The organism is Roseisalinus antarcticus (genome assembly GCF_900172355.1).
Taxonomy (GTDB): Bacteria; Pseudomonadota; Alphaproteobacteria; order Rhodobacterales; family Rhodobacteraceae; genus Oceanicola; species Oceanicola antarcticus_A.
On sequence record NZ_FWFZ01000006.1, the window covers coordinates 112,512 to 170,182 of the forward strand.

The window sequence follows — 57,671 nt, forward strand, 5'->3', positions numbered from 1 at the left end:
CGCGGACCATCTTGCGGATCCAATCGAGGCGCTGCGCCGTCTGGGGGGCCGCGAACTGGCGGCGATGACCGGGGCGATCCTGGCCGCGCGGATGGCGCGGGTGCCGGTGATCCTCGACGGGTTCATCGCCTGTTCGGCGGCGGCGGTGCTGGCGAGGGCCGCGCCGGGGGCCCTTGATCACGCCATCGCCGGCCATCTGTCGGCAGAGGGCGCCCATGCCCGCCTGCTGGCGGCGCTGGACAAGGTGCCGCTGCTGGACCTGGGCCTGCGGCTGGGCGAGGGCTCGGGCGCGGCCACCGCCCTGGCGGTGCTGAAGGCGGCGGTGGCCTGTCACTCGGGCATGGCGACCTTTGCCGAGGCCGGCGTCAGCGACGGCTGACGCTTCCGCCGCGGGGGCAGGGCGATCAGGTCTTGGACCGCCCGCCCGCCGCGCCCAGCCGCTCCTTGGCCACGGTGTTCACGTCGAAATTCCCGGCCAGGGCGGTTTCGAGCTCGTTCGCGAGCTCTTTCGATTTCGCCACGTATTCGGGGTTTTCCGTGATCGGCACGCCGGGTTTCCACAGCTCGGCCAGGGTCCGCAGGGCAGCCCGGTCGTGGTGATAGAAATACATCTCGGCCTCGTTGGCCTCGAATTCCGACAGGCCCAGGTTTTCGAGCACGTAGCGCCCCGCCCGCAGGCTGCTGTCGAAAAGCTCGCGCACGATGTCGTCGGCCCCGGCCTGATACAGCTCGTAGACATGGATGCGGTCGCGGGCCCGGGCGACGATGTGCAGGTCGGGCCGCGCCGAGCGGGCATACCGCACCAGGCGGGTCGCCGCCGCCCGGTCATCGAGCCCCACGACCAGCACCTTGGCCTCGTCGAGCCCTGCGCTGTGCAGAAGGTCCGGCCGGGTCGGGTCGCCGAAAAAGCCCTTGAAGCCGAATTTGCGCATGGTCTGGACCGTGCCCAGGTTGGTGTCGAGCACCACGGTCGAGAACCCCGCCGATTGCACCAGCCGGTTGACGACCTGACCGAAGCGTCCGATCCCGGCGATGATGACGGTGCCGCGCTCGTCGATCTCGTCGGCGGGATGATCAGCCGCGTGGGTGTCCTCCAGCCGGCGGGACAGGTATTCGTAGAGGATGAACAGCAGCGGGGTCATCAGCATCGTCAGCGCCACGACAAGCAACAGCGTCGCGGTGAGCGACGGGCCGAGCACTGCCTGCTGCGACGAGAACGACAGCAGCACGAAGCCGAACTCCCCCGCCTGGGCCAGCCCGAGCGTGAACAGCCAGCGGTCGCGGGGCTTCAGCCGGAACATCCGCGCCAGAAGGTAGAGCACCGCGCCCTTGATCGCGATCACCCCCATGGCCAGGCCGATGATCGTCACCGGTTTCGACAGCAGCAGGTCGAAGTCGATGCCCGCCCCGACGGTGATGAAGAACAGCCCCAGAAGCAGGCCCTTGAACGGCTCCAGGTCGCTTTCCAGCTGGTGGCGGAACTCCGAACTGGCCAGCACCACCCCGGCGAGGAAGGTGCCCAACGCGGGCGAGAGGCCGACCAGCTGCATCAGCACCGCGATGGAGACGACCATCAGCAGCGCCAGTGCCGTATACATCTCGCGCAGGCGGGCCTGGTGGATGTAGCGAAAGACCGGCCGGGTCATGAAGGTGCCGGTCAGGATCACCGCGGCCACGGCGCCAAGGGTCACCAGGGTCACGCCCCAGCCGGGCAGCCCCTCGACCAGGCTCATGGCGTGGTGGGCCGCGTCCTCGGCATGGTCGGTGTTGGCGGGCTGAAGCGAGCCGTCGGCGCCGATCTGCACCGGCGTCGGGATCGCCAGCAGCGGCAACAGCGCCAGCATCGGGATCACAGCGATGTCCTGCGTCAGCAACACCGAGAAGGTCGACCGCCCGCCCTGGGTCTGGATCAGCCCCTTTTCCGTCAGGGTCTGCAACACGATGGCGGTGGAGGACAGGGCGAACACCAGCCCGATCGCAAGCCCGGTGGGCCAGGGCTGCCCCAGCGCCATCGCGGCGCCCATGATCAGCACCGTGGTCAGGCCGATCTGCATGCCGCCCAGCCCGATCAGCCGGTCGCGCATGTCCCACAGGGCGCGGGGCTCCAGCTCCAGCCCGATCAGGAACAGCATCACGACGACGCCGAATTCGGCCACGTGCTGAAGCTCTTGCGTGTCCGACCCGATGCCGGGGACGAAGCCGATGAAGATGCCGGCCATCAGGTAGCCCAGCACCGAGCCCAGCCCGAACCGTGCCGCCAGCGGCACGGTCAGAACGGCTGCGCCGAGGTAGATCGTGCTGAGAACAAGGACTTCCTGCATGGGATCGGTATCGCAGGGGCCAATGACCTTGGCAATCTCTGGGGCGCAGGCGCCGGCGGTCTGGGGCGAAACACCCCGCCGCTGCATCGCAATGAGGCAGCGTTCAGACGGCGTCCCCGGCGTAGAGGCGCAGCGCCGCGCGGATCGCCCCGAGCAGGTGCTGCCGGTCCCGGTCGTGCTCGAACAGATATGAGCGTTCGGCCGCGGCGACACAATCCCACGCCGGATCCAGCGCGAAGGCCCGGTCGAGGTGGCGGCGCACCCCCTCGCTGTCCCCCGCGCAGGCATGAATCGCCGCAAGGCGGACCAGCTGGCGGATGCCAAGCTGCGGCAGGCTTGCGAGGGCGCGGGCCGCGGCGTCGAAATGCCCCTGCGCGAACAGCGCCTCGGAGCGCAGCACGTCATGGGCCGGCGGTTTCAGCGGGTTGATCTCTTCCGCCCGGTCGAGCCAGGTCAGCGATTCGGCGGGGCGCCCGCGGCACAGGCAGACAAAGGCCATGTCCGCGAGGCAATCCGACAGGCAGGGGTTGGCCGCTATGGCCCGGCGGATCAGCGTCTCTGCGGCCTGCCAATCCTCCAGGTAGCAATGGACGAAGCCCAGCATCGACAGGCACTGCGCCTCATCGGGGGCCAGTTCGACCGCGCGGGCGGCATGTTCTCGGGCGCGCAGGCGGGCCGCGCGGGAGGACAGGCCGAACCCCTCCAGCGCGATCTCGGCCCGGGCCAAGAGGCAATGGGCCAACGCGAAATCCGGGTCGAGGCGCAGGGCCGCCAACAAGTAGTCGTGGGCGCGACGTTCCTGCTCCGTCGTCAGTTGCCGCTGCAGCGAGACGGCCCGCGCGTAATGCGCGAACGCGGTCGGATTGCTGGTCTGCTGTCGCCGCGCCCCTTCGGCGGCCGACAGGGCCAGCGACTGGACGATCCGGCGCGGCACCAGATCCTGGAGCGTCAGCAAGCGGTGCCCCACGCAGGTCAGGCTCTCGGCCCAGATCACCTCGCCGGTGGCCACGTCGTTGAGGCTGATCGACAGCCGGAGCTGATCGCCTGCGAGGTGCGCGGTGCCGTCCATGACGTAATCCGCGCCCAGTCGGGCGCCGATGCCGGGCAGGTCCAGCCCCGGCTCATCGGCGGCGGCAAAGGCCGAGTGCCGCGCGATCACCGCGAGACTGCGGAACCGGCTGAGACCGATGGTGATCTCTTCGATCAGCCCGTCGATCAGGTCCGACGCCTCGGTCCCGCCCGAGCGCCGCTGCAATGGCAAAAGCGCGATCCGTGGGCGTTTCGGGGGGGCGGGCGCCGCCGCGTCGGGGTGCAGGGCATAGCCCCGCCGCGCCACGGTGCGCAGCCGATCCCGCGCCTCGGGCCCAAGGACGCGGCGTATGTCCCGAATGGCCTGGGTGAGCGAATCCTCGGTCACTGTCACATCCGGCCAGACCGCGGCCATCAGCGCATCTTTCGAAACCACCTCGCCCGGTCGACGGGCAAGCTGGTCGAGCACCGCAAAGGCCTTCGACCGCAGCGAGACCGCCTGTCCGTCCCGCGTCAGATGTCCTGCCCGGAGGTCGAGGGTCAGCGGCCCGAATGACAAGAGCCCCGTTTCCATCGGTCAATAGGAAGCGGCAGCAAGCCCCATGTCAATCGGCCGACACGCCGTCGCCGCGGGAACAGGGCCGGCAGCCATGCGTGACGGGCCCGCCGCGGGCTTCGAGCTCGCGCGGGGTGCTGTCGCGCGCGGCGCCGATGTCGGCCAGCAGATGCGGCGCGGTCCCGGCAAGCCGGTCGAGCGCCGCCCGCTCGCGTGTCGCCAAGCTGTGCCCGGCAAACTTGTCGCGCAGCCACCGCCAGCAGTGTCGCGGCGCAAGGCTGGCGCGGCGGGGCGGGGTGTCGATCAGCAAGGTCATCTCGGGTCTCCGGCATAGGTCAACGCCCTGTCAGAGTGCCGGACATACCCGCGCCGCGTCCTGAACGCGGTCTGAAACTTTCCTGAAAATGAGGGGGGCGAAGGGCGCGTCACGTCAGCCGATCAGCACGGCCGATCAGCCCGGCCAATCAGGCCACCAACAAGCACGGCCAATCAGGCCGGCCAATCAGCCCGGAATGTCCAGCCGCACGTTCCGCCCGCCTCGTGTGTAGGTGATGTAGCCGTCGCCGATGCCGCGTACCTGGCCGCCATCATCCAGGCGGTCTCCGACCGCGACACGCATGTAGCGGCCATTGGCCAGCCGCACGAGGGCGCGGCGGTCATCCTCGCGGCCGTAGATGCCGATCAGGTTGATCCGGCTGAGGTTGATCGCGTTGTCGGTGGTCGCCGCGGTCGCCACGCCGCCGCTGGTGCGCCCCGAGGGCTGAACCGCGGTGCCCCTGCTCGCGGCGGGCGCCGCCGCGGCGGTGCGCACCGAGGGCTGTCGCGCGGCCTGGGTGCGGGCGCGGCTGACGATCCTGTCCATGTTGCGCGGGCGGGCGTCCGGGCGCGGCGACCGTGCGATGGCCAGGTTCGAGGCGTTGACCGTGGCCGGCACGCTGTTGCCCAGGGCGGCCGCGGCCGCGGCCGCCGCGGCCTGGAACTCTCCGCTGCGATCGGGGGCGGCCTCGGCAACCTCCGGCTCGGCCTCCGCCTCCGCCTCCGCCTCGGGGGCGAGCCCGGCGGGCCGCACCCGCGGGCGGAACCCCGCGAGCGTCGGATCCGGCGGCGGGGGGGCGGCGGCCACGATCTCGTCGGGCCGGACCCGCGGCCGGAGCGTGGTGAGAGAGACACCGCCCGCGCTGGCGAGGGTCACGGTCTGGCCCGCCTCGAGCGCGGGCTCGGGCTCGGGCGCCGCGTCGTCGCGCGGCTCGGGCGTGGCCTCGGCTTCGGCTTCGGGTGCGGCAACTTCGGCGCCCATGGTCTCTATCGCCGCCTCGGTGACCGAGGCGGGCCGGGCCGGCGGGCGCACGCCCGGTGCGTCGAGAAAGGCGAGCACATCGGTGTCGACCCAGGCTTCCGGCGGGGCTTCGGTCGCGGCCTCGTTCGCCAGGGACGCCTCGGTTTCTTCGGGCTGGGCGGGCTCAGGGGCGGCTGTCGGCTGTTCGGGCGCGTCGGGGCCCGCGGGTGATGTGCCCGGCCGGACCGGAGGCCGCACGGTGATGGTGTCGATGAAGCGCACATCGTCGGGCGCCGCAGGTTCTGATTCAGGGGCCGATGCAGGCTCTGTCTCCGGACTCGGGTCGGCCTCGGCCTCGGGGGTCGTGTCGGCCTCGGCCTCCGGGGTCGCGGCTTCTGCGGGCGGCGGCGTTCCGGGCCGCGCGGGGGGGCGGATCCCGGAAGTGGCGAGATAGACCACCGTGTCGCCCTCGGCTTCGTCGCTTGCGGATGTCTCGCCCTCGGCGGCATCGCCTGCGTCAACAGGGTCGGCTGGCGCACCAGGCGCGGCGAGCGCCGGGGCAGGGTCGACGGCAAACGGCCCGGTGTCGGGGCGCCCCGGCGGGCGGACATCGGCCCGCGCGAGATAGACGACCCCGGGCGGGGCGGTCTCCGGGGCTTCGGCGGTCCCGGTTTCAGCCACTCCGGATCCAGCCACCTCGGATCCAGCCACCTCGGGGTCCAGTGCATCGGGGTCCGCCACCCCTGCGTCGGGCGCATCGGCCACCGGCACTTCCGCCGCGGCGACATCGGCGTCCGGAAGCCCTGTTTGCGGCGTCTCGGGCGCGATCTCAGCGGCGTCGATCTGGTCATCGGCGGCGGGCGGCGGCTCCGGTCCGAAGGCGGTCAGGGCCGCTTCGGGCACCAGGTCTTCGGGGCGCAGAGGCGGCTGCAATTCCGGTGCGCCGGCTATCACGAGGGTGCCGTTCGCAACCTCGGTCTCGGCATCCTCGGGGGCCAGGTCCGTCGCCGGGTCGAGCGGCGGCGGCTGCGTTCCGGGACGTGTCGGCGGCAGCAGCGCCGGCCGCCCGGCGAACACCAGGATGCCGTCGGGCGTCAGCGTCCCCTCGGGCGTGGCCAGGATGAAGCCGCGCTCGTCGCGCTCGAAGGTCTCGCCCGGGGGCGGCGGGTCGGCAGGCGTGGGAATGCGCGCATCGCTCAGCGCCCCGTCAAGGTCCAGCGGCAGGTCAGGCGGCGGGGTCACGTCGTAGCCTTGCGTCGCGATCGGAAGCACCCCGCTCTGGGCCTCGATCCGCGGGGTGAGCGGGATCCGCGGGGCGCGCTGCCAGACGCCGGTGGCGGCATAGATCCGCTGGGCCTCGGCAGGGCTGAGGACACGGCCGATGGGGGTGGCGGGCGTCGAGGCGATGACCGGGGCAAAGGGGCTCGCCACGGCACCGCTGTCCCCGCTATCAGCTTCGATATCAGGGGCTTGCGGGGCGGTCGCCGCGATCTGCGGCGCCTCGGGCAGGGTTGCCTCCGCGCCTGCGGGCTCTGCCGCGCGGGTGCCGCTTTCGGGGGTCGCGACCGGGGCGCCGGGGGCGGCGGGGGCCGCGACCAGCGGGGCCGAGGCCGAGACCTCGGGGGCGGCGGGCGGCTGTGCAGAGGCGACGGCCGTGCCGGGGTCATTGCCGCCCAGCCCGAGCCATCGCGCCACGCCCTCGGGCCCGACGGCCGCCATGGCGCCGACCACGGCCATGACGATCAGCAGGATCACGGTCAGGATCAGCCCCAGGAACCGCGGCTTGCCGCCTACGCGGCGCTCCTGCTCGGCGCGGCGGGCGCCGAAGACGGTCATCTGCGCACGCTCGGCGTCCGGCTTTTCGCTGGCAGGCGCCGGCGTCGGCGTGGGCTGCTTGCGGCCCTTGAACAGACCGCGGCGTCCAGGGCTCTCGGCCTCGGCCTCCGGCGCGGCCGGCGTCTCGCGCAGGGGGCCGAGGTCACCCTTGGCGGCCGGGCCGGTCGGTGGGGCGTGGATTTCGCGCGGGCCGTCGTCGGGGTCACGGGTCTTGCCGCTGGGCCGCGCCGGGGGCGAACCCGGGGTCTGCGGGATCGGAGCGGCGCGGTCCGGATCCACGGTCAGGGACGGCGCCTCGCCGGCGTCGAGCGTGCTGGCCGCGCGGCCGGTGACGGCCGGCGCGGCGCCTGCGTTGGGGCCAGCCGCGGCGCCGAGGGCGGTCGCGGGGGCGGCGGGCACGTCCTCTTCCGGCCGCGACACGGTGAGCGGGGCGGTCTCACCCGCGGGGGCGCGGGACGGCGTCGGTTTCGCCTTGCGGAACGCGCTGCCAATGGTGTCGCGCCAGGATCCCTGTTTCGGGCGGTTCTCGGCGGCGATTTCGCCGGTGGCCTCCGACGTCGCGGTCCGGGGCGCGTCGAGGAAAGCCGGCCTCTTCATCGCGGGAGCCGCGTCCACTGCAGGAGCCGAGGTTTCCGGCAGCGGGGATGGCGGCTCGGTCGGGTCGGACGCCCCTTTGCCGGGCATCTTGCCGGACATGCTGCCGGACGCCGGCGGTGGCGGTGGATCGCGTCGGGCGCGGAACGACAGCGGCGCCTGTCCCGCGCTGCCGCTCGGAGAGGGGGCCGGCGGCCGTGTCACCGGGGGATGGGACGGCGCGGCGGGGCCGGCCGGGGCGCGGCGGCGGAAGCTGAGCGCCGGCTCTTCGGACGGGGCCTTGTCGGTGGCGGGCCTGCCGGGCACGGGGCGGCCCGGGGCCCGGGGCGGCGGGCCGGCTCCGGCCTTGGCGCCCGGAGCGGGGTTTGCGTGCCTGGGGCCAGGGGGCCTGGGGCCAGGGGGCGCGAGTCCGCCGCCGTTCGTCCGCCCGTTGCCGCGATGCCGCGAGGCGAAAAGCGGGGCCGGTTCGGGCTCTTGCGCGCGGGGGGACTCCGCCGAATCTTCCGTCTCGGACGCAGGCGCGGCCCGCGGTTCCGGGTCGACCGCGGGCGGCGCTTCGGCGGGCTCTTGCGCCGGGGGCGTGGTCGCGACCCCAGCGGGCGGATTGGCAGGGGCGTCGGTGCCCTTGCGAGGGGCCGCGTCCGTGTCCGCAGGCTCACCTGCCATGGGCTCACCGGCCCCGGCGTCGCTGTCGGCAGGATCTTCTGCGGCAGATTTGGTGACCTGGGGCTTGGGGGCCGCAGGTTCTGTGACGTTATCGCTGGTGTTCGGGGTCTCGGCTGCCGGCTGCGCCGCCCCGGGCGCCGGATCCGCCGGCGGCTCCGGGAGGTCCGGCACGGGGTCCGGGTCCGTGGCGGCGCCGGGGGCGCTTGCAGCGGCGGCGATCTCGACCTCGGACGCTTCGGCGTCCTCCGGCGACTCGGCGACCGATTCCGCCCGCTCATCCTCTCGTGCGGCGGCGCGGGCGGACCCGGGCAGGTGCGCCGTGCCGACGACCTGGACCGGATCGTCGTCGCGCGGCACGTCCCGGCCCGGCGCGTCGGAGGTCGGGCCGAAGACCGCCTCGCCGACGAAGGTGAAGGGATCAGGGATCGCCGCGAAGGAGATCGGTGTGAAGCCGTGGGTGCGGGCGAATTCCTCGGCCTCGGCCAGGGTCTCGCGGGCCACGGCGGCCACATAGGTGCGCCCGCCGCCCTTGGTGTAATCGATCACCAGGTCATCGACCTGGTAGGGCGTCACGCCGACGAGCGCGAGCCGAACGTCCGCATCCGTCGTCATCGTCCCGTCGATCGCGAGATACTTGATCTGTTCGTTCGGTATCAGCAGCTTGACCTTGAACGGACCGTCGGCCAGCGCCTCTCCGCGACCGCGGAGCGCGGCGAGCGCGGGGCCTACATCCTCGGTCTCGAGGCCGACCTCGCCCACCAGAAGCCAGCCGTCCTCTGCCCGCTGCAGCAGGCGAAGACCATCGAAAGCAAGGGACAAGGCGTAGTTGGGTGTCATCCGTCAACGGCTCTAGCAGGTGTCCGGAAGGGTGCAAGCTCTGCCTTCCAACAGGTCGCAACTACAGCAGAAATCCGCCAAGTCCAAGCGGGTGCGAATTTCTTCCAAGGATCGTGATACGACATCCGTCACATAGGTCGTAAACGTGAAAATAACCATAGCATTGAGGGGATCCACGATGACAAGAATTGGTTTCCAGATCATTAATCTGGTGCTCGCGGCGGTCGCGGCCGCGGCGTTCCTGGCGCTGTTCGGGCTGGCGGCGCGGCCCGCGGCGGCACAGGGCTTTGAGGCGCCGGTGATCCGGGTGTCGGGCGAGGGGGCGGTGACAGTGGCCCCGGACATGGCGGTGCTGAGCCTGGGCATCCGCGAAGAGGCGCGGACGGCGGAGGTGGCTGTCGCGGCCATGGGGCGGCGGACGCAGAGCGTGCTGGACGCGCTGGCGGAGGTTGGCATCGTCAAGACCGACATCGCCACGGGCAGCCTGAGGCTTGACCCGACCTTTTCGTCTTCGTCGATCAACTCCGGCCCGCAAGTCACGGGATTCGTGTCGGAAATCACGTTGGAGGTGCGGATCCGGGACCTCGATGAGCTCGGTGGGATCCTGAGCTCCGTCGTGGCCGAAGGCTCCAACCTTTTCCAGGGGGTGCAGTTCGACGTGGCCGACCGGGACGAGGCTCTGGACGAGGCCCGGGCGCTGGCGGTGGCGGACGCGCGGGCGCGGGCGGAGGTCTTTGCGGCGGCGGCCGGGGTCGCCCTTGGCCCGCTGCTGAGCCTGTCGGAGGCCAGTGCGGGCGGCGGCCCCGCGCCGATGATGGAGTCGCGGGCCATGGACTTCGTGCCGGTGCCGCAGGGGGAATTGACGATTCGCGCCAATGTCACGATGGTCTACGGGATTTCCGAATAAATTCCTTTGCCTGCGCGGCGGTCCTCATGGGGACCGCGCCCCGGCGCGAAAGGCCGGGGCGCGGTTCTGCCGGTCAGGCGTTGGCCTTGGCCAGCGCCTGATCGAGATCGGCGATCAGGTCGTCGGCATCCTCGATCCCGATCGACAGGCGCACCACGTTCGGTGCGGCGCCGGCGGCGATCTGCTGCTCTTCGGAGAGCTGCCGGTGGGTGGTTGAGGCGGAGTGGATCACCAGGCTTCGGGTGTCGCCGAGGTTGGCGACATGGGAGAAGAGCCCAAGCGCATCGACGAACTTCTTGCAGGTCTCGTAGCCGCCCTTGAGCGCGAAGGTGAAGAGCCCCCCCGCGCCTTTGGGGCAGACCTTCGCCATCCGCGCCTTGTAGGGCGAGCTGTCCAGACCGGCATAGGTGACCGTCTCGACCGCGTCGTGTGCTTCGAGCCATTTGGCGACCTTCTCGGCGTTTTCCACGTGGCGGGCCATGCGCAGGGAGAGGGTTTCGATCCCCATCAGGGTGTAGTGGGCGCCCTGCGGATTCATGGTCATGCCGAGGTCGCGCAGGCCGACGGCGATGGAGTGGAAGGTGAACGCCATGGGGCCCAGGGCTTCGCCGAAGGTGAGGCCGTGGTATGCCGGTTCGGGCTGTGACAGGGACGGGAACTTGTCCGAGGCCATCCAGTCGAACTTGCCCGAGTCGACCAAGCAGCCGCCGGTCACCGTGCCGTTGCCGGTGAGATACTTGGTGGTGGAGTGGACGACCAGCGTGGCACCAAGCTCGATCGGGCGGCAGAGGTAGGGGGTGGCCGAGGTGTTGTCGACGATCAGCGGCAGGCCGGCCTTGTCGGCGATCGCGGCGATGGCGGGGATGTCGGTGATGTAGCCGCCCGGGTTGGCGATGGCTTCGCAGAAGATCGCGCGGGTGTCGTCGTCGACCGCGGCGGCGACGGCGGCCTCATCGTCGAAATCGACGAATTTCGCCGACCAGCCGAAGCGCTTGATGGTCTGGCTGAACTGGGTGATCGTGCCGCCGTAGAGCCGGGTCGAGGCGACGATGTTGCGGCCGGGGCCCATCAGCGGAAACAGGGCCATGATCTGGGCGGCGTGGCCCGAGGAGCAGCAGATGCCGCCGGCGCCGCCCTCGAGCGCGACGATCCGGTCGGCCAGCGCCGCGACGGTCGGGTTGGTCAGGCGGGAGTAGATGTAGCCCACTTCCTGCAGGTTGAAGAGCGCAGCGGCGTGATCCGCGTCGCGGAAGACATAGGCCGTGGTCTGGTAGATCGGGACCTGGCGGGCGCCGGTGGCGGGATCGGGGTTGGCGCCTGCGTGGATCTGCAGGGTGTCGAAGCCGAGCTGGCGGTCTGTGGACATGGGGTACTCCCTCGTTTTCTGTCGAAGCGGACGCTACGCGGTGCGGCCGGGCCGCACAATACTTGCCGGCGGTGGCTGCGGGGGCGGTGTTTCTGGGCGTGGCGGGCAGTGTCGGCGGAACGGTGGGACGACGCTCGGCTGCGCCATCGCCCCGCCCACCGTCCCTTGGGCGCGGCGCGGGCGGGCCGGTTCAGCGCATCCAGAAGCCGTGCTTCTTGATCTGGTTGCGCAGCTTGCGCTCGGGGCGGGGGAGGTTGTCGCGATCGAACAGGGCGCGGACCTTTTGACCCCGGCCCTGGAACAGGAAGCGCTTGAAGGGTTCATGGCCCTTCAGCACCTTCTTGATCCGGTTGGGCGTGGCCGCCGCCTCGGCCACCTGCACCGCCCGGTCGCTTTCGCGGGCGTAGAGCAGGGGCATCACCCGCCAGTGGCAGGTCATCTCTCCGTCGAGCCCGTCGAGCTCCGGCCCCGGCCGCCCGCCGCCGAAGGAATGGATGACGAGCGGCAGGGCGACCTGGTCCAGCCAGGGGTCCAGGCTCTGGATCACCAGCTCTTCGGGCGGGTCGTCGCGGATCGCGGTGGCGTAGTCGAGGAACCGCCGCCCGAAGGCCACCGGGTCGGCCCCGAAGAACCAGCCCGCGTTGAAATAGAGATACCGCTGCCAGTATTCGGCGGGCTGGCCGAGGTCGAGCGAGCTTTCGAACTCCAGCCCGAACTTGTCGTAGAGCGACCGCCAGATCGCGGTGTAGCCGGGCCAGTAGAGCTCTTCCTCGGGCCAGGAGCCCTCGCGGCGCATGGAGGCGGCGGGGCGGCTGAAATCGAAGGGCACGGTCTGCAGGTCGCCCAGCACCAGCGTGTCGCTGTCGAAGAACACGAAGGGCGCATCTTCGGGCATGGCAAGCAGGCCCTCGATCTTGTTGCCGTAGGGATAGGCCGCGCCGAAGGTCCGGCTCTCGAAGGGGCGGATCTCGGCGCCGAGCTCCAGCAGGGCCGCGCGGACGTCGCTGGCCATCCGCGGCTCCCCGGGCCAGAGCGGGCCGGGCTGCGGCTCCACCACCACCAGGCGGCCGGCGAAATCGGGGGTGTTGGCCCGCAGCGAGGCGGCGAACAGCAGCGCCTCACAGCCCAGACGGCCGGCCTGGCCGACCACCATGATATTGAACGCTTGGTCGTGGACTGGCTTTCGCGCCATTATGGACCCATCCGGCTGCTCTCGTCCGCGCAGTATAGGCTGTGCCCGGGGGCGGGGAAACCGGTGCCATTGTCCGGAGGAACAATATGCTCGAATTCTACCTGCCGTTTATCATCGGTGTCGCATTGGGTATCGATCCGACCGCCTCGGGCGGGGGCGCGACCGCCGCCCCCGACGAGATCGCGGCCCCGCTGGAGGACAATATCGGACAGGGCTCGGGCGATGACGGCACCGGCCGCGCACCCGAGCCGCAGGTCGCGACGGGCAAGTTCACCACCGCGCTGGAGGTGCGGCCGATCCTCGGCATGACCCAGGCCAACTGGGTCGCCGTGCGCGATTACAACGGGCAGGACCTGTTGTATTTCACTCATCTTCTCAGCTGGCGCTGCGGGCTCTGGGACATCAGCTATGGGCTGAACGGGGCCCCGCCCGAGGAGGTGTTCCCGATGGAGCCGTGCTATCCGGACACCGCGTCGCCGAACGCGCTGGTGGCCTCCGAAAGCTATCTGCCCTACATCAGCCTGCCGGCGGGCAGCGTCGACAGCGTGACCGTCGCGATCACCTATGACGACGGCGGCACCGAAGAGGTGACATTCGAGCGGGCGCAGGTGCTGATGCCCTGAGCCTAGCGCCGGGTCAGATCGACGACCGAGGTCTCTTCGGTCCCCGCACGGGTCTGGCGGGTCGTCGCGATGCGCAGGCCGTCGCCGTCCAGCGGCACGAACTGGACCGCGGCGGTCTCGCCGTCTGCCGTGCCGCGCAGGGTCAGCGCGTTGTCGTCCGGCGTGCCGGTCAGCTCTTCGATCCTTGTGGTGGTGTTGGGCTCCACCCCTTGGCCGCGGGCGATCACGCTGCCATCGGGCTGAGGGGTCAGCAGCAGGCCGATCTCGATCCCGCCTTCGGGGATCGCGCAGCGGCCGGTGACGAAGGTGGCCGCGCCCTGCGGCTCCAGCGAGATGCGGCAGCGGATCGCGCCAGTGGTGCCGCCGCGCAGCATCTGGCCCGCCCCCTGCCAGTCGCCGTGCTTGGTGGTCACATCGAAGGCGGCCGCGGCGGGGGTGGCCAGACACAGGACGGCGAGGGCTGCACGGATCATCGGGAGGACTCCTTGGGGCTGGCCCAGACCAGAAGGCTGGGAAACAGGAAGAGGTCGGCGACCAGCGCGAGCGCGACCGCCGAGGCCGTCAGTCTCGCGAAGATGCCGATCGAGGGCAACAGCGACAGCGCCGAGACCGAGAAGCCGAGGATCAGGATCAGCGAGGTGATGACCACCGGCGGCGTCACCGCATTGACGGCCGCGGCGATGGCCGCCGGCCCTTCGCTGCTCCGCCGCTCGATCCGCAGGCGGTTGAGCAGGTGGATCGTGTCGTCGACCGCGATGCCGAAGGCGATGGTCAGCGCGATGGCGCCGGTCAGCGTCAGCTGGGTGCCGGTCACGACCAGCCAGGCCTCGACCCCGAGGATCGGCAGCAGGTTCGGCACCAGCGATGCGAGCGCAAGCCGGACCGAACGCATCAGCACCGCCGAGAGCACCACCACCAGCGCCACCGCGAGGTAGAAGGCCACGCGCAACTCGATCACCAGCCGGCTGACCTCGGTGAAGGACATCAGCGGATAGCCGGTAACCTCGGCCACGTCGGAGAGGCCGGCATTGGCCAGCTCGGTCTCCAGCCGTTGGGCGAAGGCGCGGGTGCCGTCCTCCTTGGTGCCCAGCGGCGCCGCCACCGGCAGCGCGAAGGCAGAGCCGTCCTCGGCCAGAAAGCGGCGGGTGATCGGGTTGGCGGCGTCGATCCGGTCGGGCAGGCTGATCGGCTGCCCGTAGATCGCCCGGGCGACCGCGTCGATGCGCGTCCGGTCGGCGGGCTGCAGACCCGGCGCCGGGTCGGCAGCGGCCACCACGACATGGAGCCTGTCAGAGCCGGGCAGCTTGGCCTCGACCTCGGCCAGGTCGCGGGCGAAATCGGTGCCGCGCGGGATGTGGTGGGACATGTCGTAGCCTGGCCGGGTCAGCGTCGTCATCCCCAGCAGGATGACCAGCAGCGCCACCCCCGCGGCCCCGACAGGCCCGGGCCGCCGGAGCAGGCCCAGGGCCAGGCGGCGCACCGGGGCAAAGCTGTAGCCGGGCAGGCGCACGGGCCCCCGCGTCATCAGCCGTGCCATGGGCGGCACCATCAGCATCACCACCACGAAAACCAGCGCCAGCCCCACCGCGCCGACCCAGGCCAGGGTATTGAGCGTGGGCGATCCCACGAAGAGCAGCGACAGGAACGCCATCCCCGTGGTGATCGAGGTCAGGAACAGCGCGGGCCATGTCTCGCGCACCGCCCGGGACATCGCGGCCGATTGCGCGGGACCGGGCGGCAGATCCCGGGCCGCCTTGCCGATGGCGTGGTAGAGATGCACCGTGTCCGCGAAGGTCATCACCACCAGCAGCGTGGGCACCATGGCCACGAGCGGATCTACCGGAATGCCCGCCGCGGTCTGCAGCCCCAGCGCCCAGGCGAGGCTGACGATCGAGGGCACCGAACAGATCACCGCCGCGACCCAGGACCGGAACAGGATCAACGACAAGACCGCGCTCAGCGCCATCGACAGCGGCATCAGCCGTATCTGGTCGCGTGCCAGCGCCTGTGACACGCCCAGGTGCAGCTGCGACAGGCCCACGCGGTGGACCGTCAGCGCGGGCGCGGCGGTCTGCAGCGCCCGCTCGAGCGCCGCGGTCCGGTCGTCGAGCGCCATGTCGTGGTCGGGCAGCACGGTGACCAGCGTCAGGCTGCGGTCCTCGGCCAGCATCTCTGGGGCCAGCGGCACGGCGTCGTGCAACGCCGCCAGCCGGTCGGCGGGGGCCAGATCGTCAAGCGCGGGGCGGCGCAGGAAGGGCCTTTCGGGGTCCTCGGGATCGGGCAGCGAGAAGATCGAGATCACGCCGGTCACGCCCTCGGTCAGCTGCAGCTCGATCAGCAGGTCCTCGAGCGCGGAGAAGCTGCCGGGCGCCCCGAGGTCGTCGGCCACGACCGAGAGCACCGCGTCCCCGCCGACGGTGCCGAAGGTCTCCTGGAAACTGGCGAAGCGCTGGTAGGTTTCGGAGGTGCCCTGCAGGGTCCGCGACAGGTCGCCCTGCATGCGGATCCCCGTCGCCGTCCAGCCGGCCAGAAGGGTCACGGCCAGGATCGCGAGCAGCTGCAGGATGTCTCTGGTCCGCGGGGTCATTCGCGGCAGATAGGGCGTTCGCCGCGATCCGTCCATCGACTTGTCCGTTTCCCTGTCCCGCGCACCGGCGCTCCCGCGGGCGCCCCGGGCCCGCGCAGCGGCGCCCGCACGGGCGCCCTGGGGTCAGCTTGGCGGCGCAAAGATGAGATCGCAACGCAGCCCGGCCGGCAGCACGAGGTCGGAATTGTCGAGCTCCAGCCGCAGCCCGAAAGTGCCGGTGGCCGCATCGAAGACCTGGTCGACCACCGTGACCACGGCCGCGTAATTGCCGCCGATCGGGTCTTCCGGCCGAACGGTCAGGGTGTCGCCCACGGCGACCGCCCCGTAATAGGAGATCGGCGGGAAAGCCTCGACGCGCAGCCGATCGACCCGCGCCAGGGTCAGGACATGGGTCTGTGCCTCGTGCATCTCGCCCACGGTCAGGCTGCGCTCGGTCACCACGCCGGACATGGGCGCGATCATCCGCTTCTGCTCCAGCCGCAGATCGGCCTCGCGCGCCTCGATTTCGGCCAGCTCACGGTCCATCCGGGCGGAGGCGAGCTCCTCTCGGGCGACATCCGCCTCCAGCCGCGCCTCGAGCGCCTGCGCGGCCGGGATCGCGCGATTCTCCGCCAGACGCTCGGCCCGCTCCGCCTGGCCTTCAAGGTAGTCCAGGCGGGCCTGGCGGGCGGCGACCTGGTGCGGATTGGCCGCGCGCGCACGTGCGCGCTCAACTTTGATCGCCTCGATGGTTGTGTCCAGTTCCGCCAGCAGATCGCCCTTGGTCACCACGTCCCCGCGCGACACGTGCACCGCGCTGACCAGCCCCTCCACCGGGAACGAAAGCTCTGCCGTTTCAGACGGTTCCACCAGGCAGAGCACGGGGTCGAGCACCTGTTGCGCGGCAAGGTGCACAGGCATGCCCAAGGCCGCGAAAGCCCATGTTGATATGGCTTAAAAGAGGGATCTAGACCGTTTCATGTGACACTCAAGAGCATTGACGGGACAGAAGGATTAACGAATAGGTTTCCCATTACGTTCTGAACGCCAGCATTTTTTAGCATGTTGAAGGTCCGGGGGTTAAGATGGGTCGCGTCAAGCGGATAAGGTCGGGACTGCCCCTGACACCTTTTCGGGGCACGTCTCGGAGCCCCTTCGGTCCCATGTTTGCCGGACCGCGGCCCAGCACCACGATCACGCCGAAAACCCTCGCCGGCACCACCGCGCTGTCGCGCGGCCTGCATGCCGACACGTTCGAGCCGCGGATCCTGCTGTCGGCGGATGTGCTGCCGGTGGCCGGCACGCTGGAGGTTCCGGGCGAGACCGACCTCTTCACCTTCGAGATCGCCGAGGAACGGCTGGTCGTCTTCGACTCGCTCACCTCCCGGTCCGACATCCTTTGGTCGCTCGAAGGCGCGGGCGGCGAGATCGTCGCGCCCACCCGCTTCGACCGGGCCGACGCGGCGGATGGCGGCGAGATCCTCGCCCTCGAGGCCGGCACCTATACCCTGACCGTCGACGGGGTGGCGGATGCCACCGGGAATTATGCGTTCCGGATGCTGAACCTCGACACGGCCGTCGACATCGGCACCGGCGTGCAGGTGGCCGGCACGCTGGAGCAATCGGGGCTGGAGACCGACCTCTTCCGGTTCGACGCGGTGGCGGGGCAGGAGCTCTATTTCGACGCCCAGGCCGGCTCGGGCAACGTCGACTGGCAGTTGGTGGATGAAACCGGCGCAACCGCCTTCAGCTCGCGCGATTTCAACACCTCTACGGACGTGCCGCGCTGGCTGGTTCCCAGAACCGGAAGCTATACCCTGCTGATCGAGGGCAATTACGGAAATACCGCGGTCCGGGATTACGCCTTCACCATCGAGGTGCTGCAGGACAAGTCCGAAAGCTACACCGTCGGCGAAACGGTCCTCGACACATTCACCCAGCCCGGGCAACGCCACGAGCGGACCTTCACGCTCGCGGCCGACAAGACCCTGGTCTTCGACAACCTCTGGGGGGCGTCGATCGACCCGCGGGTGACCCTGACCGGACCGCGCGGCGAGGAGTTCCGCAACGTCAGATTTGCCAGCATGGACTGGATCTACGGCGACCCCACGTTCGAGCTGATCGCGGGGGACTATACGCTGACCTTCGAGACGCCGTCGGATTCGGTCGGCGAATACGGCTTCCGGTTGCTGGACATGGGCGCGGCCGAGGTCGTGTCCCTGGGCGAGACGGTCTCGGGGTATGTCGGCAACGGCGGCGTGGAGCAGATCCTGGCGCGACGGCCGTCCGAGGCACCGGGCGCCGCGGCGTCCGGCGACAGGATGCTGGTGACCGGGTCCGGCCTGTCGGTGGCGGAGGTGACGGACAGCGCCGCCCTGCAATCGCCCAGCTTCACGCTCGAGGCCTGGGTGCGCGACGACAGCGACGGCACCCAGGGCGTGGTGCTCGGCACGTCGAGCAACACTTCGCTCTTCGGCGGCTTCGGGCTTTATGCCAGAAACGGCGAGATGCATTTCTACGTGGACGACGACGTCGCCGCCTCCGATCTCTCGGCGACGCTGGCCGATGGCTGGAACCACGTCGCGGCGACCTACGACGGCGCGATCATGCGGCTTTACCTCGACGGCACATTGGCCGGCGAACTGGCCTGGGACGGCGGCTATGCCGCGACGTCGGCCCCGCTGGGGATCGGCCACGTGGGCGGCAATCTGAAATTCAGGGGCGCGATCGACGACGTCCGGATCTGGAGCACCGCGCGCACCGCGACGCAGATCGCCAACAATTACCAGACGCGGGCGACGGGACCGGCGACCGGGCTTGAGCTGGCGCTGGGCTTCGACGAGGCCGAAGGCGGGGTGCTGACCGATGTGTCCGGCAACGGCCGCGACGGGACCCTCGCCAAGGGGCGCTCCACCGAGACCCTGATCTATGCCGTCGACGTCACCGCCGGGGACAGGCTGATCCTCGACGCGACACATTCCGGCAACGTGCAATATCGCCTGATCGGCCCCGCGGGCGAGACGATCTACAGCGTCCGCAGCCTGACGGATACCGGACCGATCGAGATCACCGACAGCGGCCGCCATACCCTGGTGATCGAGGGCTATCCCTACGAGACCAGTGCCCGGACGTTCGGCTTTACCGTCGCGCCCGAAACCACCCGGGACCTGACGCTGACCCTGGGCGGGCGGGTGGACGGAACGCTCGACGCGATCGGGCAGATCGATGCCTACGACGTGACGCTTGCGTCCGCGACCAGGCTTTACCTGGACGTTCTGACCCCGGACGGCTCGGTCGAATGGATGGTCCTGGGGGGCAACGGCGTCAACACCGCCTGGACGGACTTCAGCCAGACCAACGGAACCTCGAACAACAGCGCACCATTCCTGGATCTGGCCGCGGGCAGCTACACGATCATGGTGCGGGGCGATATCGGCACCCTGCGCGATTACGCGTTCCGCCTGGTCGACGTCGCCGCCGAGGCGACCGCTTTCTCTTATGGCGAGGCGATCTCGGGCACGCTGACACCGGGCACCGCCACCGCCTTCTACCGGTTCGAGGGCGAGGCGGGCGACCTGGTCTCGTTCAGCAACATCCCCGGCGCCGCGAACCTGCGGGTCGTGGATCCGCTTGGCCGCACCGTCTACAATCCGCAGGGGGGCGTCGCCCCCGATCCGCTGCGTCTGTCCTCCACGGGCACCTTCGAGGTCATGGTCGAAGGGCTGAACTACGGCAGCACGACCGATCCTTTCAACTACGGCTTCCAGGCCGACAAGACGGGCACCGACCCCGGCCCGGCGCTGACCGGCGAGACGATCGAGATCGGCGAAACGGTGGTCGGCGCCGTGACCGTCGGTGGCGAGACGGACGATTACATCTTCACCCTCACCGAAGAGACGGAGATCTATTTCGATGCCCTGAGCTACAGCGAGTTCTACACCCGCTGGTCGCTCGAAGGGCCGGACGGGCAATTGGTCAACGAGCGCTACTTCGTGTATTCGGATTCCAGCAATTTCGCGCCGGGGGTCGGGCTCACGCTGCGGCCGGGCACCTACCGCCTGCAGTTCAAGGTCGACTTCAATCGCACCAGCAACTTCTCGTTCCGGCTGCTGGACCTCTCGGACGTCGAGACCATCGCCCTGGGCGACACCGTCACCGCGACCCTGACGCCGGCCAGCGCGACCAAGGTGTTCGAATTCGACGGCACCGCGGGGCAATCCTTCGTCTTCGTCACGACCGCGCGGTCCGCCGGCTCGCAGCCCAGCTATCGGCTGATCGACCCCTTCGGCAACCAGGTGACCTACGGCAGATCGACCGGCGGCAACTGGATTCAGAGCCTGAACGCGACCGGCACCTACAAGCTGATCCTCGAGGGCGAGATCAACAGCAGCGGCACCGCGACCCAGGAGATCTCGTTCATCCTGACCGAGACGCAGAACACCACGGCGCCGATGGCGCTGGGCGATCTCGTCACCGGCCAGGTCCTCAGCCCCGGCTCCGCCTCGCGGCACACGTTCACGGTGACCGAAGCGACGGCGGTGGTCTTCGACACGCTCGCGAGCTTGAACGGGACGGTGCGGCTGGAGGGGCAGAACCGGTTCGTCAAGACCTTCACGCTGGACCGCGGCGACGGCTATTCAGGGGACCCGTTCGTCATCCTCCAGCCCGGCGACTACACTGCGACCGTCACCGGCGACAACTTCGAGACATTCGACTACGCGTTCCGGCTGCTCGATGCGGCCGACGCCGAGACGATCACCTATGACACGCCGGTCAGCGCCGTGCTGGCGCCCAAGAACGCCACCCGGATGTTCCGGTTCGACGCCACCGCCGACCAGGTCCTGACAATCGCCAACACCTCGTCCGCGGGGCATTATTACACCCCGGTCATTCGCCTGATCGACCCGTTCGGCCGGCAGATCTTCCGCGACAGGATCAGCGATCAGGCGCCCCGGGTGCTGACGGCCCCGGGCAGCTACCTCTTGCTGATCGAAGGAGAGCCCAGCGAAGCGGCGACCGGCGAGACGACGGTGAATTTCACCCTGCAGGACCCGCAGAATCCGGCCCCGCGGGTGCTGGAGCTCGGGACACTGGTCGAGGGCACCGTCGCGCGCGCAGGGCAAAAGCATGTGTTCACGCTCGACATGGCCAGCGACGGGCAGCTCTACATCGACAGCTTCACCGACCAGCGCTATCTCGACTTCGAGTTGATCGGCGCCTCCGGGTCGATCCACAGCTACGAGTTGCGCTATGCCGACAGCGGCAACAGGGGGTCGAACCCGATCATCAAGGTGCCGGCCGGCAGCTATACCGTCGTCGTCAGCGGCCGGAACGGGACCGAGACCGGCGATTTCGGCTTTGCGCTGCGCGACATCTCCACCGGCACCGACATTGCCCTGGACGAAATCGTTTCCGGTGCGCTGAACCCGCGCAACAGCACGCAGTTCTATCATTTCGACGGGGTGGCGGGCGAAAATGTCCTGTTCGACCTGCTGAGCCTGTCGGGCAATTCCCAGACCGTCGAGTGGCGGCTCATTTCCCCGACGGGCAGCCAGGAGATCGGTGACACCAACCTCGGCGATGTCGGGGCCCACACGCTCCAGCGGACCGGGCGCTATACCCTGCTGATCGAGGGGCTTGTCACCGAGAACGCGGGCGGCCAGACCGATTTTTCCTTCGTCCTGCAACGGGCGCGCGAGGTCGTGTTCGAACAGGGCGGCCTCGACGACAGCGACAGCAATTTCGGCCTGACCCGGACGACCGGGCCGGACGGCGGCAACGCGCTGGCCTTCTCCGGCTTCGAGTCGGTCGCGATCGAGGCGCCCGATCTGCCGGTCTCGGGCTCGTTCACGGTGTCAGGCTGGGTCAGTCCGGATCAGATGCGCGAGACCTGGACACCTATCGTCTGGAAGCAACGCGACGGCGGCGTCTACAACCGGCAGTTCTCCCTTTGGGTGAACAACGCCGGATACATCCACATGACCCACGCCGTCGGGTCGGGCACGTCGCAGTCGTCGCTCAACGGCTACCGGGTGAATTTCGGCGCGTGGAACCATTTCGTCGCGGTCTACGACCGGGACAACGACGCGATGCAGCTCTATGTCAACGGCAGCCTCGCGGCCGAGACCGCCATTCCCGACACCCCCGACGACACCGATAGCACGCTCTACTTCGGCAGCACCGGCGACGATGCCAGCTTCGAGGGGGCGCTGGCCGACATCCGCATCCACGGCGCGGCGCTGGATGCGACCCAGGCCGAGGACCTCTTTGAGGGGACGCTGCCGGCGGTCGACCCGCTGATCGAGGTGCTGTTCGACGATGCGCCGGGACTGGCCGCCGTGGCCAACACCGGCACGGATACCACGCTCGCGCGGGTGCGGGACGTGACGGAAGGGCAGAGCGGGGTCTTTCACGGACGCCTCGACCGGCTGGGCGAATCCCATGTCTACCGGTTCTCGCTGACCGAGGGGACGCGGCTCTACTGGACGCCGCTGACCGACCGCGGAGATTCCGAGGCCTACGATCTGCGGGCCACCCTGCGCGGTCCGGGCGGGGTCAACATCACCCGCGATCTGAACGATACCGGGGAATCCTCGAACACGGGCGATTATGCCTTCGACGCCCCGGCCGGGGACTACACGCTGACATTCCGCGGCACCGGCACGCTGTCGGGCAGCTACGGGCTGCAATTGCTTGACCTGGACGCGGCCCGGCCGGTCACCCTCGGCCCGGACGAGATCACCGGCACGCTGGACGTGGGCACCAGCGCCACCGCCTTCCGCTTCGAGCTGGCGTCGGGCGACGAGATCTACCTCGACCTTCTGTCCTTGGGACTCGCTTCGGGGTCGGCCACCTGGCGGATCCAGGGGCCCGCGGGCAACCTGGTGGGCGGGCCCTATGCCGCGTCGGACGTGGGCCCGCTGACCTTCGACGTGGGCGGCACCTACACGCTGATCCTCGAGGCCGACCGCGGCGAGGGCCGCCTGTCCCCGCGGGATTACGCCTTCACGCTCTACAAGGTGAACGCCGATCCGGTCGCGATCACCTTCGGCGGCGACAATCCCGGCGGCGTGGCGCCGCAGGTGCCCGGCGCGGTGGCGGGCGAAGGGCTCCGCCTGCGGGGCGCGGAATGGCTGGAGGTGGATCACGGCCCCGCGGTGTCGGTGACCGGCGATCTGACGATGGAGGCATGGGTCTGGCTGGACCGGTTCGACGAGACCTGGACGCCGATCCTCTACAAGGGCGAGGGGCTGGGCGGGTTCACCCGCGACTACAGCCTGTGGGTACACTCCAACGGCTCCGTCTGGGCCGGGCGCACGCGTCCGGGCACCTCGGCCGACGACACGATCCAGACCGGGGCGGGGCTTGTCGCGACGGGCCGGTGGGTCCATCTGGCGGCGGTCTTCGACCTGGCGGTCGAAGGGTCCACCAGCGGCGAACAGCGGATCTACGTGGACGGAACGCTGGTCGATACCGAATCCATGACCAGCGGCCCCAGCCAGAGCACGGCGACCCCGCTGCTGATCGGGATGACCCACGATACCAGCGCAGACTACGGCATGTTCGAGGGCCGGATCGACGAGGTGCGGCTGTGGCGGACGGCCCGGACCGAGGCGCAGATCGCCGCGGCCTACAGCGCGCCGCTGGCCGAGGGCGACCGCGCGGCGCTGACGCTGTATCTCCCGTTCGACGCCGCCCAGGTCAGCGGCACCGAGGTGTCCGACGTCGGGCCGAACGCCGTCACGGCGCAGCGCGTCAACGGCATTCCCACCGGCATCACCGGCGAGATCGCGCTGCGCGGCCAGCGCCAGAGCTATCAATTCACCCTGGATACCGACACCCGCGTGCTTGTCGACGCGCTGAGCGACCGCAGCGATCTGAACGTCATGCTCACCGGGCCGGACGGCAGGGTCTTCGACATCGATCTGCGGGCCCCGGATTCAGATTACTTCAGCCACACGACCAGCCCGATCTGGGACCTGAAGGCCGGCGATTACACGCTGACCTTCTACGGTGAAAGCGGCGCCTCGGGGACCTACAACCTCGATCTGATCGATGTCGGCGGCGCCAGCGAACTGACCCTCGGGGCGCCGGTCAGCGGGGCGCTGCTGCCCGGCAACTCCAGCGATATCTACCGTTTCACTGCAAGCGCGGGCGACAGCCTGTTCCTCCAGAGGCTCGCGTCCTACGGGTCGATCACCCTGCGGCTTGTCGGCCCCGACGGGGCGCAGGTCCTCGACCGCGCAAATCTGACCGACCGGGGCGGGGTGACGCTGCCCGGTGACGGCGAATACATCCTTCTGATCGAAGGGTCCAACGGCAACGCCGGTCGGTCGACCTACGAGATCAACGTCGTCCAGGAGGTCGTCGCCGGCCCCGAGCCCTATGTGCTGGGCACGCGCCAGAGCTTCGATCTGCCGAGCCCCGGCGCGAAACAGGTCTATGCCTTCTCGCTGACCGAGCCGCGGCTGATCTCGATGGACAGCCTCGAGGACCGCTCCAACCTGACATGGAGCATCGTCGGGCCCGGCGGGGAGGTTCTGAGCGGGCGGCAATTCAACCAGACCGACGGCGGCCAGCAGCGCTCCGAGAATTCGCTGCGGCTGGGGCCGGGCGACTACCGGCTCGTGCTGGACGCGACCGACAGCATGACCGGCACCTTCCAGTTCCGCCTGAACGATCTGGAAAGCGCCGCCCAGGACATATTCCTCGATGACGAGGTCAACGACCCGCTGCCCGACGGCGGCGACGGCACGCTGATCTACCGGCTGAGCGGCAACGCGCTCGACCGGTTCGACATGGAGGTCGCGGTGGCCCCCGGGTCGAACACCTATTGGCGCCTGGTCAATGCGCAGGGTCAGCAGATCGTCACCCCGACCCGCGTCCAGACCGGCGGCAGCTACGTGCTGCCCGAGGCCGGGACCTATTACCTGCTGGTCGAGGGCGGCCTGCGCGACCCCGATCCCACGACCGCCCCGCGCTTTACCCTGGTCAGCCGGTCCGGCCCCGATGCCGCCGGCGACACGGTCCAGGATTACGACACCGCCGACGAGATCGGCCACGTGCTGCAATCCTCCGGCGTTGACGGGCCGGTGGAGGTTCTGAACGGCGCCGACCGGTCGCTGCAACTGATCGACCGGCTCAGCGCGTCGCAGACCCGGGGCATCGCCTTTTCGACCACTGCCGACGGCCCCTATGACGATTTCACCGCCCGCGCGGCGTTCCGTATCGGCGCGCCGCCCAGCGGGCTGGTCGGGCAGGGGGTCTCTGTGCTGGTGCTGCCGGCGGCCATCTACGGCCGCGGCGGCGACGTGCCGCTGGTCGGGGTGGAGCCCGCCCTGGACGGTGTCGTGGCCGTCGCGCTCGATTTTCAGCAGACCGGCGGCGACGGCGCGGTGCCGCATCTGTCGGTCCATCATGCCGGGACCACGTTCGAGGTGCCCCTGTCGGACGCAGGGTTGACCGAGGCCGACCTGCTCGACACCGACCTGATCCTGGAACTGCGCCTGACCCGCACCGATGGCGGCGCGAACCTGACCGTGGTGCTGAGCGTGGACGGCGCGGCGCAAACCCTTGTGGACGGCCGCTTCCTGGCCGGCCACGAGCTTGCGACCGCCCGCGCCGCGATGCAGGCGCAAAGCAGCGGGAGCCACACGCTCGAGGTGCTGCTGGACCGGTTCGAGGTCGCCACGATCCCGGAGGCGGCCCCGACGGTCGCCACGATCGGCGAGATCGTCAGCGGCTCCCTCGCCGCCGCGGGCGCGGTGGACCGCTACAGCCTGACCGTGACCGAGGCGACGGTCCTGCTGCCCGATGCGCTGACCGCGAATGCGAACCTCTACTGGCGGCTGACAGGGCCGGGCACCGGCATCGCGCGCGGCTTCGGCCAGACCGACAGCTACCACTACGGCTCCACCGCCTATCCGATCACACTGCCGCCCGGAACCTACGAGCTGGCGATCGGCGCCAACAGCGGGGCGACGGGCAGCTACCGCTTCGTCCTGCGCGACGCCGCGGCGGCCGAGGTCATCGCGCTGAACACCCCGGTCTCGGTGACCCTGCCGGGCGGGCCGGACAACGTGGCCTATGCCTTCGACTGGGCCGGCGACGGGCAGATCTACCTGCTCGCCGACCAGGCCACCGGCGATTGGGGCCGCTACCGGCTGATCGGCCCGAACGGGGCCCAGATCGGCGGGGTCTCGGACTTCGCCACCGACCGGGTGCTGACGCTCGAGGAGGCCGGTCGCTACGTCATCCAGCTCGAGGGGCGCTATGACGCGACCGTCCCCAGCCAGCTCACCTTCGCCGTCTTCGACCGGCGCGATACCGAACAGGCGCTGACCCTCGACGATATCGTCGAGGGCGAGATCACCCGGGTGTTCGAGCGGCAGGTCCATACGTTCGATCTGGCCGAGGACACGCTGCTGCATTTCGACTCGCTCACCAACCGCTCGGACCTGCGGTGGCAGCTGATCGGGCCGGAAGGCAGCGTGCGGACGGATACCTTCCACAGTTCGGATGCGGACGGGCAGATCGCCGGATCCGTGATGGCGCTCGAGGCGGGGTCCTACCGGCTCGTGGTCTGGGGCGCCGACGCCTCGACCGGGGCCTACAGCTTTGCCATGCGCGACCTTGCCGCGGCCACGGCGCTCGAATTCGGGGTGCAGGTCGATGTCGAGTTCCCCAACATCGCCGAGACCAGGATCTTCAGCTTCGAGGGCGCGGCGGGCGACCGGTTCTACGTCGACTACCTGTCGGGCGCCCTCAACGGGCGCTGGAAGATCGTGAACCGCTTCGGGACGCTCGAGGCCGATGCATACCCGCGCAACGACATGGCCTCCGTCACGCTCGCCGCCGACGGCACCCATTACCTGATGATCGAAGGCGCGGTGAACACCACCGGCAGCACGACCTTCAGCTTCCTCGCCGCCCCCCTGGCCGAGCGTCAGGGCACCCTGACCCTGGGCGAGACCTTCTCGGACAGCGTGTCGCTGCCGGGGCAGGTCACGCGCTACGCCCTGAACCTGACCGAGCCCACGCGGCTTTACGTCGACGTGCAATCGCCGGCCTCGAACAATTTCATCTGGGAATTGCGCGGACCGCAGGGCCGGGTGTCCGAGCGCATGTTCGCCGATTCCGATGCCAGCGACAGCTCCACCGCGCCGCTGTTCGATCTGCCGGCGGGCGAGTATGCGCTTCTGGTCCGGGGCTCCGGCGACACGACCGGCGACTACACCCTCTCGACCTTCGACCTGGCCGATGCCACGCCGCTGACCGTTGGCACCCAGGTGACCGGTCAGCTTGCGCCCGGCACCGAGACCCAGGCCTTCACCTTCGACGCGGTCGCGGGCGAGCGCTTCTTCTTTGACCAGTCGAGCAACGACCAGCAGTCCAACTGGCGCCTGATCGACCCCTACGGCACGGAAGTGTTCGACGTCCAGTTCAACCAGGACGTCGAGACGATCCAGCTGGAGGAGACGGGCACCTATACCGTGCTTCTGGCCGGGCGCATCTATTACAACGAGACGCGCAACTTCACCTTCAACATCTACGCCAACACCCCCGCCGAGCCGGTGCGCCTGGGGATCGAGGATCAGCCCTCGCCCGACCTTGTGGTCACCGATCTCGTCGTCTTGGGGGATGCGGCGATCTTCAGCGGCGGGACCGTTCCGCTGAGCTGGAGCATCGGCAACACCGGCGACCTGCCGGTGGACACTGCCTTCGACACCCGGGTCACGATTCGGCGACAGGACACCAACGCCATCGTCGCCGACGCGGTGCTGGCCTATGATCCGGCGGTCTCGGGCGCGATCGCGGTCGGGGGCACCCTGACGCAGGGGATCGACGCGCTGCAACTGCCGCCGGGCAACGCCTCGGTCGGGGCGCTGGTGGTGACCGTGCGCGCCGACATCACCAACGCCATCGAAGAGATCAGCCCCACCGGCGCGGCCGAAACCAACAACGCGACCACGCTCGAGATCACCTCGGACCTCGCCCCGGCGATCGACCTGGTGCCATCGGACATCGTGCTGTCCCCGGCAGACGGATGGTCGGCGGGCGAGACCGTCTCCGTCGCCTGGACCACGACGAACGCGGGCAACCTCGGCGTCTCGGGCCCCTGGGTCGAGCGGGTGCAGATCTTCAACCGGAACAGCAACCGCGTCGTGGTCAGCCAGGCCCTGACCGAGACCGACACCACCCCGCTGGGGGCTGGCGAAAGCCGCGACCGCACGCTGGAATTCGGCTGGCCCGCGGGCAACGACGGCCGCGGCGAGTTCGAGGTCCGCATCATCGTCGACGAGCGCGGCGAGATCTTCGAGAGCAATGACGCCGGCACCGGCGAGGACAACAACCGCGAGACGCTGACCCGCGCCTCGGGGCCCGACCTGGTGGTGTCCTCGCTCGAGGTGGTCGAGGCAGAGCCCCGCGCGGGCGGGCCGTTCACCATCCGCTGGACCACCGAGAACCTGGGCGTCACGGCCACGCCCGAGGCCTGGAACGAACGGATCTACATCCGCAACCAGAGCACCGGCCAGACCCTGCATTACCTGACCTACGCGGTGACGGACGGGCCGATCGCGGCCGGCGAAAGCGCCGTGCACGAGCTTGAGCTGTCCCTGCCGGACGGGACTGCCGGGGTGGGCCAGATCTATGTCGAGATCCGCACCGACCTCGACACGTCGTCACGCGGGACGGTCAACGAGGCCCGCGACGGGCTGACCGTCAGCCAGGCCGAGGGCAACAACCTCGCCAGCATCGTGGTCGAGTCGGTCAGCCGGCCCTACGCGGATCTTGTGGCCACCCTCACCGGCGTGCCGAACCTGCCGCGCGGCGGCGACACGGTGCAGGTCAGCTGGCGGGTCGAGAACACCGGCGATGCGCCGGCCACGGGCGGCGACGACGGCGGCTGGACCGACAAGATCTACCTGAGCACGGACGCGGTGTTCGACGCGGGCGACACCCTGCTGGGAGAGCTGCGCCGCACCGAGACCCTGGCCGAGGGCGCCGACTACAGCGTCAGCACCGACGTGGTGCTGCCGATCGGGATCGAGGGCGAGGTCTATCTGCTGGTGGTCGCCGACGCCGACGAGGACGTATCCGAGCCCGACACCCGCGCGGACAATTCCGACCGCGACCGCATCACCCTCAGCTCGCCCTATTCCGACCTTTCGGTGCAGACCGTGGTCGCACCGCCCAGCACCTATTTCGGCGGGGACAGCATCGACGTCTCCTGGCGCGTGGCCAACATCGGCCCCGACGCGCTGGCCGCCCCGCCGGGTGGCTGGATCGACCGGGTCTTCCTGACGCCGGACGGCACGCTGGGCGCAGATGCCATCGCGCTGGGCGACTTCCCCCGGACCACCGGCCTCGGGGTGGGCAAGAGCTACAGCCGCTCGGTCTCGGTCGATCTGCCGCCGGGCGCCTCGGGCCCCTACCAGATCCTTGTGCTGACCGACGCCGAGGCGGCGGTGTTCGAGCGCGGCCTGCTGGGCAACAACGCGGTCGCCTCCTCGGCGATCCTGTCCCTGTCGGAAGCGCCGTCGCCGGACCTCGTGGTCAGCGGCGTCAGCACCGAGGGAGAGCTGGTGCCCGGCGCCACGGTCGAGGTCACCTATACCGTCACCAACAGCGGCGAGGCCGCAGCGCTTGCAGTCTGGGACGACCGGATCAGCCTCGTGGGGCCGCAGACCCGGGTTCTGGCCACGGTCTCGCGGACCTTCGATCTGGCCGTGGGCGACAGCTACACCCGGACGGTCGAGGTCATCGTCCCGCAACTGGGCCTGGGCGATTACGCCTTCCTGGTCGAGGTGGATCGCGGGGCCGACATCTATGAAGGCGGCCGCGAGGCCAACAACGCGGCCCAGACCACCCCGGCCGGGCTGAAATATCCCAACCTCACCCCCGAGGACGTCACCGTCTCGGACGCCGCGGTGCAATCGGGCGAGAGCGTGGACGTGTCCTGGACCGTGGCCAATATCGGCGAGGGCGCCGCGGCGACACTCTGGACCGACACCGTCTGGCTGAGCCGCGACGAGGTGCTCGACGACAGCGACATCGCGCTGGGCTCGCTGGAGCATGACCCCGGCCTGCCCTTCGCCGCCGGGGCCCGCAGCCCGCAGACCCTGTCCGTGGACATTCCGATCAGCGCCTCGGGCGACTGGTTCCTGCTGGTGCAGGTCGACAGCGGCTTCGACGTGATCGAACCGGGGGCGGATGACGACAACGCCGGCACCACGCCGCTGACCGTGAGCCTCGCGCCCTATGCCGACCTCCAGGTCTCGGAGGTGGTGGCGCCGACGCTGCTGGTCGACGACCCGGCTGAGCTGACCGTGGGCTGGACCGTCACCAACGCCGGCACCGGGCGCGGCATCACCGATGTCTGGACCGACAGCATCTGGGTCGACGGCAACGGCGTGCTGGGCGATGCCGAGGACCGCATGCTGGCCAGCTTCACCCACGAGGGCGGGCTGGACCAGGGCGACACCTACGAGCGGTCCGAGACCTTCTTCCTGCCCACCGGCTTCACCGGCCGGTTCGACCTCTACGTGCGCACGGACACGGGCGGCGAGGTCTTCGAGAACGGGCTCGAGGCCAACAACCGCAAGGTCGCGGACATGGTCTTCGACGTCATGCCCATTCCCTATTCCGATCTGCAGATCACCCGGGTGGTCGCCCCGGACGATGCGCAATCGGGCCAGGACATGACCCTGATCTGGGAAGTGGTGAACGACGGCATCGGCCTGACCAGCACCGCCAGCTGGTCCGACATCGTCTATATTGCCGACAACGCCGATGGCACGGGCCGGACCCGGCTGGGCGTCTTCGGCCACATCGGCTTTCTTGCGCCGGGTGCCGATTACGTCCGCGAGGCCAGCGTCCGCATCCCGGACGGCTGGGAGGGCCCGGCCTATTTCTTCGTCGAGACCGGCGGGCCGTTCGAATTCATCTACGACGAAGAGGGCAACAGCGCGGTCAGCGCCGAGGTCGACGTGGCGCTCTCGCCCTCGCCGAACCTGGTGGTCAGCGGCGTCACCGCGCCCGAGACCGCGCCCGAAGCCTCTGCCATCGACGTCACCTGGACAGTGACCAACAGCGGTGCCGGCCCCGCCGTGGGCTCCTGGACCGACAGGCTGGTCTTGCGGCCGACCGACGGGGAAAGCAACGATATCACCGTCGGCAGCTTCACCTATACCGGGCCCTTGCAGGCGAACACGTCCTACACCCGGCGCGAGCAGGTCGTCCTGCCCGCCCAGGTCAACGATTTCTACAAGCTGGTGGTGATCACCGACTTCGCCGACACCGTCTACGAGCACAATGCCGAGGACGACAACGAGGACGAGACCGCCACCGAGATCGCGGTCTCGCTGCTGCCGCGGCCCGACCTTCAGGTCGCGGGCTTCATCGCGCCCGACCGTCTTACCGCGGGCGGCACCGGCAGCGTGCGCTTTACCGTCATCAACCAGGGGCCGGTCGCGACCGACGTGCCGAACTGGACCGACCGGGTCTACCTCTCGCTGGACGAGAAGGTCACCTCGGACGACATCCGGCTGGGCGCCTTCAGCAACGAGGCGGCCCTCGCGCCCGGCGAAAGCTACCTCAGCCAGGAGGCCAGCTTCGTGGTGCCCCAGCGGTTCCGCGGCACGGTCTACCTGCTGGTCGAGACGGATTCCGGCCGCCAGGTCGACGAATTCCCGAACGAGGCCAACAACGTCGGTGTGCACGAGGTCTATATCGAGCCGATCCCCTTCGCCGACCTCGTCGTGGACGAGGTACAGGCGCCCAGCCAGTCCTTCGAGGGCGGGCAGGTCACGGTCAATTACACCGTCACCAACCGCGGCGCGGGCGACAGCAACATCGGCAACTGGACCGAGCAGATCTGGCTGACCCGGGACAAGAACCGCCCCAGCGCCGGCCAGGGCGACGTGCTGCTGCAGACCCTGCAATACACCGGCGGCATCCTCGAGGTGGGGCAGGGCTATGACCGCACGGTGACGGTGGACCTGCCCGACCGGGTGATCTCGGGCACCTATTACATCACGCCCTGGGTCGATCCCTACGGCACGGTCCTCGAGGATCCGCTGGCCGTCAACGCCAACCCCGACGATCCGACCGAGCTGAACTCCAGCAACTACCGCGCCGGCGGCGGCGGCATCGTCGGCAGCGGCATCGCGGTCATCGGCAACCCGCCCCCGGTGGTGAACCCCGACCTGGAATTGACCATCGACAGCCTGACACCCGAGGCGACCGCCGGCGCGGTGGGCGAGGATGGCCGCTTCGAGGTGACCTACACGCTGACCAACCACGGCGACGGGCCGAGCGTGGGCTACCGCGTCGAATTCACGCTCAGCGAATTCGCCACGACCGCCCAGCCGGGCGGCGAGCGCTGGACCTTCCACGCCACCGGCCCGACCCTGCAGCCCGGCGAGAGCGTGACCCTGACCCGCAGCCTGACGCTGAACCCCGGGGTCGACGCGAACTACCTGATCGCGTCGGTCCAGGCGACCTCGGATTCCGACCGGACCAACGATACCGACCTGGCCGAGACCCTGGTGCGCAGCGCCACGCCGAACCTCGAAGTGGTCGAGATCGTGCCGCCGGAGGGGGCGCGCTCCGGCGAGGAGGTGACCTTCACCTACACGGTCAGGAATACCGGCGACGCGCCGGTCTGGGACCGGACGGAGTACTGGCGCGACGCGATCTGGGTCTCGCCCGACCCGACCTTCATCCGCAACCGGGCGGTCAAGCTGCAGACGCCGACGATCTCCAACGCCACGCCGCTGCAGCCGGGCGACAGCTACACCGGCACGGTGACGGGCCGGCTGCCGCAGGGCATCGACGGGCGCTATTTCATCTATGCCTTCACCAACACCGACCGGGACGCGGGCGACAACCGGTCCTGGCCGATCATCTCCGGCTCGGCCGATGCCGATCTATACCAGGGCTACACCCGGAATGCGTTCGAAGGGCCGAGCGGGTCGGTCCTGCGGGCCGAGTTCGACGTTCTCTACGACGAGCCCGACCTCAAGGTCAGCGTCCTCGAGGTGAAGGACACTGCCGCGGCGGGCGAGACCCTCGACATCACCTTCGAAGTGACCAACGTGGGCACCCGAGCGACGCGCGAGAGCGCCTGGCGCGACCGGGTCTACCTGTCGCTCGACCCCTCGCTGGACGAGCGCGACTACCTCATGCGCCGGGTCGAGGACGGCCGCGAGATCCGCGCCGAGCACTACCACCAGGGCGTGCTGGAGCCCGGCGAGAGCTATACCGCGACCGTGACCGTCACCATCCCGTTCGAGATCGAGGGGGATTTCCACGTGCTGGCCGTGGCCGACAGCGGGCTGGGGGAATCGGGGCTGGTGAAATCCTCGATCTCCGACCGCTTCCCCGGGGTGCGCGGCGATGCCAACGGCACGGTGCGCGAGTTCCAGGGCGAGGGGAACAACACCACCTCGGCCGCGATCAAGGTCACGCCCTATGTCGCGCCCGACCTCAAGGTGTCCAGACTTGAGGTGCCCGAACGCGTGGTTCGGGGTCAGCAGTTCAACGTCACCTACGAGGTGACCAACGTCGGGGGGGCGACCCCGGTCCAACAGGGCAGTTGGACAGATCTCGTCTATTTCAGCCGAGACGAATATCTCGACATCCGCTCCGACAGGTTCCTCGGCCAGATCCGCCACCAGGGCGGACTTGGTGCGGGCGAAAGCTACGAAATCAGCCAGAGCTTCGGTGTGCCCAACGACATGGCGACCGAGGCCTATTACGTCTTCGTCGTCACCGATCCGGCCCGCTACACCGCCAAGGGCGACGTGTTCGAGGGCGAGAACGAAGCGAACAATTCGCGCGCCTCGGACGTGCCGGTGATCATCGACCTGCCGCCGCCGACCGACCTGGAGGTCACTTCGATCGTCGTGCCCTCCGGCGCCGCCGCGGGCGATCCGATCACGGTGAAATGGACCGTGACCAACAATTCCGACGACGTGGTGGCCGCCGGCCGCTGGTCCGACAGCGTGTTCCTGTCCGCCGACGGCACCTGGGACATCGGCGACCGGCCGATCGGGCGGATGGAGCATGTGGGCGACCTCGCGCCCGGCGACAGCTACACGCTGGAGCTGCAGACCACGATGCCCGCGGCCACGCCCGGCGGCTACCGGGTCATCGTGCGCACTGACATCTTCAACCAGATCTTCGAGGACACCGGCGAAGAGAACAACACCACCGCCTCGGCCGACACGTTGCAGGTCAGCGTCGACGAGCTTCTGCTGAGCACGCCGACCACCGTGTCGCTCGGCAACGGGCGCGAAAAGCTCTACCGCATCGTGGTGCCGCCGGACGAGACCCTGCGCGTCACGGTGCTGTCGTCGGAAAGCACCGCCTCGAACGAGATCTTCCTCAGCCACGACAGGCTGCCCGGCCCGAACGATTTCGACGCGACCTACGAGGGGCCGCTGTCGTCGGACCTGGTGGCCTTCGTGCCTTCGACCGAACCGGGGATCTACTACATCTCGCTGCGCAATTTCTCGGGGCCGGCCGAGGGCACCGACCTCACGATCCTGGCCGAGCTTCTGCCGCTGGCGATCATCGACGTCGAAAGCGACCGGGGCGGCGATTCCAAATGGGTGACCACCCGGATCAAGGGGGCGCAATTCGCCGAGGGCGCCACGGTCAAGCTGGTCCGTCCGGGCATCGCCGAGTTTTCGCCCGAGACCTGGACCGTCCTCGACAGCACCGAGATCATCGCCGTCTGGGACCTGAGCGGTGCGCCGCACGGGCTCTACGACATCGAGGTGACCAACCCCTCGGGCGAACAGGCCGTGCTGCCCTATCGCTACCTCGTGGAGCGGGCGATCGAGGGCGACGTGACCATCGGCGTCGGCGGCAGCCGGATCGTGCTGCCGGGCGATGTCGAGACCTATTCGGTCGCCTTCGAGAACCTCAACAACCTCGACGCGCCCTATACCTTCTTCCAGGTAGGCGTGCCGGAGCTGTTGCTGAATCCCTATGTCTATGGCCTGCCGATGCTGGATTTCTTCAGCAACGTGCGCGGCACGCCGGACGGGGCGGAAGGCACGCCCAATGCCGACGTGTTCTGGGCCGGGCTGGAAAGCATCGTCAACCTCAACGGTCAGCTGACCGCCTCGGGCTATGTGCAGGATCTGCCGGCCGACGGCTTCGGCGGCTTCAGCTTCAACCTGCAGACCTACCCGGGCCTGCGAGAGCTGCATGACGAGGCCTTCGGCGCCTTCCGCGACCGGATGGCGCTGCTGGTGCCGGAACTCGACGGGATCCTCGAAGAGGGCGGCGAGGCGGCGATCGGCGAGTGGTTCGAGGCGCTGACCGCGAAGGTGGCCGAGACCAACCCGGCCCTTGCCGGGCAGCTGGCGAACTTCCCGTTCGAGGAGCTCTACGAGCAGAACGTCGCCAAGCCCGGCAAGGACGAGATCCCGTTCATCCCGTTCCGCTTCCACATCTTCGCCGCCGCGACGTCGCTGACCCGCGCGGAATTCGTGGCCCAGCAGACCGCCTTCGCGATGGACCTGCGCGAGGCCGTGCTGACGGCGCAGGACGTGCCGGGGCCGCTGGTGGCCATCGTCGGCGACCCCGATGCCTGGGTCGAGCTCTACCTCGCCGGGCTGGAGACGGCCGGCATCCTGCGCGACGCCGAAGACGTGCCGCCGATGCGGACCAAGACCCAGGTGCTGTCGTTGATGGCGGTGCTGTCCTCGGGCATCCTGTTCGGCCGCGCGGGCGAAGAGATCCGCTCGGATGGCGATGTTCTGGGCTTCTTCGAGGATGTGCGCAGGCTTTATGGTCACACCCCCGACGTGATGGCCGAGATCGACTTCTGGGACCCGCGCGAATCCGATCGCTACTCCGGAGAAGTGCCGATCCCCGAGATCGTGACCTTCGACGATTACGACCTGGGGCTCACGAACGAGACCCATTTCGAGGCGGTTCGGATCTATGTGCCATGGGTGCCGTTCGAAAGCCGTGGAGCCGCGCTGCCCGAGGATTTCCAGGCCTCGCCCGAGCCGGTGGATGGCGCCGGCTTCGAGACGCTGGACTTCAGCGAATACTACGCCTCCGAGGCGGGAACCGCGCGGCTCGCCTCGCTGGAAGGTCCGCAGACCCTGGACACCATGGGCTGGCTGCCGGCGACCCAGGCGCTGCCCTACACGGTGAATTTCGAGAACGACCCCGATTCCAGCACCTGGGCGAACCGGATAGAGATCGTCACCCGGCTCGACCCCGACCTTGACGCGCGCTCGTTCGAGCTGGGCGACATCAAGATCGGCGACATCACCATCGACGTGCCCGAGGGGCGCTGGTTCTACCAGGACGAGATCGACTTCACCAATACCCTGGGCTTCGTGGTCCGGGTCAGCGCCGGTGTCGACCTCTACCAGGATCCCGCCGCCGCCCGCTGGGTGATCGAGGCGATCGACCCGCTGACCGGCGAGGTCATCCAGAGCACCACGCGCGGCCTGCTGCCGCCGAACTCCGAGGGCGGGATCGGCGCGGGCTTTGTCAGCTACACCGTGCGCCCGGGCGACGACGTCGAGACCGGCACCCGGATCTCGGCCCAGGCCCGCGTGCTGTTCGACACCGCCGCCCCCGAAGAGACGCTGGAGATCACCCAGGCCGTCGATGGCGCCGGCCCGCAGACCGCGATTTCCGTCAGCCGGGTGACCGGCACGAACAACTACGTGGTCGACTGGGAGGCCGAGGACGACCTCGGCGGGTCGGGCGTGCGGCATGTGACGCTCTATGTGGCGACGGACGGCGGCGATTTCCGGATCTGGCAGCGCCGCCTGACCGAGGCCAGCGGATCGGAGGTGTTCCAGGGCGAGGCGGGCAAGACCTACGAATTCCTGGCCCTGGCCACGGATATCGCCGGCAACCGCGAGACCCCGGACGACGGCTCGGCCGTCACCTCGGACGGGCAGCCGGTCAACCTCGGCTCGGCCCCCGAGGTCGAGTCCACGACCCCGCCGGACTTCGGCGAGCCGCCGCCCGTGGTCGAGACGCCCTCGACCAACGCGCTGTTCGACCGGGCCGAGCAGAATGTCCCGAATTCCGATCCGCTGACGCGGGTGTCGGAATTCACCAGCGTCCTCAGCCCCTTCATCGGGCAGTCCTTTGCCACCGACGTGCCGTCGAGCAACGCCGACATCGCGCCGATGGCGCTGCTGGAACGCTCCAACGGCGATATCTGGGTGTCGGGCGGGGCCAATCGCGGCTCGATCTGGCTGTTCGACGACCAGGGCGGCGCGGCCGATGCCGATACGCTGCTGATCACCCTGGACGAGCCGGTGTTCAACCTGGCCGAGGATCCCTCGGGCCGGATCTGGGCGACCACGGGCGGCGGTGCGCTGCTGCGGCTCGACCCGACCACGGGCGGCGTGCTGGAACGGTTCGGCGACGGGCTGACCATGGGGCTCGCCATCGCCGCGGACGGCACGATCTACGTCGGCGCCCACAGCGGCGTGCTGAAATTCGACGCGGCCACCGGCAAGTTCGAGCAATGGAGCCGCGACGAGAACCTGCGCGTCTCGTCGCTGGCCTTCGACAATTACGGCGACCTCTGGGCCGTAACCTGGCCCGACCGCGAGCAGGTCATCCGCTTCGACGAACGCCAGCGCGGCGAGCTGATGCTGGAATTCACCTCGCCCATCGACAGCCTGGATTTCGGGCGGACCGGCACGGACATCGCCGACCTGATCTTCATCACCCACAACAGCGGCACCGTCAGCGACACCGGCGAAGTCTCGGGCGGCTCGGTCCTGACCATGGTCGACCAGGCGACCCTGCGCCGGGTCGACGTGGCCCGCGGCGGCACCCGGGGCGACGAGGTCCTGACCCTGTCCGACGGGCGGGTGCTGATCAGCCAGTCGACCCAGGTCGACGTGGTGGCCCCGGCCTATTCGCCCGCCGTCGTCGCCACCAATCCGCCCGACGGGGCGCTGGTGCCGCTGCCGCTGCCGGTGATGACGATCCGGTTCGACCAGGACATGTTCGCGGGCGATCCGACCAGCAGCGCCTCGGTCATCAACCCCGACAATTACAGCGTCGTCGGCGCCGGCGGCGGCAGCGTGGCGCCGGTGGCCGTGCTCTATGACGCGACCTCGCGCACGGTCCTGCTCAAGTTCTCGAACCTGCCGGCGGACGACTACACGGTCACCGTCTCGGAGGACGTGACCTCGCTCTACGGCCTGCGGATGGGCACCGCGTATGAGACCGCCTTCCGCGGCCTCGACGATCTGTCGTCCACACTGGGGATCGAGTTCACGCGCACCCGGTTCGACCGCGCCACGGGCGTCGTGTCCTACGAGGTCGTGCTGACCAACCTGTCGGAGGGCGACATCGTGCTGCCCGCCCTGCTGACGCTGGATCCGCGCCGGGGCTACGAGGGCGTGCCGGTGGCCGCTGACGGGCAGACCGACGACGGCCTCTGGCTGATCGACCTCAGCGCCGCGCTGCCCGCCGACGGCCGGCTGGGCCCGGGCGAGGGCACCAGCGGCGTGACCGTGGGCATCGCCACCCCGGGCCGCCAGCGGGTGCAGTTCTCGACCGGCGTCGTCGCCGCGGGCCTGCCCAACGCCGCGCCCGTCTTCGTGTCGGAGCCGCCGACCCAGGCGAGTGTCGGCGAGGCGCTGATCACCAATGTCCTGGCGCTCGACCCGGACGGCAACTCGATCATCTACAACCTGCTCAGCGGCCCCGAGGGCATGACCCTCGATGCCACCTCCGGCCAGCTTGCCTGGACCCCGGCCGAGGGCACCGCCAGCGAGGTTCCCGTCGTCGTCCAGGCCTTCGACGCGCGGGGGGCGGTGACGCTCCAGCGTTTCGTGGTCAGCGTGGCGGGCGGCAACGAGGCGCCGGTCTTCCTCAACGCGCCGACGGAATTCGAGGTCGCCGAGGGCGGCGTGGTCGAGTTCGACGTTCTGGTGACCGATCCCGACGGCGACGACATCGTCACCTGGATGGACGACATGCCCGACGGCGCGATCTACGACAGCGCGCTGCGCCGGTTCAGCTGGGCCACGGGGTACGAATCCGCGGGCACCCACACCCTGACCCTGCGCGCGAGCGACGGGCTGCGCGAGGTCGCCATCAACGTGGCGATCCGGGTGGCCGAGGCCGCGCAGCCGGTCTCGCTCAGCGTTCCGGCCCGGTCGATGACCGTGACCGAGGGCGACCGCATCCGTTTCAACCTCGGGGCCGAGGCCGACCCCGGCACACCGCTGACCTTCGGCAATTTCAACGCGTCGCTGCCGTTCGGCGCCTCGCTGAACGCGCTGACGGGGGAGTTCGAATGGACCCCGGGCTATACCCAGGCGGGCACCTACGAGGTGCTCTTTGCCGTGTCCGACGGCAACGGCGTGGCGCTGCAGCCGATGACCATCGAGGTGACCGAGGGCAACGGCGCGCCGGTCTTCGACAATCTCGACGGGCTCAGGGTCTACGAGGGCCAGCGCTTTGCCGTGCGGCCCTTCGCCTTCGACCCCGACAACCCGGAGTACGAGCCCGGCATCCGGCTGCCCGACGGCACCGTGATGCAGAACGATGCGGTGCCGAAGACGGTCGAGATCGAGCTGCTGACCCCGCTGCCCGAGGGCGCCACCTTCGACACCGAGACCTGGGCGCTGGAATGGGTGCCCGGCGCGACCCAGGCCGGGACCTATACCTTCCGCTTCCGCGCCACGGATGACGGGGCCGAGACCGGCAATCCGATCAGTGTCGAGACCGAGGTCGAGGTCGAGGTGCTGGACCTCAACCTGGGGCCGGAGCTGCCCGATTACGGCAACGTCACGCTCGCCCGCGACGAGGTGCTCGAGATCGAGGTCGCGACCCAGGACCCCGAGGGCGACCCGGTCACGCTGCAATTGTTCAACGAGCAGCCGGGCATCCCTCTGCCCGATTTCATCACATTCACCGACCGCGGCGACGGCACCGGCGTGATCCGCATCGCCCCCGGCGTCTGGGACCGGGGCGACCATCCCGTCAGCCTGGTGGCCTCGGACGACGGCGGCGGGCAGGGCGTGCTGCGCGGCGACATCCGCACCTTCGTCATCACTGTCGAGAGCGACAACGAGCCGCCGCAGTTTGCCTATCGCGGCCCCGTGGTGGGGGTCGTGGGCACCCAGATGTCGGTCGAGATCGACGCCACCGACCTCGACGGCGACGACCTGACCTTCGACCTCGCCGGCCTGCCGCCCGGCGCGGTGCTGAGCATGGATCCGTTGATCTATGGTCGCGCCACGCTGACCTGGACGCCCACGGCCGCCAACGTGGGCAGCCGCACCGCCACGATCACCGCGACCGACACCGGCAATTCCGGCCTGACCGACCCCGGCAGCACCCAGTTGCAGTTCACCGTCGCCGTGCGCACCGCCAACGCGGCACCGGTGCTCGACCCGCTGGGCACGCTCAAGGGCACCGAGAGCGAGGCCTTCTCGCATACCTTCGGCGCGAGCGATGCCGATGGCGACGGGCTGACCTTCACCGCCGAGGACCTGCCCGCCGGGGCGCGCTTCGACCGCCAGACCGGCACGCTGGACTGGACCCCGACCAGCGTCCAGGCGGGCAGCTACACGATCATCGTGACCGCCAGCGACGGCAACGCCGAGAGCACCGAGGAGGTGCTGATCGAGATCGACGAGACCAACCGCGCCCCGGTCTTCGTGCCGATGATCACCCAGCTCGGCCGCGACCGGGCCGAGCTGCGGTTCAGCCTGGCCGTGGCCGACCCCGACGGCGACCCGGTCATCCTGTCGGCACTGTCGACGCTGCCCGAAGGCGCGGCCTTCTCGGATGAGCGCGGAGAATTCGTCTGGATCCCGCAATACGACCAGTCCGGGCAGTATTCCCTGCGCTTCGCCGCCCAGGATCCGTCGGGCCTGTCCGACGAGATCGTGGTGCTGATCGACATTGCCGACGTGAACCGCGCGCCCGAACTCGCCGCCTCCGACCGGGCCTTCCTGATCGGCGAGCCGCGCAGCTTCACCCTGGAATCGAGCGATCCCGACGGCGACACGCTGGAATTCAGCGCCGTGAACCTGCCCGACGGCGCGGTGCTCGACAGCGCCACCGGAGAGGTCACCTGGACCCCCGGACCGGGTCAGGATGGCGATTATTACGTCACCTTCCTCGCCTCCGACGGCAGCCTGACCGACCGCCAGACCATCGTGATGCGCGCCTCGCTGGAACGCCAGGAACCCTCGGTGCGGATCGAGCTTACGCCCAGCTTCCCGGCCGTGCCGGGCCAGTCGGTGCTGGTGCAGGTGGTGGCCGACAGCCTGTCGGACATCACCGATGTGACGCTTTACGTGGACGGCGTGGAACAGGCGCTCGACGCGCAGGGCCGCGCCTACGTGACCCCGACGAGCCCGGGCAAGATCGCGCTTCGGGCAACGGCGCTCGATGCCGACGGGATCGAGGGCGAAGCGCTGCTGCCGATCAAGGTGCGCGACCCGTCCGACCGCTCGGCGCCGGTGGCCATCATCGACCCGCTGCTGGGGCTGGGGCCGATCTCGGGCGTGCAGGGGATCGAGGCGGTCGTCGCCGACGCCAACCTCGACACCTGGACGCTCGAACTTCTGAACCGGGCGGGCACCACCGTGCTGTCGGTGCTGGGAGAGGGCGAGGAGCCCGCCGCCGGCACCCTGGGAGAGCTCGACACCCGGCGGCTGCTCAACGGTCTTTACAAGTTGCGGCTGACGGCGACGGACATCGGCGGGCGGCTGGTGCGCGAGACCGTCAACATCGAGGTCAAGGGCGCCGACAAGACCGGCCGCTACCTTGAGGAGGTCGTCGATTTCAGCGTCGATCTAGACGGGATCACGCTCGATTTCGCGCGGCGCTACGACAGCCTGTCGGGCGGCGGGGCCTTCGGCCTCTGGAGCGCGGGGCTCGAAACCGACATGACGATCGAGGCCGGCGAGACCGGCCGCGAGGGTCTGGGCGTCCACGCGGCGCTGAAAGCCGGCGCACGGCTTTATCTGACGGCGCCGGACGGCACGCGGCTGGGCTTCACCTTCCGCCCCGAGCCCGAGCAGGTCGGCAACCTGACCTTCTACGTCCCGGCCTGGGTCGCGGACGCGGGGCAGGGCGACTGGTCGCTGACCTCGTCCGAGACCTTCCTGCGCAAGTCGGGCGGGGCCTTTTACACGGTCGACGACGGCTTGCCCTACAGCCTGAAGGACCCGGTCGTGGCCGGCGTGCAGCCCTATGTCCTGACCTCGGGCGACGGGCGCAGCTACGTGCTCGGCTCTTCGGGCCGGGTGCAGGAGATCCGGCAGGACGGCAAGCGGCTCTTTGTCAGCGACAGCGGGATCACGGCGACCAACGGCGACGCCATCAGCTTCCTGCGCGACCAGGGCGGGCTGATCGGCCGGATCACCACGGCGGACGGCCAGGCCTTCGTCTACACATACGATGGCGCGGGGCGGTTGACCTCCATGCGCGCGCTCGAGGACGGGACCGGCTACCGCTACGGCTACGACGGCCCGTTCCTGACCCTGTCCTCCGAGATCGAGGGCACGGGCCGCGCGATCAGCTACCTGCCCGAGGTCACCACCACGCCGGTGATCGCCGACCTGGGCGGGCTGGTCTCGCTGACCGGCTCCCCGGTCACGGTGGGCGCCGGCACCGCGACCTATTCGATGTTCATCCGCGACAGCGAGATCGCCGGCGCCGCGGGCGGCCGGATGATCCTGCGGCTGGCCATGTCGGACCCGGATGCCGAGATCCGCCTCGGCGGGGCGGACCTGCTGTCGACCGAGTCGACCGCCGACGGGGTCGTCGCGCTCTTTGCGGTGCGCACCGGCGGGCTGAAGCGGCTGGAGGTGGAGACCGCGGGCGGCGGGACGCTCGACATCTCCGTGGGCGGCGACCTCACGCGCGACGGCAAGGTCGACGGCGACGACAGCAGCGCGCTGAACGCCGGTTCCCCGGACGGCGACATCACCGGCGACGGCGTGGTCAATGTCGACGACCGCGGCGTGCTGAACGTCAACTTCGGCGTCCGGCCGAACCTCGCGCCCGTGGTGGCCGAGACTTTGCCCGAGGTCTTCACCCACGAGGAACTGGCCGTCTTCGTCCCGCTGAGCGACATCGCGAGCGATGAAGAGGGCGACGATATCTTCTTCCGCGTGATCTCGGCCGAGAATGTCACCGCGACCTTCACCAGCGACGGCCAGCGGCTGCGCCTGACGCCGATCGCGGGCTTCAGCGGTGCGGCGACGATCACGCTGATGGCCGACGACGGGTTCAGCTCCACGGGGCCGATCACGCTGGACGTCGATGTCTCGGATTCGCCACTGCTGTCGCTCGATTTCGTCAAGCGGAACTACTATTTCGACGGCGTGGGCGAGATCGACCAGGTCCATGTCGTGGGCCAGTTCGGCGACCAGGCCGACGTGATCCTGCCGCTGGATTACGTCAACGCGCAGATCCTCGACCCCAGCCGCGTGACCCTGTCCTCGTCGGGCGTGTTGACCGCCAAGGCGGAGGGCACGACCGCGGTCACGGTCTCGCGCGGGACGATCTCGGCCGGGACGGTCGTGGGGGTCGGCGTGGAATACGAGGGCCGCAAGGTGTCGTCGCTGATCTACGGCATCGATGCCTATCCCGACGACGTGACGATCCTGTCGGAGGGCGGCGAACGGCAGATTATCATCACCATCGGCGAGGACAAGGAGGAGAACTTCCAGGTCCAGTCCGCCGAGGATGGCGCGATCTACGTGGTGGGCGACGAGAGCATCGTGACGGTCACCGATGACGGGCTGATCAAGGCCGTCAGCGAAGGCACCACCACGGTCACCGCGATCTATGGCTACGGCGAAGAGACCATCGATGTGAAGGTCGCCGCCCCGATCGAGGGCAACACCGGCACCATTGGCGCCGAGGGCGGAGCCCTGCGCAACGAGGACGGGATCGTCGCGACCTTCGGGCCGGGGCAGTTGCAGGACGGCAGCGACGTCAGCCTGACCAAGCTCGACGAATCCGACCTTACCGTCGCGGTGCCTCCTGACTTCGAATTCGTGGCCGGGGCAGAGCTTTCGGTCACGGGCGATATCGACGGCCCGATCCAGTTCGCGGCCCCCGTGGACAGCAGCGTGGCCCAGGCGGGCGACGAGGTCGCGTTCTTCGTCCTGATGGATCATTCCGAGGTCACCCAGGGCGAGGTCGGCGAAATGTGGACGCTGGTCGACAGCGGCACGGTGGGCGAGGATGGCCTGGCCCGGACGGCCTCGCCGCCGTTCCCGGGCCTGTCGGAGCGCGGCAGCATCATCGTCGCCAAGGTCAACCAGAAGATGGACCTGGTCGGCATCAAGTTCCAGCAGGCGATGAAATCGGCGCTGATCGTCGCCGGCGGCGTCGCCATCGCTGCGGGCATCGCGACCCTGTCGGGAAGCCTGCTGGGCGGGATCGCGGCGGTCGGCATCGCGGGGGCGGCCGTGGGCTGGGCGGCCTACACCTACTGGGGCGACGAACGCATCCAGGAGATCAACGTCTACAGCGACTGGGCGGGCAAGTTCACCAAGGACACGTTCAACGTCGAGAAGCAGCCTCTCGCCAAGGCGATCGACATCACCGGCAACATCACCGACCCGCGCCCGGACGTACTGGATACGCGGCCGCAGGTGACCCGCATCGTAGGCTTCAACGAGACCGCGGAGAAGCCCTCGATCCTGGTCGAGGGCCGCAACTTCCTGAACGTCGACGGCTTCGGCTCCAATCCCAGGGATCTGCGCGTCGTCTTCGAGATGGGCAATTACCGCAAGTATGTCTACGGCGGGGCGTTCACCAACGTCGTCAATGGCGGCCAGACCGACGTCAGCTCCTTCGTGGTCGAGTTGCCCGACGACATCCTCGTCAGCCGGGCGCAGATCTATGTCGAGCGGCCCGGCCGCGGGGCCACCGCCGCCGGCGACGGGACCTGGGTGCTGCCCGCGCCGATGGCCCGGTCCTCGGCCTTCACCGTTGCCAATACCGTCGGCTACGGCATCGTCGGCGGCGTCGATCTGGATGACGGCTACGCCGCCCGGGTGGAGCTCTTCAACGTGCAGCCCTCGGGCTATACCGGCGAGCAGAACGTGACCGAGTTCATCACGCTGCTGAACGGCACGAACAAGATTTTCGGCCGGGTCATCGACACCGCCATGGCCTCGGATCTGTCGGCCGCCTACGTGGCGACGCCGGAAGGCATCGCGATCATCGACATGCTGCGGCTGCGGCAGTTCGACCCCGACCCCGATGCCGCCGGCCTGCAGCTGATCGAGATCCCGGACGTGGGCATGAGCCAGGAGATCGTGCTCGATCCGCAGGGCAATTTCCTCTACGTGGCAGGGCTCGGCAAGATCTTCACCATCGACCTGCGGCCCGGTTCCTCGACCTATCTGCAGCAGATGCCCAAGGTCGCGCTGCAGATCCCGGCCGAGGCCGCGCAGCGCACCGGCGGCCAGATCAACGGCATCGAGATCAACGCCGACGGCACGCTGCTCTATGTGGCGGTGCCCTACGGCAACATGCTGGGCGACGAGGGCTGGCTGAACGGGCCGGGCCAAGAGGGCATGATCCACGTGATCAACGTCAACCAGGACCACCGTCCGCCGGGCGGTCAGGCGGGCGGCGAGAACCATTACTTCGAGGATTTCTACCAGATCCCCGCCGGGGTCGACCCCTATGACATCGCCGCCACCGCGGATCCCGACAAGCTCGTCTTCGTCTCGCGCGGGGATGCCCGCGAAGGCTTCCGCACGATCCATGTGACGCGGAACGAGCCCAAGAACTTCGACGTCGACGTGAACCGGCTCGACCCGCCCCCGGGCGACAATGGCGGCACGCGCCGCCGGCTGCAGCTCAACCAGGGCGCGGTCGGGGTGAAATACGTGCCGGACTCGTTCTCCGCCTTCGGCGGCCGGCTCTATGTCGACCTGTCCTACTACGACCGGCTGTCGAGCCAGTATTTCGACCTCGACATCTGGAACCCCAGCGCCGTCGCGGTCACCCCGGACGGGGGCTATGCCTTCGTCGCGGATTACGAGGTGTCGCGCTACTTCAAGCTGCCCTCCGAGATGGCCTACGAGATCGAGCTGCGCCATTCGCTCGGCTCCAAGGTCGGCCTGATCCGCAACCCGTTCGAGATGAGCCTGGGCGAGTGGACCGAGAACGAGATCATCGGCGTCCACGATCCGGTCGGCAAGCTCGAGAGCGCCTCGAGCCCGGTCCCGATGCAGTTCATCACAGAGCTGGAGATGGCCCCGGGCGGCAAGGTCCTGTTCGCGAATTACCGCGGCGCCGGCAACATCGTGAACTTCAACATCGAGAACTGGGCGATCAAGTCCTTCAACCGGGCGCTGAACCGCGAGATTCCGATCGACCGGACCGAGGACCGGGAGATCGACAACCCCGCCTCCGCGCCGATCTACGGCGATCCGATCGACGTGTTCCGCTATGCCCGCGGCCTCTCGGTGCAGATGGTCACCGGGCTGGAGCTGCGCGCGCCGCGCGGCCAGGTGCAGGTGCACGGCGAGGACCCCGACGAGCTGGTGCTCGAGGCGATGATCGACACCGACCGCGCCGACCTCCAGTTCTGGACCGGCAACTTCTTCCTCTCCGGGCTCCAGCCCGGACAGGGTCTGTTTCCGACCGATCCGGTGCGGCCCCGGGTGGGCAGCTCCGGCAGCGGCGACCCGGTCGACGGCAACCCCGGCCGGATCGTCGATACCCGCGCATCCGGCATTTCGCTGAAGTCCGGATACACCTACGAGCTTCTGGTCGACGGCACGATCAAGCAGGGCGCCAGGATCGTTCCCGAGGATGGCGATACCGCCAAGGCCAAGGACCTCCTGCGGCTCAGGATCGCGCCCGAGATCGCGCGGCTGCTGACCGGCGGGCAGACCTTCTACTGGGGGATCGAGACCACGGGCTCGGTCAATGCCAAGGGCTCCACGGCGATCAGCACCCTGCCGGCGCCGACCACCAGCCGGTTCAGCACGGTGACGGTGCTGACCCACGGCTTCGCGCTGAATCCGCTGCCCGACTATGCCAACACGGCGATGAACGAGGACACGCTGGGCGAATGGCTGGCCTATGCCGAGCTGATGTCGACCGCCCAGGGCGGCGGCGAGATCCTCGTCTACAATCGGCAGACCGGCCTGTTTCACCGCTATGACAAGCAATTGGCCCAGGGCAAGCGGATCGACCGGACCGAGGCGTTCGACATCAACACGATCGAGCAGGGGAAATCGGTCACCATCGTCGCAGACTGGTACCGCGAGAGCGACATCACCGACACCGGCTATGCAGAGGCCGCCGCCGACGCGCTGTTCGCATCGCTCGTGCATCTCAACCGGCTGAGCGGCGCCAACCTCTTCAACAGCCCGCTGCATTTCATCGGCCACGGGCGCGGCGCGGTCGTGAACTCCGAGATCATCCAGCGCCTGGGTCTGAATTTCACCCAGGACATGGACATCCACATGACCACCCTGGACCCGCACGATTTCGGCCAGGCCACGCTCGATTTCCCGGCCATCGACACCATCAACAACTACCTCTCGGCGGCCAAGCTCGCGGCGGGCATCACGGGCGTGTTCTATCCGCCGGCCTTCACCGTCGTGAACGCGCTGGGCAAGGTCGAGACGTTCGTCAGCAAGTTCTCGGACATCGTGAAATTCGTCGGTCTCAACCTCAAGCCGATCGCGTTCGGCGATTTCGTCGATCCCAATGTCTATGTCTGGGACAACGTCGATTTCGCGGACAACTACTTCCAGACGTCGGCCCCGGAATCCCCGGCCAATACCAATACTTTCGCGGGCTATTTCAAGCAGAAGCTCTCGGGCTTCACCCAGGTCACGACCCAGAACGGCCGCTCGCTTGTCGACACCTCGAAGGATTCCAAGGAACCGGTTCCCACGGTCATCGGCGTCCCGAACGTCGAGATCAACTTCACCGCCGGCAAGGTGCCGGGCTTCGTCAACTCCGACTTCATGGGCACCCCCCACGACCGCGTGGTGACCTGGTACCTGGGGACGGCCGACGTCACCTCGCTCGACCTCAACCAGGAGATCGTCTGGCGCAGCGCGGGCGACGAGGGCACGATCGTCGGCGCCACCACGGGGGCGCGCAGCTATCAGTACATCACCCGCTACCTGTCCGAAGAATATTCCAAGCTGCCCTGGTATGGGGTCAGCTCCGCGGCCACGACGATCCCGACCTTCAATTCGGTCTACTACAGGAACTACCACGTCCAGGCGCAGAAGGACCGGATCAACTGGCAGGGCGTCAAGGGCTATGCCATCACCGAGGCGATCGGCTCGGGGTATTACTTCGCGACCACCGGCGGCGGTGAACCCTATCGCCCCGAACCCGGCAACGCGGCCAAGACACCGGTGATCTTCGACAACACCGGGGTCGGCTACACCAAGCCCGATCCGGGCCAGGCGGCCAAGAAGACCGATCCCTATCCCACCGTATTCAACGGCGATTTCGAGCACGGGACCAAGATGTCCGGGCTGGAATACTTCAAGTGGCTGGTCAGCGTCCTCTACAACACCATCGACACCGGCGCGGCGGTCCAGGACGGCAAGATCAAGGGGCCCGACGGCAAGCCGCAATACGGGTTCAAGGCGCTGCTGAGCAACATCAGCGTGCCCGACCTTGGCAAGGGCCTCGGCCGGTTCCCGCTGCATTACGACGTGCCGGGCTGGTCGATGCACGGCGGCATCGACCAGGGCGTGGGCGACGACGAGGACGAGGGCTATTCCTACGCGATCCGCCTGTTCGACGATTTCATACCGCTGCTGTCGGGTCCGGTGGACGTCACCGGCTGGTTCATGGTCAACACGAATTTCTACAAGGAAATCGTCGATGTCATGAAGCTGGTGCTGCGCCCGACGATCGGCAAGCTGGTCGAAAGCGCCGTGACCAAGGTCGGCTCGAACGAGCGGGTCGAACAGGCCCGCGACAGGGATCCCGCCTTCGTGAAACAGGAACGCGAGGCGTTCCTCGACCTGCGCGGGCTGAAGGAAGTGCCCAACGGCTTCGGCGGCACGAAGGTCGTCGATGCGGATGGCAAGACCACCATGTCCAGCACGGAACTCGACACCGTGATGGATTTCTTCTTCGACAACCTGGAATCGATTGATCCGGTGTCGGCGCTCTATGACTTCATCATGGCCCGGATCAAGCAGGCGAAATTCCTCGAGCCGCTCGACCCGCCGCCCAACCTGCGGGCCATCGCGAACTTGCCCGCCGGCAGCCTGGCGCGGACCCAGGCCGTCAACGCCGCCTCCGACTGGATCTTCGACACCTTCACCAAGGGGGTGGCCTATCTCTTCGACAAGCTGGTCGACGGCCAGCCGGCCACCGACCTGATCGGGGGCACCGATTACGCCCTCCTGATGGGCGGATCGAGCTTCGTGAAGAACCTGATCGGCGTCTTCCTGCCCGATATCGAGAGCAAGTATCTGGGCACCGACGAAAACGGCAAGCCGATCTCGCTGGAAGACCTGTTCCAGGACGCGTTGGATTCCGTCGCCCAGCTCGACAGCGTCACGCACAACCGCCTGTATTACCCGCAGAACATGAATTTCGTCGAAGCCGAGGTCATGATCCCGCTGGCGCTCAACGATTCCATGGCGCTGGAGGCCGAGTTCCGCAGGCTCGACGGCCGGACCTTCACCGCCGAGCCGGTCAGCCTCGGGACGGCGATGTTCACCAAGCGCAAGGTGCACTTCGCGATTCCGCCCGAGATGAAGGGGTGGAGCGGCAGCCTCACCATCCGCCAGAAGGACGCCGAGCCGTTCACCGACCTGGTCAACGACCCGGCGAACAACATCCTGGAGCAGACCGGGTATGTCTTCGCCGAACTGGGCGACGACATCCTCTCGGCGCTCAGCTCGCTCATGCTGATCGACGATATCAAGCTCGTCGGCTCCAGCAACCAGACCGCGGCCGAGACCGGGGCAGGGGCCGAGGCCGTGACCCTGGCCGAGGCGCGGGCCGTCGCCGAGGCCGCGGCCGGCATCTGGGCCGACAGCGGGCTGGTGGTCGGGGCCGGCCTGCAACTCGCCGATCTGGAGATCGTGGTGGGCGATCTGGGCGATGGCGTGCTGGCGACCTGGGAGAACACCACGATCACCGTCGATACCGATGCGGCCGGGATGGGCTGGTTCGTCGATGCGACGCCGCGGGACGCCTCCGAATTCGGCGCGGGCGCGGCGCCCCACCTGTTCCGGGCCGAAAGCGGCGCGGCCGCCGGGCGCTACGACCTGCTGACCGTGCTGCTGCACGAGATGGGCAACGCCCTGGGATTGCAGGACATTCCGGTGACCGACGCGGGCACCTTCACGATGACCACGGTGCTTGAGACCGGATCGCGGCGGCTGCCCACACAGGACGACGTCACGCCGTTCCTGTCGCTTGGCACCGGCGAGGACTCCCTCGACGGCTTCAGCCTGCTCGACCCCTCCGCCGAGCTTCTGACGGACGAGGGGCCTGCGGCGGCCGCGGCGGCTGCGCCCTTCGACCTGCTAGCCGGTCCGGCCGAGGATTTCGGTAACGGACGCTTCGACATTCCGCTTGCCGATCCCGCCGGGCGCTGGGAGACGAGCGGCGATGTCGCCATCGTTTCGGCCAGCGCCGTGATGGACGAGGGCGCCAGCGAGATGAGCGGCCTGGTGCAGACTTTCGCGCTGCCGGCCGAGGCGACGGGGCTTCAGTTCACGCTCAGCGATATCCGCCTGACCGCGCCCGGCGACACAGCGCCCGATGCCTTCGAGGTCGCGCTGTTCAATGCGCATACCGGCGACCGGGTGCTGGGCGACATGGCCGGGCTCACCGGCTCTGACGCGGTGCTCAACATCCAGAGCGACGGGTCGCGCTTCGTCTCGGCCGGCGTCACCATCGAGGAACAGCCGGGCGGCACGCTGCTGGTCACCATCGATTTCGGCGGGCTGGCCAGCCGGCCCGACGCGCTGCGGCTGGGGTTCGACCTGATCGGGATGGGCGATCTCGACAGCTCGGTCGCCGTGGACAACGTGCGCCTTCTGGGGACCTCCACCAACGCCGCGCCCGTCGCGGCGGACGATGTCTTTGCCCTGTTCGAGGACACGCCGGGCATCCTCGACATCCTCGCCAACGACACCGATGCCGACGGCGACCAGGTCTATGTGGCCAGCTTCACCCCGCCCGCCGAGGGCACGCTGGAGCCTGTGGGCGACGGCACCTGGCGGTTTGTTTCGCCGGCAGACGCCTCGGGCACCTTCACCTTCACCTACACCGTGTCGGACGGCCTGGTGGAGAGCGGGCCCGCGACGGTCGTCCTCAATGTCGCGGCCGTCAACGACCTGCCGGTCATGGACCCGATCGCCGACGTGAGCCTCGGCGCCGGCGTGCAGCTGTCGGTGACCGCCACGGCCAGCGACCTGGAAACCGCGCCGGCCGACCTGCGCTATGCGCTGCTGTCGGCACCCGCCGGCGCCTCGATCGTGGCCGAGACGGGCGCGATCTCGTGGGATACGACCGGCAACCCGGGCGAGCACGTGTTCCGCGTCCAGGTGGACGATGGCGACGGTGGCCTCGACGACGTGAGCTTCACCGTGGACGTGGTCGGCGACCTGGTGCTGACCGAGGTGTCCGACCGGGTGGTGGCCGAAGGCGCCCCCATCGACGTGACCCTGCAGGCGCTGCTGCGCGGCGGCCCGGCCAGCGGATTGACCTTCGGCAAGCTGGCCGAGACCCCCGACTGGATCACCATCGACCCGGCGACCGGCGCGATTTCCGGCGACACCAGCGCCCGCAGCGGCAGCTATACCCTGCGCTATTCCGTCGAGGACGGCGAGGGGAACCGCGACACCGCGAGCTTCGCCCTTCGGGTGGCCGCGGCCCCGGTCATCGACGGGCTGAGCGACCGTACCCTGGCCGACGGCCAGCCCCTGCTGGCGCAGGCGACGGCGACCGATGCCGACACCCCGGCCGGGGACCTGGTGTTCTCGAAGGTCGCGGGGCCGGACTGGATCAGCGTCGATCCGGTCACCGGCGTGGTCTCGGGCGATACCTCGGGGCAGGCGGGCACCGCCGATCTGACGGTGGCGGTGGCCGATCCCGACGGGCTGTCGGACCAGGTAACCGTGACGCTGACAATCCAGGCGGTGCCGGTCTTCGATCCGATCCCGACGCTGACCCTCTCCGAAGGCGATGTCATCGACATCCCCGTGCTGGTCTCCGATGCGGACAGCCCCGACGAGGATCTGGTGATCGAGGTGACCGACGGGCCGGGTTGGATCGGCTACGGCAGCCTCAGCGGCACCCTGATCGGCGACAGCACCGGCCAGGGCGGCGAGTTCGAGGTCACTCTGACCGCGACCGACCCCGACGGCAACACCGGCACGCTGACCGTGCGGGTCATCGTGCAATCGGCCCCCGCCATCGTCGACCCGGACCCGCAGGTCCTGCTGGAGGGCGCGGCCCTCGACGTGCAGCTCGATGCGACCGACGCCAACGACCCGTTCGAGGACCTGACCTTCACCAAGGTCTCGGGGCCGGACTGGATTCAGGTCTCTACCGACGGGCGGATCACCGGGTCCACCACCGGGCGGCCAGGCAGCTTCAGCGTGACGATCCGGGTCGAGGACCCCGAGACCCTGACCGACACCGCGGTGCTGGACATCCGCGTGCTGGCAGAGCCGGAGTTCGTCGCCATCGCGCCGCGGACCCTGCTGGAGGGCGCCGCCCTCTCAATGCCGGTGACGGTGAGCGATGGCGACACGCCGCTGGACGAGCTGACGGTGAGCCTCACCGACGGGCCGGCCTGGATCATCTACAACGCGACCACCGGGGCGCTGGAAGGCGACAGCACCGGCGAGGTCGGGGATTACAGCGTGACGCTGCGGGTCGAAGACCCCGAGGGCAATTTCGCCACCCAGGTCGTCTCGGTCTCGGTCGAGGCCGCGCCGCTGCTGGCAGACCCCAGCGACGAGGTTCTGACCGCGGGCGACGCGCTGGCCGTGACGCTGTCGGCGACCGATGCCGACACGGAAGTGGCCGACCTGACCTTCACCAAGGTCTCTGGGCCCAGCTGGATCACGGTTTCGGCCGATGGCCAGGTGACCAGCGACAGCACCGGCCGCACCGGCACCGCGACCCTGGTGGTGCGGGTGACCGACCCGGACGGCAATTCCGACGACGCCACGTTTGATGTGACGGTCCGCGGGGCGCCGATCTTCGGCCCCGCCGCACCGCAGGTCCTGCTGGAAGGGGCCGCGCTGGACCTGCCGATCACCGTCACCGATCCCGACACCGACATCGCCGACGTGACGGTCACGATCACCTCGGGTCCCGCCTGGATCACCTACGATTCGGCGACCGGCAGCCTGACCGGCGCCAGCGCGGGCAACTTGGGCGCCTTCACCGTGACGCTGCAGGCGGCCGATCCCGACGGCAACACCGATACGCTGAGCGTGCCGGTAACCGTGCAGGCCGCGCCGGTGCTGGCCGATCCGGCCGAAGTGACCCTGGTGCAGGGCGCCGCGCTCAACCGCGCGCTGAGCGCGACCGATGCCGATACCGGCGATGGCGATCTGACCTTTGCCAAGGTGTCGGGCCCGGCTTGGATCTCGGTCTCGGCCGATGGCCAGGTGACCGGCGACAGCACCGGCCGCGTGGGCACCTTCCGGGTCCGCGCCTCGGTCACCGATCCCGAGGGCAATTCCGACACCGCGGTGCTGACGGTCAACGTCCTCGCGCGGCCGGTCTTCGCCCCCGTGGGCCCGCAGACCCTGCTGCAGGGAGAGCCGCTGTCGGTCCGCATCGCGGCCACCGATGCCGACACCCCCGCCGGCAACCTGACCATCGCGCTGGCCTCGGGGCCGTCCTGGATCAGCTTTGATCCGGCCTCGGGCCTGCTGACCGGCGACAGCTCGGGCGAACTCGGGCCCTACACCGTCACCATGATCGCCCGCGATCCGGACGGGAACACCGCCAGCCAGACCGTGCTGGTGAGCGTCGAGGCCGCGCCGGTGCTGGCGCCGATCGACGACGTGACCCTGGTGGGCGGCGCGGCGCTGGGCGTGATCGCCCGGGCAAGCGATGCCGACAGCCCGGCCTCGGCCCTGCGCTATGACATCGCGAGCGGGCCGGACTGGGTGTCGGTCGACAGCCGGACCGGGGCCGTCAGCGGCGACACCACGGGGCGGGTCGGCAATTTCGGCGTCGTGGTCTCGGTCACCGACGAGGGCGGGCGCAGCGACACCCAGGCCTTCGTGGTCACGGTGCTGGCCGCGCCGGTCTTTGCCCCGCTTGCGCCGATGGCGCTGGACGAGGGCGCGGACCTGGCGCTCGACATCAACGCGACCGATGCGGACACGCCGGTCGACGACCTGAGCTTCAGCATCCTCGACGGGCCGTCCTGGCTGAGCCTCGACGGCGCGGGACTGCCGCAGCTGGTCGGCGACACGACCGGGCAGGCGGGCAACCACCTGGTGACGCTGGAGGTGACCGACCGCGACGGGCTGCGCGACGAGGTCAGCTTCCTGTTGTCGGTCAACCCCGAGACGACCGACCCCGGCAGTCCCGAAACTCCCGAAACCCCCGAAACCCCGCAACTGAGCGGTCGGGGCGGGGCGGGCGAAAGCGGTGGCGGCGGTGGCGGCGCGGTCCTCGGCGGATCGAGCCTGATCAGCTTCTCGCCGCGGACCACGAACCTCAACGGCAACGGCGGCGCGGTCGCCCCGGGCGGCACCGGCACCTCGCCGATCCGGATCACCCCGGTGCCTGACGACGGCAGCGTCTATTGCCGCTACCGGATCCCGGTGCTGTTCTCGAACACCGGGGGCGTGCGGTCGATGGTGTTCGACGTGATGCTGCCGAGCGGCCCGGTCAGCCTGACCACGGTGATGCCGGGGGCGGATCTGCCCTCGGGCGTGTCGGTCAGCTCCGCGGTGCGGTTCGAGGACGGTGCGCGGATGCTGCGGGTCACGATCAGCGGCAGCAGCGACCTGCCGCTGGGCGAGATGGATCTGGTGACGCTCATCGGCCGCAGCTTCGGCGTCGGCGAGGCGGCCCGGGACTTCTCGGGGCTGGAACTTCGGCTGGTGTCGGTCAACGGCGCGGCGGTGGGCGAGGACGCCGATTACGGCCTGCGCCCCGAGACCGATCCGGCCGCGATCGGCGACCTGTGCATCGTGGACGACGGGCTGCTGGCGCAGACCACGATCGACATCTCGGTCGACGGCATGGTGGCGCGGGCCGATCTGCCCGGCCACGTGGACCCCGACGCGCTGCCGGACGGCCAGCTGTTGCTGCGCGCGGGCGGCCTTGCCGGCGCCGAGAGCGTCCTGCTCCGGCTCGGCCTGCCGTCCCAGGGCTTCCGCCCGGCATCCGTCTCGGCGACCGAAGCGGGCGGCAGCGCCCGGCTGGTCGAGGTCAGCGCGGCCGAGGTGCTGGTCGAGGTCGGCCCGGTCAGCGATGCGGTGCAGGGCCTCGTGGCGCTTGCCGCGCTGGGCTTCCTGCGCACACCGGGCACCCGGCGGACCGGAGGATTGCAGATTTTGGGAATTACCGTCGACGGCGTCGATCTGATATACGACCCTGACACCGGGCGCATCGCGGGTGATCTGACCGGCCCCCGGGCCGCTGTCGGGGACCTGTCGCTCGCGGCCCGGGAAAGCCTCGCGATCACGCTGGGCGGAGACTCGTCAACGTAAGGGTACGGTATGGCCAAGCCAGGCACACAGAACGGCAAGAAACAGGAGACGGGACCGCAGGCGGCAACCACGCCCGGGGCGGTGCCGCCCAACAAGGTCTCGTTCGACACCTCGCAGCTCAAGAGCAGCTATTGCAACGTCTGCAACGGCTCGAGCACCCGCGAGGAAGTGGTCGTCAACTTCGGCGTGAACGAGAACTGGGATCTCGGGCGCGACAAGCTCGAGGTGCATCTGCACCACCGCATCGTGATGTCGCCCCACGCGGCCAAGCGGATGCGCGACATGATGAACCGCCTGATCGAAGAGCACGAGACGCGCTACGGCAAGCTTGAAGGCTAGGGCAGGGACGGACCATGACTCTGTCCCGCGGCGCCCCATCCCCCGCCGACGCCGAGGCCGCCGAGGTCGTGGGCCTCACGGGCAGCGCCTGGGCCGCGTTCATGAACGCGGGCGGCGAGAGGGCCTTTCTGGCCACCTGGCTGGCGGTGCTGCTGGGCAAGATCCCCAACGCCGCCTTCGCGGTGGTGCTGGAGCCTGACGCCGCCACCGGGCGCCTGATGCCCGTGGCCGCGGCCCCCGACGTCCGTCGCGACCTGGCCTCGCTGCGCCCGATCACCGAGAAATGCGCCAACACGGGCCGCGCCGCCACCGCGACCGGCGAGGACGGGCTGGGCCACGTCGCCGTGCCCGTGCGGGCCAATGACGGCACGGTCACCGGGCTGGTGGTGCTGGAGCTGCGCGACGCCACCCCTGCGGGCCTGCAGGCCGCGATCCGCGAGATCCACTGGGCCTCGGGCTGGATCACCGCCCGGCACTGGGAGGGCCGCGCCGAGACCGAGGCGCAGCGGGTCGAACGGGCGGGCATCGCGCTCGACCTGCTGGCACTGGTCAACGAGCATCGCCGCCCCGAGGCCGCCGCCATGGCGCTGGTCAACGAGCTGCAGTCGATCCTGGCCTGCGACCAGGTCTCCATCGGGATGGTGCGGGGCCGGTCCAGTCCGCGTGTCCGGCTGCTTGCCATGTCCTATTCCGCCTGGTTCAAGCGCCGCTCCTCGCTGGTCGAGGGGCTGGAGAACGCCATGGACGAGGTGCTCGACCAGGGCGCCGCGGTGGCCTATCCGCCGACCGAGACGCTGGCGCGGGCGGTCTCCATCGCCCATGGCGACCACGTGCGCGGCAGCCAGACCAGCCACATCCTGTCGGTCCCGATGCAGGACGAGGCGCGGACCGTGGGCGTGCTGACCGTCGAACGGCGCGAGGGCGCGGCCTTCGACGACCGCGAATTGCGCATCGCCCAGAGCGTCGCCGCCCTGATCGGGCCGGTGCTGGAGCTCAAGCGCCGCAACCGGCGCTGGATCGGCGGCCGGCTGGTCGAGAAGCTGGGCCATGCGCTGGGCGTCGTGCTGGGCCCCCGGCGGCTCAGCTGGAAGCTGCTGGCGGTGGGCCTGATCGCGCTGGCGGTCGCGGCGGCCACGGTGCGCGGCCCGTTCCGCATCTCCGCCGAGGCGGTGCTGCGCGGCGAGGTGCAGCGGGCGGCGGTCGCGCCTTCCCAGGGCTTCATCGCCGAGGCGCCGATGCGGGCGGGCGATCCGGTGGCCGCGGGCGACCTGCTCGCGCGGCTGGACGATCGCGACCTGCGCCTGGAAGAGCTGCGCTGGACCTCCGAGATCGACCGGCTGGTGGCGCAATCGCGCTCGGCGCTGGCCGAGGGCGCGCGCGAAGAGGTCGCCTATCTCGAGGCCCAGGTGCGTCAGGCCCGCGCCCAGAAGGCGCTGGTCGACGCGCAGCTTGCCCGGACCGAGATCCGTGCGCCGTTCGACGGGCTCATCGTCTCGGGCGACCTCAGCCAGCGGCTGGGCGCACCGGTGCAGCAGGGCGAGGTCCTGTTCGAGATCGCGCCGCTCGACAGCTACCGGGTCGAGGTCTTCCTGGACGAGCGCGACCTGCGGTTCGTGACCGAAGGGATGGAGGGCCAGCTGATCCTGAAAAGCCGCCCCGATGACGGGCGCGGCTTCCGGATCACCCGGATCACCCCGGTGTCGGAGACCCGCGAAGGCGCCAACACCTTCCTTGCCGAGGCGGAGCTGACCGGCCCCATCGCCGAGCTGCGCCCCGGCATGGAAGGCAGCGCCAAGGTCGAGGCGGGCCGGGCGCTCTATGTCTGGAGCTGGACGCGGCGGCTGCGCGACTGG

Annotated in this window: 15 protein-coding genes (2 of these 15 cut by a window edge); 6 read left to right on the plus strand and 9 right to left on the minus strand. The window is 69.3% G+C overall.

Going from position 1 to position 57,671, the window contains the following annotated elements; genetic code table 11:
* A protein-coding gene (cobT, locus tag ROA7023_RS07840; protein WP_085878462.1) for a nicotinate-nucleotide--dimethylbenzimidazole phosphoribosyltransferase crosses the window boundary here: on the plus strand, positions 1 to 379 show its final stretch. 638 nt of this gene lie to the left of the window's left edge; the window shows 379 of its 1,017 coding nt (coding positions 639–1,017); the start codon falls outside the window, past its left edge; its stop codon occupies positions 377 to 379.
* A gap of 25 nt (positions 380 to 404) precedes the next feature.
* Here the strand turns inward: cobT and ROA7023_RS07845 are convergent, their stop codons facing one another.
* From ROA7023_RS07845 to ROA7023_RS25470, 4 genes are all read right to left on the minus strand, one after another.
* Positions 405 to 2,321 (minus strand): cation:proton antiporter domain-containing protein, encoded by a 1,917-nt coding sequence (locus tag ROA7023_RS07845; protein WP_085878548.1) that lies wholly within the window; start codon positions 2,319 to 2,321, stop codon positions 405 to 407.
* 103 nt (positions 2,322 to 2,424) lie between these two features.
* Positions 2,425 to 3,909: a winged helix-turn-helix domain-containing tetratricopeptide repeat protein gene (locus ROA7023_RS07850; protein WP_159458461.1), complete on the minus strand. Its 1,485-nt coding sequence runs from the start codon at positions 3,907 to 3,909 to the stop codon at positions 2,425 to 2,427.
* A 46-nt stretch (positions 3,910 to 3,955) separates the two neighbouring features.
* Positions 3,956 to 4,222, minus strand: a complete 267-nt coding sequence (locus ROA7023_RS07855; RefSeq protein ID WP_085878464.1) for a hypothetical protein — start codon at positions 4,220 to 4,222, stop codon at positions 3,956 to 3,958.
* A 186-nt stretch (positions 4,223 to 4,408) separates the two neighbouring features.
* The gene (locus ROA7023_RS25470) at positions 4,409 to 9,115 is read right to left on the minus strand and encodes a hypothetical protein (protein WP_085878465.1); all 4,707 of its coding nucleotides are present in this window, start codon (positions 9,113 to 9,115) and stop codon (positions 4,409 to 4,411) included.
* A 178-nt stretch (positions 9,116 to 9,293) separates the two neighbouring features.
* Here ROA7023_RS25470 and ROA7023_RS07865 point away from each other — a divergent pair, with 178 nt between their 5' ends.
* Positions 9,294 to 10,022 carry an SIMPL domain-containing protein gene (locus tag ROA7023_RS07865; RefSeq protein ID WP_085878466.1) on the plus strand — a complete coding sequence of 243 codons (729 nt, stop codon included), beginning with the start codon at positions 9,294 to 9,296 and terminating at the stop codon, positions 10,020 to 10,022.
* Between the two features lie 73 nt (positions 10,023 to 10,095).
* On the opposite strand, the gene ROA7023_RS07870 is transcribed toward ROA7023_RS07865, so the two are convergent.
* Together ROA7023_RS07870 and ROA7023_RS07875 are read right to left on the minus strand one after the other, a co-directional pair.
* Positions 10,096 to 11,388: an O-acetylhomoserine aminocarboxypropyltransferase/cysteine synthase family protein gene (locus tag ROA7023_RS07870; protein WP_085878467.1), complete on the minus strand. Its 1,293-nt coding sequence runs from the start codon at positions 11,386 to 11,388 to the stop codon at positions 10,096 to 10,098.
* Between the two features lie 190 nt (positions 11,389 to 11,578).
* A complete protein-coding gene (locus tag ROA7023_RS07875) occupies positions 11,579 to 12,580 on the minus strand; it encodes a GT-B fold glycosyltransferase domain-containing protein (RefSeq protein WP_085878468.1) in 1,002 nt (333 codons plus the stop codon).
* A gap of 86 nt (positions 12,581 to 12,666) precedes the next feature.
* Between ROA7023_RS07875 and ROA7023_RS07880 the strand changes: the two genes are divergently transcribed.
* Positions 12,667 to 13,203, plus strand: a complete 537-nt coding sequence (locus ROA7023_RS07880) for a hypothetical protein (protein WP_085878469.1) — start codon at positions 12,667 to 12,669, stop codon at positions 13,201 to 13,203.
* A gap of 2 nt (positions 13,204 to 13,205) precedes the next feature.
* Here ROA7023_RS07880 and ROA7023_RS07885 read toward each other — a convergent pair whose 3' ends face one another.
* From ROA7023_RS07885 to ROA7023_RS07895, 3 genes are all read right to left on the minus strand, one after another.
* Entirely contained in the window at positions 13,206 to 13,676 is a 471-nt protein-coding gene (locus ROA7023_RS07885; RefSeq protein ID WP_085878470.1) for a hypothetical protein, read from the minus strand.
* Positions 13,673 to 15,826, minus strand: coding sequence for an efflux RND transporter permease subunit (locus tag ROA7023_RS07890; protein ID WP_085878471.1), 2,154 nt, complete (start codon positions 15,824 to 15,826; stop codon positions 13,673 to 13,675). The genes ROA7023_RS07885 and ROA7023_RS07890 overlap by 4 nt, the downstream gene beginning before the upstream one ends.
* Before the next feature lie 87 nt (positions 15,827 to 15,913).
* Positions 15,914 to 16,690: an efflux RND transporter periplasmic adaptor subunit gene (locus tag ROA7023_RS07895; protein ID WP_085878472.1), complete on the minus strand. Its 777-nt coding sequence runs from the start codon at positions 16,688 to 16,690 to the stop codon at positions 15,914 to 15,916.
* A gap of 242 nt (positions 16,691 to 16,932) precedes the next feature.
* Here ROA7023_RS07895 and ROA7023_RS07900 point away from each other — a divergent pair, with 242 nt between their 5' ends.
* The 3 genes in view from ROA7023_RS07900 to ROA7023_RS07910 are tightly spaced (at most 14 nt apart) and all read left to right on the plus strand, a layout consistent with a single transcriptional unit that may run on beyond the window.
* Positions 16,933 to 55,479 (plus strand): putative Ig domain-containing protein, encoded by a 38,547-nt coding sequence (locus ROA7023_RS07900; protein WP_159458462.1) that lies wholly within the window; start codon positions 16,933 to 16,935, stop codon positions 55,477 to 55,479.
* A 9-nt stretch (positions 55,480 to 55,488) separates the two neighbouring features.
* Complete coding sequence (locus tag ROA7023_RS07905) at positions 55,489 to 55,818, plus strand: DUF3467 domain-containing protein (RefSeq protein ID WP_085878474.1); 330 nt, start codon at positions 55,489 to 55,491, stop codon at positions 55,816 to 55,818.
* Positions 55,819 to 55,832: 14 nt separating this feature from the next.
* On the plus strand, positions 55,833 to 57,671 hold the 5' portion of the coding sequence (locus ROA7023_RS07910) for a GAF domain-containing protein (RefSeq protein WP_085878475.1). The gene runs 33 nt beyond the window's last position; 1,839 of the gene's 1,872 nt are visible here — the first part of the coding sequence; its start codon is at positions 55,833 to 55,835; its stop codon lies off the right edge, out of view.

Bases quoted from the DNA above. Each gene is read 5' to 3' on its own strand.
- ROA7023_RS07905 (WP_085878474.1), top strand. From the start codon at position 55,489: ATGGCCAAGCCAGGCACACAGAACGGCAAGAAACAGGAGACGGGACCG.
- ROA7023_RS07880 (WP_085878469.1), top strand. From the start codon at position 12,667: ATGCTCGAATTCTACCTGCCGTTTATCATCGGTGTCGCATTGGGTATC.
- ROA7023_RS07875 (WP_085878468.1), bottom strand. From the start codon at position 12,580: ATGGCGCGAAAGCCAGTCCACGACCAAGCGTTCAATATCATGGTGGTC.
- ROA7023_RS25470 (WP_085878465.1), bottom strand. From the start codon at position 9,115: ATGACACCCAACTACGCCTTGTCCCTTGCTTTCGATGGTCTTCGCCTG.
- ROA7023_RS07895 (WP_085878472.1), bottom strand. From the start codon at position 16,690: ATGCCTGTGCACCTTGCCGCGCAACAGGTGCTCGACCCCGTGCTCTGC.
- ROA7023_RS07845 (WP_085878548.1), bottom strand. From the start codon at position 2,321: ATGCAGGAAGTCCTTGTTCTCAGCACGATCTACCTCGGCGCAGCCGTT.
- ROA7023_RS07885 (WP_085878470.1), bottom strand. From the start codon at position 13,676: ATGATCCGTGCAGCCCTCGCCGTCCTGTGTCTGGCCACCCCCGCCGCG.
- ROA7023_RS07890 (WP_085878471.1), bottom strand. From the start codon at position 15,826: ATGGACGGATCGCGGCGAACGCCCTATCTGCCGCGAATGACCCCGCGG.
- ROA7023_RS07865 (WP_085878466.1), top strand. From the start codon at position 9,294: ATGACAAGAATTGGTTTCCAGATCATTAATCTGGTGCTCGCGGCGGTC.
- ROA7023_RS07900 (WP_159458462.1), top strand. From the start codon at position 16,933: ATGTTTGCCGGACCGCGGCCCAGCACCACGATCACGCCGAAAACCCTC.
- ROA7023_RS07870 (WP_085878467.1), bottom strand. From the start codon at position 11,388: ATGTCCACAGACCGCCAGCTCGGCTTCGACACCCTGCAGATCCACGCA.
- ROA7023_RS07855 (WP_085878464.1), bottom strand. From the start codon at position 4,222: ATGACCTTGCTGATCGACACCCCGCCCCGCCGCGCCAGCCTTGCGCCG.